The following is a 53,783-nucleotide window of genomic DNA, read 5'->3' on the forward strand; positions in this document are numbered from 1 at the left end:
GAAAGCAAGATATGGCAAGGCAATACAGCACCTAATGGGGTGGTATCTACAGCTCTGGGAAGGAAACCCGCCCGAGAAGGTAGGCAGGGCGAATTGGCAGGATATTGTCGGCAAAATCTTGCGAGAACTGATAATCATATACGAGCAGAACTCTCTCGGCGTAGACGATCTCAAGAAAGACTATGAGGATTTTTTAAAGTTAAGGGAAGGCTGGCTGAAAGGCGATGGGTCTATTTCTCGTTTCAAGGCGGTTTTGCCAAATTTGAAACAGACAAAGGGTAGCAAGTGGGTAAGTCCAGAAAATGCCAGAGGGATAGACAAATACCTCTGGGAGGAGGGCGATGATGAACTTCCGTTCTAAACAGCGTGAGGCTGAATACTACGGAATGGAAGCGCGTAAGTTAGTGCAGGAGGTAGAAACAAAGCTAAAGAACTACTACGGAGAGCAAGACTACGAGTTCATATACAAAACAGTTATGAGCTTGATTGCCTTAAAAGGGCTCATGTGGAGCAAGAGTCTATCCCACAAGAAAGGGGCATATACGGGAGCAAAAAGGCTTAAGGAGGAGGTGGAAAGATGGTTGCAAGGAATTTAAACGAAGTGAAAGAGATGTTTAAAGATAAGGCTGTGCTTGGGATATATGAGCAGGACACATATTACGATGTGGTGCTAAAAGATGGAGTGCGAAGGGTCAAAAGAGTGATACCGCTGGAACATATAGCAAAAACTTTAATACACTTAGACTTCCCTAAGCGTATAGTGTATAACCTCAAAAACACACAAAAGACGGACAACATAAAAGAAGTTGTAAACATTATCCCAAGCAGAAGCTTAATCCTCACAGGGCAAGCAGGCACGGGCAAAACGCATGCGGTGGTATACACAATAGCACATCACATGCGGTATCACAGGATTTTCAACCCTTTGTATGTGAGTATGCCCGTGATAGAAGACTTTAAAGCCGTAAGAAGTGCATATAAGGAGGCAGATATTGTAGTTCTTGACGATGTTAACAGAGTGTTGAGAGACTATCATCTTGACCTTGTGAAAGAGATTATCTATTACTGCTACAACGAGTTGAAGAAGATTGTGATAATAACGAACTTGACGGCTAATGACCTTCTACAACTTCTTGCTGATGAGCCTATCGCATCAAGACTAAGAGAAATGTGTGTAGTGAAAACCTTCAAAGGTCAGGACTTACGCTTGCAATCAACAAAATCCTATAAAGGAGGTGCAACATGAGCACATTGCTCAAGCTCCAAACCATTACAGCCCAAGTGGTCTGTATGACCACGTCAGAACTTCTGGGCAGTTTGCCCGCCAGCGAGGAGCTCCTTGAGAAGTATATCAAGTCAAAAGCACTCAAGGAGCTACAAAAACTTGAAAAACAGCTGGCTCGTGCAAAAGAGCCAGAGGAGGCGTTTGCGTTAGAACAAAAAATAGAAGAATTGCAGGAAGCGGTCGGAGAAGACACTCCTATATTGCCAACTGCAGAAGACAGGCTAACAGTGTTCGCACGGGACGAAGAGGATAACATTTGCCTGCTTGGTTATCAGATAACTGGCATGTTAAAAGAAACAGCACAGAATTTCTCTGACGCAAAAGGACTAAAAAACGCCATAAGCAGGTATGTAAGCGTGAAAGAGAGGTTTATAACGCTTTACGAAGATGAAGACCTAACCAAACCCTTGAAAAACCCAGATAGGATTTTGGAAAGACCCTTAAGGGCTTTCACGCCACAGGGGTTTATAGTTTCAATAGCAAGGAGCGAGCTTGTAGAAGAGCCTGCGTATTTCAGGTTTACCCTACAGGTTGTCAAAACTCCAAAGACGCCCTTTACCACCGAGGATATAAAAGCCTTGCTGGAGGCGGGAGGGGAACACACAGGGCTTTTGCAGTGGCGTTCTGCAGGATATGGTAGGTTTAAAGTGCTTGACTTTAAAGTTCTGTAATGTCCTACCCAGTCCCATGCGGGGCTGGGGGATATTTTGTATTGGCAGTGTATCGTTGTGTAACAGCGAGGTCATGTTACGTGATGTTGTGTGATGTAGGGGTTGAGCTGTGTCCAGCAAAGTGGTGCGAGGGCGGTGTGTGGTGTTGTTGGACGACGATGTTGCATTGCGTCGGCTTCGCTCGTAAAGTGATGTATCGTTTTGTTAGGGCGGCGCGGTGCATGGTGGCGTTACGCCATGCCCTGGTGCTGTAGTGTCGTGTGCGGGTTTGGTAAGGCGCGGTGGCGCTTGGCATCGGTGATACAGGGCATGGTGATGCTTTGTTAAGTATAGGCATGGCTGTGTTAAGCAATGTGGGGGCTGAGCAGGGCGCTGCTTGGCACCGCATAGGCAGGGCTTAGCGGGGTGATGTGATGTTGTGGAAGCTAAGCAGTGTTTTGTTCCGGCGAGGTCTTGTATGGCATGGTAACCCCCGTAAGGGTAGAGCGATGTAAAGTCCGCAGAGTAGGGACATGGTTGGACTTGAAAAATTTGCAAGGAAAAAGAGAAACTCGGATGCAATTTATTACAAACATGAAGTTATACACAGTTAGGGAAGTTGCCAAAATTTTCAAAGCGAGCGAGCGAACGATCTACACGTGGATAGAGGCGGGATATTTAAGAGCTGTGCAGATAGCGGAAGGAAACATGATAAGAATACGGGAAGAAGACCTAATAGATTTTATACAAAGACATCTTACAATCCCAGAAGATATTCCCCAGACTCTCAGATCGCCAAGCAAATCACGGATCATCGCTAACATGAAAGCTAACATGAAATCTCTGCTTGAAGAGGGTGAGAGCCTAAAGTAGCTTACTCTTTATGTATCGTAAGGGAGCACGAGTAGAAAGAGAGATAAAAAAGCTGTTTGAAGATAACGGCTTTAAAGTCGTCAGGTCCGCTGGGTCTAAGGGGGAGACAGACTTATATATATCTAATAAGGTAATATCACTTGGCATACAGGTTAAAGCCAGAAAAACCGTTGGACTTTATAGTCTGCTTGGTTCTGCGGACGCACTTGTCATAAAAGCAGACAGACAAGAGCCACTTATAGTCATGCCCCTAAAAACCTTCCTGGAGGTTGTAAATGGAAAGTGTAGCAGTGTTAGGACTTTTTAGGATATTGTCCGAGGATGTGTTGCCCGTGGTTGTGCTTATCATCCTGCTTTATCACATGTGGCACATAAACAGAGCCATAGACAAAATAGAAAAAACGATAACCACGCTAAAAGAAGATGTAGCACTTCTCGAAAAGAACAAGATTGACAAAGACGAACACTTGCAGGATGTGTCGGGGTGGCGGTGGGAAATTCAAAGATTGGAAGACAGGATGGAGAAATTTTTTGACAGACTTACGGAGCTTATACAAATGCTAAAGGAGAGGTAAGCATGAGACAAGCATCGTTAAGGGGCAAAATATTGCATTTGCTAAGGAAGACAATTAACGGGCTTGATAAGGACGGAATAGTGCATGTTTTTTATCAATACTACAAGCTGTCTGAAATAGAAGAGGCATTGAGGTATCTGGAAGACAAGGGATACATACAAGCTGAGGATGTAAAAATAAGCCCGAGGCTTTCTTATAAGTTCTATAGGATAACTGCGAGAGGAATAGACTTGCTTGATGGCATAGTAGAAGAAAAAGGCATAGCAATCCCAGAGGAGGACTTCTAATGCCTCGCAGAAGCAAAGCAACGCTTTTAGACATAGTTGACTACATAGTGCATCTCTATCACAACGAGAAGAAGACAATAAGAGAGATAGCAAGCATTCTGAAGGCTGAAGGTTATGACATTTCATCAAGCTCTATTCATAGAACACTGCGAAGTTATTCAGAAACTGCTAAGGAGCTTTTTGAAATAAGAGAAGAGGTGAAGGCGCTCTTTGAAGCAGTAAAAGAAAACCCAGCCACAGACAGCATTGAAGCAATTGTTAATATAGTCTCTGCGAGATTATTGAAGTTTGTGAAAGACATAGAGAGCTTTGACTTTGATGACCCGCACGAACTCGTGCAAGCCATACACAAGCTCGCCACATCCGCCGAGAAATTGCAGAGATATAGAGAAGAGAGGCTAAAGAAAGCGATGCAGGAGCTTGAGAAGTCGCAAAAGGAAACCTTTAACAAAGAAGAAGTTCTTAAGCTGTTGCGTGAAGTCTATGAGGGATAATATCCTTTTGCCATACCAGAAAGAAGCTCTGCAGGGTATAGAAAGCAAAAGGTTTTCTGTGCTTATGTGGGCAAGGCAAACGGGTAAGAGTTTTCTTGTAAGCTACTATGCGATAAAGAGATGTGTGCAGTTCAATAATCATAGAGTAATCGTCATATCGCCTTCTGAAAGGCAAAGCAAAGAGCTACTTGACAAAGTTAAAAGACACGTGCAGGCACTGAAAATCGCTGGTGTAGAGTTTTTTGAAGACACAGAAGTCTTTCAACTTGAGGCAAGGTTTCCAAACGGCTCAAAGATAATTGCCCTTCCCAGTAAGCCCGAGACGGTCAGAGGTTTCTCCGGCGATGTGATAATGGATGAGACTGCGTTCTTTGAAAAAGGCTTTGAAGTGTATCAGGCGGTCTTCCCAACCATCACAAGAAACAGAAACTACAAGCTAATAGCGATATCCACACCCAAAACCAAGAAAGACCTTTTTTATCACCTGTGGCACATAGCACAAGAAGACCAAGCGAACTGGTTTTCTTACAAGCTAACGATATACGATGCGGTCAAAAAAGGTTTAAATATAGACCCAGAAGAGCTCAGAGCTGGCATAAAAAACGAGCTTGCTTGGAGGTCTGAATATCTTTGTGAGTTTATTGACGATGAGGATGTTTTACTGCCTTATGAAGTAATTCAGGCATGCGAGGAGGATGGCGTAGAGGTTCCAGATCTCAGACTTCTAAAAGGAGACATATATGTAGGTATAGACATAGGAAGACGCAAAGACTTAACAGTTATAAGCATCTTGGAAAAACTCGGCTCTGTGTTTTATCTTAGAAGGCTTGAGGTCTTACAGGGGCTACCTTTCTCTGAGCAGTTGAGAATAATTGACCACATTGCAAGCTTTTCACGGCGTGTTGCTATAGACGAGACTGGTATAGGAATGCAAATGGCGGAGGAACTTCAGAAACGCTGGGGTGAGGTGAAAGTGCAAAGAGTTTACTTCACCGCAAAAGTTAAAGAGGAGTTGGCAGAAAGGCTTAAGACAGTTTTTGTGGATAAGCTAATACGAATACCACCAGACCCACAACTGAGAGAAGACCTGCATTCCGTGAAGAGACTTGTTTCCGATGCCGGAAACATACGCTATGAAGGACACACAGAGGACGGGCACGCAGATAGGTTTTGGAGTTTAGCTTTAGCAGTCTATAGTGCTAAAGAGCCCCACAAGGCAATAACGCCTATAGTCTTTTACAAACCGTCAGCACAAGTAAAGGAGCTGTGGCATGTGGAAAGAGCTATTTGAAAAGATAAGACGAGGGCTAAAACCTGCGAGACAGAGTATAGAGCCCGTTACTGCTGTTTTACCAAAAACAAAAGACATAAGGTCAAGACTTATAGACCCTCGCTTCCCTCGCAGTGCTCTACTTGAGATAGAGCGTGCGGTTTTTACCAATCCTGTGCTTTCGCAGATACATAACCTTGTTATAAACCTTGCGAACACAGGACACAGCGTAGAGGCGGACGAAGGAATAAAAGAGGAGATTAGTAAGCTTGCAGAGAAGTTAAACACAGACAGTCTTGTTAACAGTTTATTTTCTCAAATAATCCTGTATGGGTGCATATCTGCAGAGGTAGTAGTATCTGAAAAGCTTGACGGTATTGAAAAAATTCACAGGGTGCATCCCGCAAATGTATATTTCCTATACGATGAAGAAAGTGATAGCTTCAAGCCCTATCAGGTCGTAGCAGATAAGACCATAGAGCTAAACCCAAACACATATCTTTACATACCGCTCCTAACTATCGACGGCTCGCCTTATGCCATTCCTCCGATGCTGTCCGCCCTTAGTCTCGTAGACACAACTGATAACCTCATACAAGAACTAAAAAGTCTTGCAAATAAGATAGGTCTCTTAGGCTTTCTTGATATATCATTCCCCGAACCCCCGCGCAGTCCTGCAGAGACGGAGACGGAATATCAAAAGAGAGCAAGAGAGTTTCTACAAAACACAGCACAAGACATAGCGGAAAACATAAACAAAGGCATTTTGCTACACTTCGAAGGCACACAAGTGGAGTTCAAGGACATATCAACGAATGCAAGCGGGCTAAAAGAGGTTATGAGCATAACAGAGAAATGGCTCATAGAAGGAGCAAAGGGACAGCCCGCACTACTCGGCTTTTCAGAAGGGCTGACAGAAACATGGGCAACTGTTAGCTTGCATATTTTTATATCGCAACTTAAGAACTATCAAAGACTTGTAGAAAGGTTTTTGGAGTATATTTATAAGTTACACCTCATCCTTGCAGGCTATAGCTTTGATGACATAAATGTGTCTTTTGCGGAACCACCAAACTTTAGAGCGAAAGAAGAAGAAGAAGCCAGAAAACTCAGGGTGGAGTGGGTCATACAACTGTTGCAGGCTGGCGTAATAGACATACAAACTGCAAAACAGCTTGTGGAGGAGTTCATCTGATGGATGCATACAGACCAGACCCAGAGATAGAGAAACTTTTAAAGCTCGTTCTACCAAGCCTCAACAAGGGGTTTAAAGAAGCATTAGAGTATGCACTCGCAAGGGCAAAGTATTTTGTTAGCTTTGAAGATTTCACGAGAATACTACTTGACAAACTTGAAGAGAAGATGAAACTGCCGGATGCGGTAAAAGGCAAGCTGTGGGAAGAACTTGAAAAGATATACAACAATGCAGTGCAGGAGACTGTTTTAGAGATAGCGCAGACTGGCAAGTTTATAGACTTCAGAATGCCTGACACCAGAAGCGTAGAGTATGCTCTAAAACTACATGACTTTTACCTTGGCAAGTTTTTCCAAGGGGACAAACAACTAAGGAAAAGGGTTCTTAACTGGATGAGTGAGTATTACTTACAAGAGGGCAACCCCATAGGCAAGGGGCAAAAGGGTATAAAAGAATTCCTGAAGCATTTCAAAAATTACATACAGCCACAAACCGAGTGGAAGGCAAGGCAGATAATAGATACATCTGTCAACTTCCTAAGGAACGCAGGTAAGATAAGAACATTACAACACGCAAGAGTGGAATACTATCGCTGGGATGCGACAAACGATAGGCTTACGTGCAGGATATGCAGGAGTTATGATGGCAGAGTTTTCAGGACTGCAGACGCAGTAAGGATTCTTGACGCCTTAGAGACTACACAAGACCCGGGGCTAATAAGAGAGTTAAAGCCTTTTGTAAACAAGCCAGTCGACGGACTTAGCGACAATATGCTACCCACGAAGCTCCCCCCTTTGCACCCACACTGCCGATGCAGAGTCGTAGCACACTTTGAAATCTCTGCTTGATACACAGATAGCCCAAAGCTAATATCAAAAGCATGTATTTAACTCTTAACTTTGTTGCGGAAGGGATAGAAGAGACTGACGAATACATAGAGTTTACCGTAAGAGCTTTGTCTGCAGACACGGAAATCCAGACTGGTAAAGGCACGGTAGTCTTCCCCTCAGAAGTTCTTATAAAAAGACAAGCAGACTTAATAGGCAAGCCTCTGCTTTTAGACCACGAGTGGAAGGTGGACAAAATAGTGGGGGTTGTGGTGCATAGCTGGTTTGATGACGCACAAAAAGCTCTCATGGCAAGGGTAAGAATTGCAAAGGAGGGTAATGAAAAACTTATAAGCCTTATAAAGCTTCAGCCAAGTCCAATAAGGTCTGTGTCAATAGGTGCAATCGTTAAAAAACAAGAGGGTCAAGTAAAAGATATAGAGTTCAAAGAAATATCTCTGGTTTTTGAAGGAGCAGACCCAAACGCAAAAATAATGGCAGGCAGATACGAGGACATAGAACTTTCTACTTCAGAGTGGTGGGATGACCCAGAGCTGAGAGATAAAGCTCCAAATGACTTCTTCTTAGACCCATCCTCTCGCAGATACCCATACAAAACGTGGGATGGGAAAATCTCCTGCGAGAGACTTAAAGCGGCTATGCAGTTGTCCTCTTTGCACGGACACAAGCAAATATATGACAGAGCTAAAAGGCTTTATGAAAAACATTGCAAAGGAGGTTAAAGCATGTTAGACAAGGAGACAATTTTGACACTTAGCAAGGAAGAGCTACAAGAGGCGGTTGAAACACTTCAGCTCAAAGTTCAGGCGCTGGAAAAGGAAAGGGACGAACTCAAGCAACTTGCAGACATAGGCAAGAAATACTACGAGCATTTACAGACAGAAGCGATAAGGCTCGTGCGTGCGGTTGACGGAGAAAACGCAGCAATACTGAAGCTCATAGACAAAGCAGATGTGGACACTCTAAAAGCGATAGTTGATAACTATCAAGAGAAAGCAAAAGAGAAATTCAAAGCATCTGCAACCCACACACAAGAAGAACCACAAGTCTTTAGTAAGGAATGGCTTGAAAAAGCAAGCTATCAAGACCTTATAAAACTCAGACAAAAACTTTATGAGGAGGTAAGATAATGAGCACAGTTAGCAGGACAACACACCCAGAGCTTTTCCCCCTTTACTACGAGAAGAAGCTGCTTGAGTATGTAAAAGCCAACCTCGTAGCCACAAGGTTCGGACAAAGAAGAAGCCTTCCTGCCAACTCTGGAAGAACTATAGAGTTTTACAGGGCAAATCCGAAACCCATAAACACTACGCCCATCACAGACCAGCCCACGCCCCCTGCTACAGCACTTCCAAACCTTACACCGATACAGGTGACCGTGCAAGAATACGGCGATAGCATAGACCTGTATGAGTTTACGGACATGACTTCTTTTGTGCCACTTGTTGACTACATAACAGACATCCTCGCAGATCAAGCCCAAAGAAGTTTAGACACGATAGCCATGAACGAGCTTTGCAGTGGCACGAATGTGCTTTATGCAGGAGGAGTGAACTCCAGGTCTGCACTGGTGGGAACGCAAAAGCTTACAAAGACAGACATAAGAAAAGCTGTAAACCTTCTGCAGAGAGAGAATATCCCGCCTTTTGAGGATGGCTACTATGTGTGTCTCATACATCCAGACAAGATCCTTGACCTCTTTACAGATGCTGAATTAATACAACTCGCAAACGCTAATATGTCTGCTTTTGAAAAGGGCTTCGTGGGTCAGTTTGCAGGCGTGAAGTTTTATGTGTCTACCACTTTGCCTATAGTAGACAACGGTGGCACGCCATCTGTCCCAGTTTATCAGACTCTCGTGCTTGGCAAGGACGCTTATGGCATCGTGGACTTGGACGGGACGACTCTGAAGATGGTGCAAACGAACGTAGACAGACTTGGAAGGGTAAAAACCCTCGGCTGGAAGGCTTACTTTGCAGTTAAGAGACTCTACGAGCCCGCAATAGTAAGGATAGAGAGCAACTGATTATGGTTAAGGTAAAGGTTTTGAAAGATACAGAACTACGGATAAACGGCGTGCGGTATATCGTTAAGGCTGGAGTGCAAGATGTAGAAAGGCACGTGGCAGAGCTTTTGCTCCAGCTTTCTTTGGCAGAGCAAGTAGCAGAGAAAGAGGAAAGAAGAGAGGAAAGAAATGATAAGCGTAGAAGAGGTTAAGGAGTTTCTAAAAAACGCAGACATTCCAGACGCAGAAGTCCAAAAGGCTATCTCTCTTGCTTACGGTAGATTTGTAAGGCTCACAAACATAGCACCAGACGAGAGCAACCCACAGCACAGACAAGCACTCATAATCCTCGCAGTCTTAGAGCTGGCATCTTTTATAAACCTCTACTACAGACAGAACAACGCAGAGTTTATCAGAACGAAAGAGCTAACCGCAGAAGTAGAAAGACTGCTAAACCTAACACCCAAAGGAGCAGTGATATGGCAGACAATCTAAGAGAGTTTGAGAACTATATGAGAAAACTCCCAGAGAAGATAAAGAGTGCGGTGCGTGTAAGTCTTGAAAGAATAGGAGCGTATGGAGTTTCTAAGCTATCAGAAGGCTTCAAAACAGAGGGTAGAAGCCTTGGCGTAGAGTGGAAGCCCGTAAAAGAGAGCTATCTAAGACAGAAGATAAAGAAAGGTTTCTCTGAAAAAACCCTGCACAGAACCACGACATTAGCCCAGAGCTTTCACTCAAAAGCTACAGACACGCAAGTCCAAATAGGCACTCCAGTTCCATATGCAATATACCACGAATATGGGACAAAAAAGATGTCTGCAAGACCTTTTATGAAGCCTTTGGCTCAGTATCTGCAAGAAAGGGCTATCTCACAAATCTTTAAGAAGACACTAAGCGAGGTCTTGTGATGTGGCAGAAGATTGAAAATGGAATTACGGAACTTATAAAGCAGGTGGCACAAATAGAAAATGTCCAGCTTTGGAGTGGCAAACCCGAAGACCTACTAAAAAGACCAAACACCTATCCAGCCATAAGGGTTATAGTCCAAAAGCATGACCTAAAAAGCTTTGATATCTTTGACGCAAGTTATGAAAGCGTTTTTGACATATCTCTTCTTGTATTTTACAAAAGCCTCAGGGACGACGGGACTGGAGCTTACAGCATAATAGATAGACTATACAAGTTAAACAATCACGTAGTAAATGGCTACACCATAAAGCCTCGAGGTTCACAGCTTTTAATGTCAGACACTTCTGAGTTTATTTTTGAAGTTAAGTTTGTTGCAGAGGGCAAAGAAGTGCTTTATAAGGAAGATGAGGTGCTTACAAGAAGAATAGACTTTGAGGAGGTTGTATCATGAAGACTTACAAGGTTTTAAAGGCAGACTTTCCTTTACTTGTTCAAGACAAAGTTTTGACAACTGGTATGGTTGTAGAGCTTGAAGAGAACGAACAAGTGAAATCTCTGCTTGAAGCAGGGATTTTAAAAGAAGAAACTGAAAAGAAGAAAAAGGAGGCTAAAGATGGCTGATTTCTTGCATGGTGTTGAGACATTTATACTCACGAAAGGACCCGTTCCAGTCAGAGAAGTAAAAAGCGCTGTGGTGTTTCTCGTTGGGACTGCACCAGTGCATTTGACAAAGCCAAACGGCGTGTCTGAAGAAGATTGGTATAACGAGACTGTTAATAACCCGCTTTTGATACTTTCCAGAGAGGACGGAGCGAGATATTTTGGAGAACCAACTCCTGGATATACGATACCTTATGCCCTTGATGCTATCTTTGACCACGGCGGAACGGTTGTTATAGCTGTTAATGTTTTTGACCCAAGAGTGCATAAGAACGCTCAGAACCAACCAGACCCTTCACAGGTTCAAGCAAGCGACATAATAGGCACAGTATCATCCACTGGCAAAAGAACGGGATTGCAGATAGTAGATACACTTTTCTCTCAATTTGGCTTTACAGCGAAGATAATCATCGCACCCACATATTCAACGATGCCGGCAGTTGCAACAGAGATGATAGCAAAGGCAAATCTAAAATCCGTAAGGGCAATGGCTCTAATAGATGCGCCTGTGGGCTACACACCTCAGCAAGTTATAAATGCAAGAGGTAGCAATGGAATACTTAACTACTCAGACTACAGAGCTGTTATATGCTATCCGCATGTGAAGGTATGGGATACAGCAACCAACGCAGAAAGGCTTGAGCCCCTTTCCAGTAGATTGGCGGGTGTTATAGCCAGAACAGACCACGAAAAAGGCTACTGGTGGTCTCCTTCCAATCAAGAAATACAAGGAATAATAGGAATAGAAAGACCCATAACCGCATCTGTCAATGACCCGAGCACAGAAGCAAACCAACTCAACGCAGCAGGTGTTGTGACAGTCTTCAATAGCTTTGGAACAGGCTACAGAGTTTGGGGCAACCGCTCATCTGCTTTCCCAAGCAAAACAGACCCGCTAAACTTTATAAACATCCAAAGAACAGCAGACATAATAGCAGAAAGCCTTGAATACTACGCACTCCAATGGCTTGATAAACCTATTCAAGTTGCCATAGACGGAGTGCTATCGGGAACAAACGCCTTTATAAGAACCTTAATAGGTAGAGGAGCCCTCATAGATGGATACTGCTACTTCCCCAAAGACAAAAACCCAGAGTCAGAACTTGCCAACGGACATCTTACTTTTGCCTATCACATAATGCCACCACCACCTGCCGAAAGAATAACCTTCTACGAAGTCATAGACATAGACCTGCTAAAAGCACTAACAGGAGGTAAGTCATGATAGAGATTAACAAAGTTACAAACGCAAGAGTTTATATTAACGGCACAGATTTTATAGCAAGAGCCGAAGAGGTAGACCTTCCAAAGGTGAAATACAAGACCATAGAGCTAAAAGCGTTGGGACTTGTAGGAGAGGCAGACCTTCATACAATAGTGGACAAGATGGAAGCAAGAATAAAGTTTAACTCTGTTTATCCAGACTTTATCGCATACGCATCAGACCCAACGAAAGTCCACTCAGTTATAGTCCGAGCACCCATACAGGTTTACGACCAAAACGGCGTGAGAGTAAAGCCAATGAGAGCTGAGCTAAGAGGATACTTCAAAGAGTTTGACACTGGCAAACTAAAAAAAGGAGACAACGCAGAAGCAGAGGCGAGCATGTCCGTGATTTACTACAAACTGGAAGTGGACGGCAAAGACATATACGAGATAGATGTGTTCAACAACATTCTTAAAGTGAACGGAGAAGACAAGCTACAAGAATACAGACAGGCGATGGGAGGTTAAAAATGAAAGAGATAGTCTTGTCAGATGGCAGAAAAGCAGTCATAAAAGAAGGAAAAGGTAGAGACCTTTTCTGGGCTTTTGAAAATGCTACAACTCAAAACGAGATAATAAAGATGCTTGTTATAAGGCTTGTGGAAATAGAAGGCAAGCCAATAACAGAGGACGAACTTGAAGACTTACCCATATCAGATACTATAAATCTACTTAATGAAGTAGGCAGACTCATAAGCCCTTTGTCAGTCCAAAGACCGTCCTCGCAATGATTAAACATGGTTTTAGTTATGAAGAGCTTTGCAGTATGCCTATATCAAGCATACGATTTTGGATTAAGGAGCTTGAGGAGTATTATGAAGAGCTCAGGGAAGATATCTAAGGTTTTTCCTGAGCATAGCCTTTATTCTTTTTCTCATCTCCCTTCTTTTAGAGCGTTCTGCAAACTTTCTTTTAAGTGGAGGAAATGCAAACTTGTAAACCACATACGACAACATAAGAACAGGAGCAAGTATAAAGGCAATAAACAGACCTATTATTCCCAAGACTGGGAAAAAGTAAAAAATCGCAATCAAAATAGCCCAGGATATGAGACCAGGCATAATAAGGATTATAAACCATGGACTACACAATAGCAATAACATTACAACTTATAGACAACTTCACAAGACAGATAACTCAATCTACATCAGCGGTGCAAGATCTCTCCAACCAAGTCAAACAAACAAAAAAACTATTTGATGAACTAAAAGAAAGCGTAAAATCCGTCGTAAGCGTTGCAGAGAAGCTCGAAGATATATCTATAAAGAGCCTCCAATTTGGAGCTCCTGCGGTAGCCTTTACAAAAAGCATGGTCGATAGCTTCAAAGAGCTGGAGCAAGCCAGGACAGAAATGGAAGTTGCTTTTATGACAAGCACCGGAATTCCGAAAGAGCTTGAAGAGATAAACAGACAAGTAGAAGAGCTTGGAACGATTTTGCCAGGGTCAGCAACAGACTTTTATAAAGTAGCAACAACACTTAAAGCTCTTGGGATGACAGCAAACGAAATAGCAGCAGGAGGATTAAAATCTGCTTCTTACGCATGGGTTCTTTTCAAAAACGAAGTAAGCCCAGAGAAAGCAGCAGAATACATGCTTCAATTTGCCAACGCCTTTAAGATATCTGCAAAAGAACTAACACCTTTCCTTGATCAACTTCAAAGACTAAAATTTGCAGCAGGTCTAACCCTAACAGAAATATCTTATACAACAAAATACATTGCAGCAGACATGCAAGCTCTTGGCATACAGGGACAACTGGCTTTTAAATTCATGTCTGCTTGGATAGGCTCTTTGGCACAGGTAGGTTTAAAAGGAGAGTCTGCGGGGACAGCCATATCCAATATCCTAAGAAGCATACCACAACTTCAAGAAAAGCTAAAAAAACTTCCAGTTAAGCTAAACATAGATGTATCCAGCTTTTTTGACAAGGATGGAAAGTTTCAGTTGGAGCAATTTTTAATAACAATATCAAAACAGATAAGAGAAATAAAAGACCCACTAAAAAGAGCAGAGATAGTCCGACAACTCTTTGATGTAGAAGGAGCAAGAGCTTTCTTACCACTACTTACAGCATCAAAAGAAGAAGCTCTCCAGTATCTCGAAGCCGTGAAAGACAAAATGACTCTTGAAGAATATCAAGCCCTAAAAAAGCAGATAGAAGAAGGTGGATATACAGGCTTTGAAGCTATGGCAAAGAAGATGGAAGAGCAAGCAAACCTTCAAGCAAGGATAAACCGAATAATGCAAACTCTTGCCAATTCCATTGAAAGTCTCCAAGGAACATTCACACAATTGTTAGCCACACTTGGCGAAAAATTAGCACCAACTCTCAAAAGCCTTGCGGACATTATTAACAATACAATTGGCAATATCATAGATTGGGTAGACCAGCACAAAACTCTTTCAAGCATTATAGTCCACACAGTAGCAGGCATTGCAGGTCTTACATTAGCCTTATCTACTCTCACTCTTGTAGCTGCTTCACTCTTAAAAATTTTCGGGCTTGCCTTTGCACCGTTTCTTTGGCTTGCAAGAGTTTTACACCTTAAAGCCTTCACGCTTGCCATCTGGAAAAACATCGTAGCCTTTATAGTCTGGGCTCGCACAGGTCAAGCAAGCACAGGTTGGCTTAAAACTCTTGACTTTTTACTTTTAAAAACAAAACTTAGAATGCTATCTGCCATATCTGTGATAAAAGCCAAAACCGTGGCACTTTTACAGTGGACAATAGCCATGTCAAAAGTGGCTTTCGCACACATTCTTGCAGGTCTCAGGAACATGATTATGCTTTTTAGGGCTCTAACAATAGCCTTACTAACAAACCCCATTTTCTTAGTAATTACTGCCATAGGCATAGCAATTTGGCTACTATGGAGAAACTGGGACAAAGTCGTAAAGCTCCTTGTGTCCGCATGGAACTGGCTAAAACAAAGCTGGCAAAGATTAGCACAGTTCCTCATAACATTAAACCCATTCACGGGCATACTCTTAGCTCTAAACAACTTAACACAAAAGCTGTTAGGGATAAATCTTTACGATGCAGGAGTGAAACTTGTCAAAACTCTCTGGGAAGGTATGAAGTCCTTTGCGAACAAGCCAGTAGAAGAGTTCAAAAACATCGTGCAACGCATAAGAAACTTGCTCCCCTTTAGCCCTGCAAAAGAGGGACCGCTCAGGGACATACACAGAATAAAGCTGATAGAGACAATAGCACAAAGCATAAAGCCACAGCCTCTTATCACAGCTATGAGAAATACTCTCTCTCATATCTCTTTGCAAACGCTTACACCGACAAAACCCGCATTCGCAGGCACAAGCAATGCAGTAAATATAAACATCAGTTTCGGTGATATTAAACTTACGAATGCTACCCCGGAGACCGCCAAAGTGTTTGCAAGCGAACTTGAAAAACGAATAAGAGAAGTTCTAAGAAAAATAGACAATGAACGCTTCAGGAGGGCTTATTAATGAAATACGGCAGTTTTGGAGACATAGTCTTTGAAGTCTACGAATACTACGCACACAACGAAGAGAACACATACATCTACGCCAGACAGCAAACCATACAACCCCCATCCACAACGCAGTGGCTCGGTAGAGAGTTACAAAAAATTCGCATGAAACTTAAATTTCATTACCTACTCTCTAACCCCGCAGAAAGCTACAAGAAGTTAAAAGAAATAGCACAAAAGGGAGAGGCACAAAAATTAATAATTGCAGAACAAGTTTTAGGAGACTTTGTTATAGACAAGATAAACGCAGAGTATACACAAGTGAATACATACGGGCAACCAGTCGCTATAGAGCTTGACATTGAGCTTACCGAGTATGCAAAAAAAGAACTACAAAAAACACGACACAAAAGGGGTAGTCAAGGACAGAAAAAGAAGCAAAAGAACGCAACTCAAAAAACACAGCAACAACAAGGCAGTAAACCAAAAGCAATCATAACGAAAGAGGGGGCTAAGAAATGATATACATAACTAAGCAGGGAGACCGCTGGGACACCATAGCATACAAGCTATACGGAGACCCTTATGCCTATGACGCATTGCTTCTGTACAACCCGCAGTATGCAGGTATAACCGTCTTTCCGGCTGGCATACAACTCGTCGTCCCAGAAATAGAATACGAAGACATAAACGAGGTGTCTCCACCATGGCAGACAGACTAATAGTGCCAGAACCATACCTGTATGTGGAGCTTAACAACACAGACATCACTACGCACATAACACCCTTTCTCATTTCCTTCAGATACATAGACAACGACGGACTTCAAAAACAAGAAAGCGACGATATAGAGATAGAACTACACGACCCAGACGGCTTTTTCAGAGAAAACCCACCAGCAAGAGGCTCTGCTTTAAAGGTTAAGTTTGGCTACACAGACAAGATAAGAAATGCAGGCGTGTTTTTTATAGATAGCTATACTTACTCTATAAGCAGGGATGGGGACATTTTCACCATAAAGGCTCTTGCAAAGGATGTAAAGTCCAGCTACAGAACCATAAAGACGACCGCCTTTGAAAACAAGACATTAAAGCAAATAGCAGAAGAGATAGCAAAGAGGCACGGGTATAAGCTTCATTTCAGGGGTGAAGACATTTCTTTTACGAGGCTAACCCAAAACCAAAAGCGAGACTTGGAATTTCTTTCTGAACTCTGCAGGCTCTATGGGAAAACCTGTAAGATTTCAAATAAAACGATTGTAATAATAGACCTAGAGGAACCCGCAGGCATATATAAGCTAACAAGAGAGAACATCATCTCCGCCAGCTTTGAAGTTAGCTCCCTGTATGAACAAAGCTCAGAAGTTGTCTACTTTGACCCAAGTAAGAAAGAAACCACACAAGACAAAAAACAAAGCAAAGTCAAAGCATCAGGAGACACACAGAAGATAAACAAAAGAGTGGAAAACAAAAAACAGGCAGAGACAATAAGCAAAAAGCAAGCAATACTAAACAGCATGAAAGAACTACAAGCAAAAGTAGAATGTATCGGCATCCCCGACCTGCATGCAGGAGGCTGGGTAGCAATAGAAGGCTTTGGCAGATTTGATAGAGAGTATTACATACAGACCGCAACACACGTAATAACAAGAGATGGCTACACAACCGAGCTTGAATTATTGCTTGCACCATCCCAAGGAGGTAAGAAAAAATGATAAGAGTTGGCAAAGTCGTAGCGGTAGATGACAAAAACGCAAAAGTCAGAGTGCAGATAGAAGATGCAGATGCAGTCATCACATACTGGCTTTCGGTAGTCCACCAAAAGACACAAAACGACAAACACTACTGGCTCCCCGACGTCGGAGAGTTGGTTGTATGTGCTTTCTACGAAGATGACTGGGACACGGGTTTTGTGCTTGGGGCAGTCTACAACGATAAAGATAAACCACCTACACAAACAAGAGATAAGTTTGTAATAGAATTCAAAGATGGCACACGCATAGAATACGACAGAGCAGAACACAAGCTGCATATAAACGTGAAAGGCGACATTCTCATAGAGGCGGACGGAAACATGACGCTTAAAGCAAGTAGAATAGACCTGAACCCATAAGGAGGGGCTAATGCCAGCAGTTGTTAGACTTGGAGATATGAGTTGTGGTCATGGCTGTTTTCCAGCAAGACCGAGCGTGGAAGGCAGTCCAAACGTGTTTGTAAACGGGAAACCAGCACATCGTGTTGGAGATGCTTGGGCTACACATTGCTGTGGTCCAGCTTGCCATGACGGAGTCGCTTCGTCAGGAAGTGCTACTGTGTTCGTAAACGGAAAACCGCTGTGCAGGGTAGGAGATGCTATAAGCTGTGGAGATACAATGTGTGAGGGGTCGGAGAACGTGTTTTGTTGGCGTTAACGTTAACAGGGAGGAAAGCCCTCTCTTGGAAGGTGAAGAAATTGAAAAAATTTCAAAAACTTCCCTTTCCCTGCCTCAGGGGTGTTTCAGATTTTTCAAAAACATGCATGTCGGCAAACCCTTGATACACAAGGCTTTGAGATATGTCGTGAAACACCCCTCATTTTGTTTGAAAAATATGAAACACTTTTGGCAGATTATATTAACAGATGCGTCAAAGCCTTGTGTTTCTTTATGTTCCGCTATGTCCCTGTATGTCCCGTAATCAAGGTGGGGGTGTTTCACATTTTTCAAAAATTACACTTTAGCTTGAACTTATAACCCTTTATGTTTAAAGTTAACTCCTTTGCATCCTCTGGTATTTTCTGAAAGTATACAAAACCGCTTAAAGTAGCACCGGGTTGAAGCTCTCCAAACACAAGGGCTTTGTTTACCAAGTCTGGGTATACGTCCCTTGAAGGGGGATAGGCATAGTAGGGAGACCACCAAAGGCCAAAGGGATAACTCCAATATCCTACGCTAAAGCTAAAGCCAACGCCGTAGTTTCTCCCTAAGACATTGGCTACATCACCGGGTGGTATGGGATTGTATTGTCTACCCTTGTCGTCCACAAGGAATATATCTTCTCTCCTTATAGATATGGGCTCTTTTCCTTTGTTTTCAAGGCTTATAAATATGGGTAAAACATAGCTGTCAAGGTCAGAAGGTGAAAACCGCCAAGCCTTTGTGTCTATCTTTACCACAAGACCGTTGGAGAGCTCAGAGGGTCCTTCCACATTCCAAGTCTTTACCGCACAGCTATAGATAAAGAGGATAAGGAGTATAACAAGCCTTTTCATGCCTTATAATATAAGCCTTATGAAGTTTTATATAACCACACCCATATACTATGTAAACGACGTTCCTCACATAGGACACTCCTACACCACCATATCTGCGGATGTTTTGGCAAGGTATTACAGGAAAAGAGGTTATGAGGTCTTTTTCTTGACAGGCACTGACGAGCATGGTCTTAAGATACAAAAGTCCGCAGAGGAAAAGGGTATAAGCCCAAAGGAACTGGCGGACCAAAACTCTGAGAACTTCAAAAAGCTCTGGGAGTTTATGGGTATAAGCTATGACCGATTTATAAGGACTACAGACCCAGACCACGTGGAGCTGGTAAAGGAAGTTTTCATAAAGAGCTATGAGAGGGGAGACATATACCTTGGAGAATACGAAGGCTGGTATTGTGTAGGCTGTGAGGAGTTCAAGTCAGAGACCGAGCTCTTAGAAGGACATGTTTGTCCCATACACCTAAAGCCTTGCGACTACATAAAAGAGCCTTCTTACTTCTTTAGGCTTTCCAAGTATGAGAAGGTGCTCCTTGACCTGTATGAAAACGCTCCAGACTTTATTATGCCAAGCTACAGAAAAAACGAGGTAATAGCTTTTGTAAAACAGGGACTAAAAGACCTCTCCATAACCAGACCAAGAAGCAGAGTAAGATGGGGTATAGAAGTGCCCTTTGACCCAGAGCATACCATATATGTGTGGTTTGATGCCTTGTTTAACTATGTGTCTGCGGTAAGGGACAGACCACACCTTTGGCCCGCAGACCTACACCTTGTGGGAAAGGATATTCTAAGGTTTCATACAGTTTATTGGCCCGCTTTTCTCCTTTCAGTAGGACTGGAAATTCCAAAGAGGGTTTTTGCCCATGGCTGGTGGAAGGTGGAAGGTCAAAAGATGTCCAAGTCTTTGGGAAATGTGATAAGTCCTTACGATTTTGTAAAGGAATGGGGGTTGGATGAGGCAAGGTATTTCCTTTTGAGGGATATGCCCTTTGGAGAGGACGGAGACATAAGGAGAGAAGCCATCCTAAACAGGCTAAACGGTGAACTTGCCAACGAGATAGGAAACCTCTTTAGCAGAGTAATGGCTATGGACATAAAGTATCTTGGTGGGAAGGTTTCTGGTGGAAAGGATATGGAGTATGAGAACTTTGCAAGGCAGGTGGTAGAGGAATACGAAGGGTGCATGCAAAGGGTAGACTTTTATAACGCCCTTGAGGCGGTGCTAAGGCTTTCTGGGTATTTAAACAAGTATGTGGACTCAAAAGCACCTTGGAGCTTGGCAAAGAGCGACGAAGTGGAGCTAAGAAGGGTCTTGTATACCCTTACTGATGGCATACACCTTTTGGCAAACCTACTTGAACCCTTTATGCCAAACAAAATGCAAGAAGCCTTGAACTTAATGAGCTGTGAGCCAACACAGGGTTTGCTAATGCCTTATATGAGGTCTGAGTATTTTGTAAAGGATAAGGCTGTTCTGTTTCCAAAGAGGGGATAGCCGCTACTTAGTCCTATGTTATCTAAGGAAGATATCTGAGGTTTCTCTTGAGCATTGCTCTTATCCTTTTCCTCATTTCTCTTCTTCTGGAGCGTTCTTCAAGTTTTCTTTCAAGCCTTGGAGCTACTAACCTGTATGCCACATAAAGCAATATAACCACAGGAGCAAGCATAAAGCCCAAAGCCAAACCTATTATCGCTAATATGGGTGCATAGTAAAAGAGTGCAATCAAGATAACTAAGGAAATAATTCCAGACATGGTGCTTTAAACTCCATAGGATGATTGGCACTAACTATATATCTGGCTCTAATATCTGTCAAGTTTCAACTCCACACGGTGGATTAGCAACTTGAGAATAATGAGAAAATAATTGAAGAAGAACCACAGTTTCAACTCCACACGGTGGATTAGCAACAATATGCCATTAGAAGTGATAGAAAACTTTTTGAGAAGTTTCAACTCCACACGGTGGATTAGCAACACAAGCAAGGCAAGACCAAGAGTTTTGCCCTTACTGGTTTCAACTCCACACGGTGGATTAGCAACCGCGGTGGTGAGAGTGGTTTATCATATAGCGTTTCATAGTTTCAACTCCACACGGTGGATTAGCAACAAGACCTTTAAAGTGTCCACTGCTAAGGATGTTTTGGAGAAGGTTTCAACTCCACACGGTGGATTAGCAACTTCTTGAAGGTTTAAGCATTATCTTTCTACGTCAGGGTTTCAACTCCACACGGTGGATTAGCAACCCCTTACTTACTTTTATGATTAGCATCATATCCTGACGTTTCAACTCCACACGGTGGATTAGCAACAATATGCCATTAGAAGTGATAGAAAACTTTTTGAGAAGTTTCAACTCCACACGGTGGATTAGCAACACAAGCAAGGCAAGACCAAGAGTTTTGCCCTTACTGGTTTCAACTCCACACGGTGGATTAGCAACCTCAACTCACCACATAAAGAATAATAAGACATATTTTGTCAAGGGGGCACCCCTCTCAAGTGAAGGTGGTTTGCCAAAAGTGGCAGGTCCTGCAAGGTTGAGTATGGTATTGTCAAATTTAAACCCTTGAGAGACAAGGCTTTGAGGCTTATGTCATCAAAACATCAAAGCATCACTGCATCTTTATGCCAAAACATAAAAGCATAAGGGCATTAAAATATAACCTATGAGAGGCAAGCAGAAGAAAAGGCAAAAGTTTAAGAGAACCACTATATCTCTACCCTATGACCTTTGGGAGAGCCTGCGTATAGAAAGCATAAGGAAAAACACCTCAATGGGAGAGCTAATAGCCAAAAAGTTAAAGGAGTTGGAGGAGCTAAGGCAAAAGACCGTCATAATGCAAGTGGACGAGGAGGGACTTCTCAAACCTCTTGAATGAATACTACCCCCTTAACTTCAAGAAGCAAAAACCCTATTCAACTGCCAAGATGTCATGGGTCTGTAAGACCCTAAAACCTTCTACGAAGATTATATCACAGATTAGCCTTTCTTACCCTCTGCAGAAGATTGTGGGCAAGTCTTGTGGGTTCTGGTATGCGGTAAAGGGATGTCCTAAGGACGAGGTCAATGGCGGTTCTTAGGCTTATTCTGTGTCCTACTGAGACATATACAGGTTCTGTGTTATCCTTCGTTCTCAAAATTGCTCCTATTACCTTTCCTCTGTAGGTTAGATAAGAATAGCTCCCTCTTTCTCTGTTTGGTTCTTTTCCATAACCAAAGAGGCGTGTTTTGGCAACGCCAACGCTTACCGCTCCCGTTTCTACTCCAAAGTGGGATGCTATACCACAGCCACGAGGATGGGCTATACCCTGACCGTCTATGAAAAACACATCCGGCTTTAGCTCCGCCTCTTGGTAAAGCTTGAGCATTAGAGGAAGTTCTCTAAAGGCAAGAAAGGTGGGAATGTAGGGAAAGTCCACCACGCCTTGGACCACCTTTTGGTAAATTACCCTTAGGTCCGAAAGCCTTATCACTACAAGGGATGCCCACGCACGGGTTGGGTTTTCCTTTATGCTTTCAAAGGTAAGGTCTATCCCTCCGATAAGCTCTATCTTTTCAAAGTCATCTCTTTGTATCACCCTTTTAGCACACTGGAGCTGTATTTCTTCAAGTTCTTTATGCATGCTTTAAAATTCTAACATGGGAGTATTTGAGGCTTTAAAGACCTTTCTTGTGGGACACAGGGGAGTGCCAGAGCTTGAGTTGGAAAACACCTTACAGTCTATAGAGAAAGCCATTGAGCTTGGTGCACATGTGGTAGAGGTAGACATACAAAGAACGAGGGATGGGGTTTTTGTGCTTAGCCATGATGATAACCTGCTTAGAGTTTTTGGTGTAGGCTTAAATATAAGGGACGCAAGCTGGGAAGAGGTGGCAAAGGTTCAAAAAAATGGTTATCGCCCTGCAAGGCTTGAGGAAGCCTTTGAGTTGGTAAAAGGTAAGGTAGGCTTGTTTTTAGAGATAAAGCATCCAGAAGATGCGGAAGGGGTTTACAAAAAGGTATTAGAATACAAGGCAGAGGAATGGACCGCCATAATAAGTTTTTACCCTCAGGCACTTGAGGTGCTAAGGGGGAAAATAACCACTGGTCTTGTCTATTCAAAGCCACCGGGTATGATACCAGAGGCTAAGAAATTAGGTTGTCTGTTTGTCCTTCCCAAGTATGGGCTTGCCACTCAAAAGGCGGTAGACTTTGCTCACAGACTAAAGCTAAAGGTGGTTGCTTGGACCGTAAACGACCCACAAAAGGCAAAGGAGCTTTTTGAAAGGGGTGTGGATGGCATAGCAACGGACAATGTAAAAAAGCTCAAGGAGACAATCCTTTCTACTTAGACTTTTCTCTTAATACGATTAGCTTTTCTCCCTCTGACAGCTTATGAGATAGCTTTGGAAAGTAGCTTATACGATTTTCCTTCATTACGCCCAAAATGCGGTTACCCTTGTCTTCCAACTCTCTTTCTATTTCTCCTATCCTTTTTCCTGCCTACGCAGGCAGAACCTCAACTTCAAGATGCTCCTCAATGTAGTCTATAAGGTTTGCAAGCACCCTACCATGCACAAGGCTGGCTATAAGAGAACCAACCACTTCCCCACCTATCACAACGTAGTCCGCCACATTCCTCCTTTTTATTAGCTTGGCATTCTCTCTTAAAAGAATTTCTAATACAATAACCGCATTACGGTTTAGGTCTCTTGCTTGCATACCTGCGAGTATGGTTCTTGCATCTACGGAATCTTCAGAGTAGCCTGGGAGTTTTTCCGCAAGCACTATAACCATATGAGCCTTGTCTATGCCCGCATCCTTCATAACCTCTTCACTTCCAAAGTCTCCCTTCTTGTAGTGAAAGCCTCTATAACCGCTAAGGTCCTGCGTGGTTATAACCACAATATCTCTACCATAATCCTTGAGCTTTTCTACTATCACATTACCTGTTTCGTTCCATCCACATATCACTATGTGGTCTTTCATGTCTCTGTAGCTGAGCATTCCTGACCTTAACATGTTAACATAATTGGATAGTCCTGCACTCATAGTGGCTACAAGGCTTGAAAAGGCAAATATGCCAGCAACGGCGGTTATCATAGCCAAAACTTTACCCTCCCAGGTAATAGGCGTTATATCACCGTATCCTACCGTGGTCATGGTTATAAAAAGGACATAAAAAGCGTCAAAAATACTCTTTATTTCTGGATTTCTCGCACTTTTTTCTATGGAATAGAAGACAATGAGGATTATTAAGAAGACAAGAGGAAAAGAAGACAGCAAAAGAAGGAGCTCAAAGGATACACTTTTGAATATATCTCTATAGGCTATAAGCACGTATCTGTATCTGTATGTAATCCTGAAAAGCCTTGCGAAAAGCACCACAAACCTGAGAATCCTAAAGGGTTGGAAAAAGGGAATAAGAGCTACGAGGTCAATAATTGACAAAGGATGGACAACGTAAGCTAATTTATTCCTTGAAAGGTATAGCCTTCCAAGGTATTCAAAAAGAATAATCGCAGACACAAAAAGCTCAAGTTTAAATATAACGGGATGCAAATCCTTAGGAAAGTCACTGATTTCATCGTAAAGCCCAAGAAGAACAGAAAGCAAAAGCACACCAAAGGAAAAGCTCTGATAGAGGATGAAAAGGCTGGAGGCTGTGTTTTCCAACAGGTTGTGTAGGAGTTTGTGCATATAATTAAGTTTATACTTGGCTAAAGCACATCTGTGGTTTAAAATTCTAAGTATGAAAAGGTTTAGCCTTGTTGCAGTGTTTTGTGGTTTTCTGTTTTCCTGTAAAAGCAATCAAACAGCCATGCCCTCTACACACGCTGATTGGTGTCCACAGAGTCTGCAAGTGGGTAGCTATGCCAAAATAGAAGGGATAGTAGATTACGAAGGGATAAACTGGTGTAAGATGGTGGTTAAGGGACAAGAGGCAACGCTTGAGGTTTACTATACACAGGACGGCTTAAGGCAGAGGGTTATCCAGTATGTGAAGGGTGTAAAAAGGACTGAAACGGAAATAAGGAAGAGCAAGGCGGTAATGAGGATATACGATGACCAGGGAAACCTTGTAGAGGAAATAAGGAGCAGGGAAGCTTTTTAGAGAATATATTTTTATCCTATGCTGGTGGATGAGTTTGACGTAGCGGTTATAGGTGGGGGTCATGCAGGCATAGAGGCTGCACTGGCATCTGCACGCATGGGAGCAAAGACTGTCCTCTTTGTGCTAAATGCGGACACTATAGGTCAGATGTCCTGCAATCCCGCCATAGGTGGTATAGCAAAGGGAATAGTGGTTAGAGAGATAGACGCACTTGGTGGCGAGATGGGAAAGGCTATAGACCACACGGGCATACAGTTTAAGATGCTAAACACTCGCAAAGGCAAGGCGGTTTGGTCTCCGAGGGCTCAGGCGGACAAAAAGCTATACAGAGAATACATGAAGAGGGTTTGCGAAACCCAAGAAAATCTCCACATAAAGCAAGATGAGGTGGTGGACATCATTGTAGAAAATGACCGTGTGGTAGCGGTAAAGACCAAGCTGGGGCTTGAGTATAGGGTAAAGGCGGTGGTTGTGGCAACGGGAACTTTTCTAAAGGGTCTTATATACATAGGAGATAAAACCTTTCCTGCAGGTAGGGCATGGGAACCACCTTCTACGGGTCTTGCGGACTTTTACAAAAGACATGGCTTTCCACTTCTTAGGTTTAAGACAGGCACTCCCGCAAGGCTTGACAAGAGAACCATAGACTTTTCTAACCTTGAACCTGCACCGGGAGATGACCCACCACCCAAGTTTTCCTTTTGGACAGAGCCAGTAGGAAGCTACTGGTTTGAAAAGGGCAAAAAGCAAGCTCTATGCTGGATAACCTACACCACACCCAAAACTCACGAAATAATCCGTAAAAACCTACACAGAACAGCACTATATGGAGGTCTTATAAAAGGTATAGGACCAAGATATTGTCCCTCCATAGAGGACAAGGTGGTAAAATTCTCCGACAAGGATAGGCACACGGTCTTTCTTGAGCCAGAGGGCTGGGATACAGTGGAGATATATCCCAACGGTCTTTCTACCTCTTTGCCAGAAGAGGTCCAATGGGAGATGTATAGGAGCATACCAGGGCTTGAAAAAGTAGAGCTTATAAGACCTGCTTATGCCATAGAATACGACGTAGTGCCACCCACAGAACTCTATCCTACCCTTGAAACCAAAAAGATAAAAGGTCTCTTCCATGCAGGAAACCTAAACGGAACTACTGGTTATGAAGAGGCAGCAGGGCAAGGTATCCTTGCGGGTATAAATGCAGCACTTAGAGCCTTTGGCAAAGAGCCAGTATACCTAAGAAGAGATGAAAGTTATATTGGCATAATGGTGGATGACCTCGTAACGAAAGGCGTGCTTGAGCCTTATAGGCTTTTTACTTCAAGGTCTGAATACAGACTTCAACTCCGACAAGACAACGCCATTCTTAGGCTCTCTAAACTTGGCTACGAGCTTGGTCTCCTCACAGAGGAGCAATACAAAATGGTAAAGGAGCTACAGAGAGAAATAGAGAGCTGGGTGGAGTTTTACAAGTCTCAAAGGGTTGCAGTGGCGGTTGGCTCTGACACAAGGAGCTATACACCCTCACAACTTCTCACTGCGGAGTATAACATAGATGACCTAAAAGCTCTTGGTTTTGAAGTTCCAGAGCATCCCTACGTAAAGGAAGAGGTGGAAATACAGCTAAAGTATGAGCCTTATATAGAAAGGGAGCAGAAGCTAAATGAAAGGCTAAAGAAACTGGAGGGTATAGCACTTCCACAGGATATGGATTATGACAAGGTCCCAGGGCTCACCCACGAAGCAAGAGAAAAGCTCAAGAAATTCAGACCCATGACGGTGGGTCAAGCAAGCAGGATAGATGGCATAACTCCAGCCACAATAACCGCCCTCTTGGCATATCTTGGAAAGTTAGATTAGAGCATATCCCTTACCACCTTGCAAAGGATTGGAAGCTCCTCCTTTACCACCTTCCAAAGAAGCTCATAGTCCACGCCAAAGTATGCGTGAGCCAGCCTGTCTCTCATGCCTTTTACCCTTTTCCATTCTATCTGTGGATATTTTTCCAAAAGCTCATTGGGCAGGTTCTTTACCGCCTCGCCTATTACTTCCAAGGCACGCACCACCGCATGCCTAAGTAGGTCGCTTTCCAAAAAGTCTTCGTATTCTATGCCTTGCGTGTATTTTCTTACAAACTCACACTCTTGCAGAATGTCTTTTATGTATTCCCTGTAGTCTCTTTTTGGCATCTCCTTTTGTCTTATTATATCCTTCCAGTTTTCCATCACAGGCACATAGCTTTTTAGAATCTTCTCTGCGGTATGAGGTCTAAACCTCAAAGAGCTTTTCATAATGAGGTCAACCCTCACTCCAAGCCTCTCAGAGAGAAACTCCTCAAGCTCCATAACATCCCAAAGAGAAATATCCTTTTCAAAGTCCACAAGAAGGTCAAGGTCGCTGTCTTGTCTTTGCTCTCCTCTCAGGTATGAGCCAAAAACTCCAAGCTCTTTCACTCCATACCTCTCTCTCAAGTAGGGCAAGAGGCTTAAAAGCTCTTCCATGAAAAGCTCAAGAGTTGGTAGAGTCTTCTCTTTTGGCATAGGTTAAAATATACTCTATGCTGGGCTACTATGTGGTTTTTATCACTACACCAGTGGACAAGGCTCAAGAAATAGCCAATTACATAATAGAGAATAAGCTGGGTGCTTGCGTAAACGTGGTTCCAGAAGTTAGCTCCATATACTGGTGGAAGGGGAACATAGAAAGGGATAAGGAAAGCCTTCTTGTGGTAAAGACCTCCGCTCAAAAGTTTAAAGACTTGCTTGAGGGTGTAAAGTCTATTCATCCCTATACAGTTCCCGAGATAATTGCCTTGCCTATAGTTGCAGGCAATGAGGACTACCTTAAATGGATAGATGACTCTATTGCATGAGCTGTTTCATAGCCCAGTAGTCAGTAAGTTTCTATAATTTCCTCATGGTTTGCAAGCACCAGCATGAGTTTTATACACCGCACCACAGAGCCCAAAGACGGGTTTTGATAGTTTTCCTTATCACGCTTTTTACCATGTTCTTGGAGATATTGGCAGGCTATATGTTTAACTCTGTTGCTCTCCTTGCGGATGGGATTCATATGTCTACACACGCCTTTGCTTTTGCCATAGCCTATATGGCTTACTTTTTTGCAAAAAGATGGGCAAGGGATGGTAGTTTTACCTTTGGCACTTGGAAGGTGGAGGTGCTTGGAGCATATACCAGTGCTATTTTGCTTTTCTTCGTTTCCTTTCTCATATTGGAAGAGAGCCTCTCAAAGTTCCTAAGGGGTGGAGAAACCAAGTATGAGGAGGCACTGCTTGTGGCTTTTGTGGGGCTTGGGGTAAATATCCTTAGTGCCTACATACTCCATGGTGGACAGCACCACCACCATCATGACTTAAACCTCAGGGGTGCTTATTTGCATGTGCTTGCGGATGCTCTTACCTCTGTGCTTGCCATAGGTGGTTTGCTGGCAGGAAAGTATCTTGGTTTGTGGTTTATGGACCCTCTAATGGGTTTGCTGGGCTTTGTGCTTATAATAAGGTGGTCTTTGTCTCTCATGAAAGAAACAACACCCATACTCCTTGACAGGGAAGGCAAAAATCCTTTAGTGAAAGAGATAATAAATGCCCTTGAGGAAGGTGGTAAAAGCAAGGTCTATGACATACACCTTCTTAAGATATATAGTGGCAAATACGCTTGTATAGTGGGAATTGAAACCTCTGAAAACTACGACCTTGAACACTACCATAGGATAATATCCCGCTTTGAACAGATAGCCCACGCAACGGTAGAGCTGAAAAGCTGTGCCAAAGGTGAGTGAACAATTTTACAATTTTGTAAACAATTTTACATAACTTCTCAAGGCTCACCCCTCTAAAAGGTAGTAAAATTAACCCTTAGCCAGCTCCTTGTGGTTGGCATGTTTTTTGCAAAATAACTCACAGGAGGTTAAAGCATGAAAAAGGTGGAAGCCATAATCAAGCCCTTTAAGCTGGACGAGGTCAAGGATGCCCTTGTGGAGATAGGCATAGGCGGTATGACGGTTACAGAGGTTCGTGGTTTTGGTCAACAAAAGGGACACACGGAGATATACCGTGGCACAGAGTATGTCATTGACTTTCTGCCTAAGGTTAAGATTGAGGTGATAGTGAGGGATGAGGACGTGGAAAAGGTGGTAGAGACTATAATGAAAACCGCCCAAACGGGTAGGGTGGGAGACGGAAAGATATTCATAATACCCGTTGAGGATGTGATAAGGATTAGGACGGGTGAAAGAGGAGAACAGGCAATTTAAAAACTTTATAAAGGAGGTTTAAACATGCCCAAGTATTCACCAGCTGAGGTGCTAAGCCTCATCGAGCAGGAAGGAGTCCAGTATGTGGACCTGAGGTTTTCTGACCTCTTTGGTCAGTGGCAACACCTTACCATCCCAGCCTATGAGCTGTCCCTGGATACCTTTGAGGAAGGTAGAGGCTTTGACGGCTCATCCATAAGGGGATGGCAATCCATTCATGAGTCAGATATGCTTGCCTTTCCCGACCCTACTACCGCTTTTATTGACCCCTTTATGGAGCCAAAGACCTTGGTGATGATATGCGATATCTATGACCCTATAACAAGAGAGAGGTATGGTAGGGATACTCGCTATATTGCTCAAAAGGCAGAGCAATACCTAAAGCAGACAGGTATAGGAGACACCGCCTACTATGGACCAGAGGCGGAGTTTTTCATCTTTGACTCTGTGGAGTTTGGAACCTCTGCCAATTATGCCTTTTGGAGGATAGACTCAGAGGAAGGATGGTGGAACAGAGAGATAACCTCTTCTGGCTACAAAATACCACACAAAAGGGGCTACTTCCCAGTGCCACCCTTGGATAAGGTTCATGGACTTAGGAACGAAATGGTTTCTATAATGTCCCAGTTGGGAATAGTGGTAGAGCTTCACCACCACGAGGTTGCCACCGCAGGTCAAGGAGAGATAGACATTCGTTATGACTCTTTGGTAAATCAGGCAGACAAACTTTTCCTTTACAAGTATATAGTGCGTATGGTCGCCCACAAGTATGGAAAGTTTGCCACCTTTATGCCAAAGGTTTTACCTAACGACAACGGTTCAGGTATGCATACCCACTTTTCTATATGGAAGGAGGGTCAAAACCTCTTTGCAGGTTCTGAGTATGCAGGTCTTTCTGAATTAGCCCTATATGCAATAGGTGGTATCCTCAAGCATGGACCTGCCCTTACTGCTTTTACGAACCCTACTATAAATTCCTACCACAGGCTTGTGCCAGGCTTTGAAGCCCCCGTAAGGCTTGCCTATTCTGCAAGAAACAGGTCTGCTGCCATAAGGATACCCATGTATTCCGCATCACCAAAGGCGAAAAGAATAGAAATTCGTTTCCCAGACGCCACTTGCAATCCTTATCTTGCCTTTTCCGCCATACTCATGGCAGCAATAGACGGTATAGAAAACCGCATACACCCCGGAGAGCCCTTTGACAAGGACATATACTCCCTACCACCAGAGGAGCTAAAAGACATACCACAGCTACCCGGCTCACTGGAAGAATCCCTCAAGGCTCTTGAAAATGACTACGAGTTTCTCCTAAAGGGTGGGGTGTTTACGGAGGAGCTTATAGAGCTCTGGATAAGCTCCAAGAAGAAGGAAATTGATGAGATGAGGTTCATACCCCATCCTAAGGAGTTTGAGCTTTACTTTGACATCTAAGTAAAAAAACCGCCCCGCCCTTTTTGGGTGGGGCAAAGGAGGAGATAAAATGCGTCGCCTGACAACTATTATACCATTGCTTTTGGTGAGCCTTTCCTTTGCGGAGGAATCCACTCCAAAGTTAGATACTGGAGACACCGCCTGGCTTTTGGTGTCTTCTGCCCTTGTTATGCTCATGACCCTGCCGGGTCTTGCCCTCTTCTACGGAGGCATGGCAAAGAGAAAGGACACCTTAAACACCATAGCTATGTCCTTCGTAGCATACTGCCTTGCGTCTTTGGTCTGGTTTGCCTACGGCTATAGCCTTGCCTTTGGAGAAGACATCGGAGGCATCATAGGCAGTGCAAGCAAAATATTTTTAAGCGGAGTGGGTGTTAAAAGCCTTCAGGGCACCATCCCCGAGCTTCTCTTTGTCATGTTTCAGCTTACCTTTGCGGCAATTACCGTAGCCTTAGCAAGTGGTTCTTATGTGGAAAGGCTTAAGTTCTCCGCTTGGGTGATATTTGTGGTCTTGTGGGTGAGCTTGGTTTATGTTCCAATAGCCCACTGGGTGTGGGGTGGAGGCTTTTTGGCAAAGGACGGAGCCCTTGACTTTGCAGGGGGAACGGTGGTTCACATAAACGCTGGCATTGCAGGTCTTGTGGGTGCTTTAATCCTTGGCAGGAGAAAGGATGCGGTCTTACTGCCCAACAACCTGCCACTTGTGGTGCTTGGTGCAGGGCTTTTGTGGTTTGGATGGTTTGGCTTTAATGCTGGCTCTGCGGTAGGTGCCAATGGACTTGCTGCGGTAGCCATGCTAAACACCAACATAGCAACAGCCACTGCAGCTTTGGCATGGATGTTTACCGAATGGCTTCATAGGAAAAAACCTACAGTTCTTGGACTTGCCTCCGGTGTGATAGCAGGACTTGTGGCTATCACTCCTGCTGCGGGCTTTGTGAACGTGGTGGGTGCTTTCATAATAGGCTTGGTGGCAGGACCTATATGCTACTTCATGGTAGCTGAGGTAAAAGAGAAACTGGGCTATGACGACGCCCTTGACGTGTTTGGCATACACGGTGTAGCGGGTATCATAGGAGCTATCCTCACGGGTGTCTTTGCAGACCCATCTATAAACGAGGCAGGTAAAGGGCTTCTTTACGGAAACCCCGGGCAGGTTATTACACAGATATGGTCTGTGATAGTGACGGTGGTATACAGTGGTGTTATGACCGCCATAATCCTCTTTGTTGCCAAGGCTTTAACTGGTCTAAAGGTTAAAGAGGAAGAGGAAATAACTGGGCTTGACAGGTCCCAGCACGGAGAAAGTGCATACAACATCTCATAAGGAGGTATAGACATGAGAAAGTTAGCCCTCATAGGTTCAGTCCTTGGAGCCCTTGGCTCTGCCCATGCCCTTGAGCTAAAAACAGACTTGCTTGGAACCCTCAAGATAGAGGGAGCCCTCACAGGCTATATGCTCCACAGCAACAACACCTCAGACACAAAGAAAACGCGCTACGATGTAGGCTCAGCTATTATAAGCCTTTCAAAGCCTGCTGAACCCTTTGGCTTTACCCTAATGGGTGGTGCCTATGCAACGCCAGTGGTGGGGGCAGGACTCTTAAAGACCTCAGATACTACAGACCTCTTTAGTGCTCTTCCTGTTGCCTATGTGGAATATGCACCCATAAAGGGGCTTTCCCTACAAGCTGGAAAACTGCCCACCATAATAGGTTATGAGTCCGCCTTTACCTATCTGAATAACTATATTCAGAGAGGTTTAATATGGAACATGCAGCCAGTTATAAACAACGGTGTGAGGGTAGCTTACAGCACGGACCTCTTTACGGTGAAAGCGGGTATTAACGACGGCTTTTATACCCTTAGCACCACTGACCCAAAGGTAGCCTTTGAAGGAAGTATAGGCATAACGCCTATAAAGGATGCTTCCCTATCTTTTAACTTTCTAATTCCAGACAAGGACTCCAAACCAAATGATACCGCTTTTCCCGCAAATAAAAGGGAATACAACATAGTGGCAAGTTACACCTTTGAAAACCTCTCCTTTGGTGCAGACCTTATGTATGTGGAAGCTCCAAAAAGCTCAAAGGCAGGAGTGCCAGAAAAGGCAAAGGCAAGCGGAGGCTGTGTGCATTTCTCTTATAACATAAAACCCTTTAAGCTATCTGGAAGAGCAGAGTATGTAAAGGACAATTCAGATGTGGGTGGTATAGACCTTTTAGGTCTGGGAGATGGAAACAAAGGCTGGACATTCACGATTACGCCTGCCTACAAGTCGGGTCCTCTTATGGTAAGAGCAGAGGTATCTTATGTAAAAGCGGACAATCCCTTCACCACCAACGGTAAAAAGAATCAAACAAGGCTGGGACTGGAGGTAGGCTTCCTGTTCTGAGGCTTGTGCCTCACCCCCTTTCTGGGGGGCTTTTTTGATAAAATAGCCTTATGTGGCTTTTGAGCCTTCTTTTAGCCTTGGAGAGCTGTGCCTTTTCCACGAATGGCTACATAACCTCCTGCGAACCAGTGCTTGGAAAAGACTCTCTTAGACCAGCGGTTTGTGGAAAGTGTCATATAGAGGTAAAGGATGGAAAACTTCTTATCACTCCTGCGGAGGATTGCCCAGCCTATCAAGTTTATAAATGCACCACAAGGGAGGGAAAAACTTTCTTTATAAACACCCTTGGCTGTAGACCCTACAAAGAGAAAAACTAAATGGAAACCTTTCTTGCACCAACTGTTTTCCTTTTAACCCTTCTTCTCGTCCTTCTTAGACCCAAAGGTCTTGGTATAGGCTGGTCTGCATGGCTGGGTGCTGGTCTTTCTTTGGCTTTTGGTCTTATAGAGCCGGGAGATATTCTCTACATTGCTGGTCTTGTGTGGGATGCCACCCTTGCCTTTGTGTTTCTTATTGTTATATCCATAATCCTTGATAAGGCTGGCTTTTTTGAGTGGTTTGCCCTAAAGGCTATAGAGTTAGGCAAGGGTAGAGGGATTTATCTCTTTGTTTCTCTTATGCTTCTTGGTGCTTTTATTTCAGCAATTTTTGCCAACGACGGCTCTGCCCTTATGCTAACTCCCATAATCTACTCCAAGATAAAATACCTCAACCTACCCAAAAGGCACATTCTACCCTACATTATGGGAGCTGGCTTTATATCAGATACTACAAGCCTGCCCCTGGTGATATCTAACCTAACAAACATAATAACCGCCCACTACTTTGGCATAGACTTTTGGAGATACGCCCTTTATATGTTCTTCCCCAACCTTGTGTCTGTGCTTTTGAGCTTGCTTGTGCTATATGTTTTCTACCGCAAAGACCTTATAAGGAGCTATGACCCAGAGGTGCTTTTGAGCTCTCCACCCCACTACGCAATAAGGGACAGGCTTGTTTTCAAGGTTGGCTTCCTGCTAATAGCCCTGCTTGGCTCTACCTTTCTGTTGCTTGAGCTTTTGAACCTTAAAATTCCTGTCTCTTTTGTGCTTGGCTTGTGTGCCTTTTTGCTGGCTCTTGCCACTTTGAAAAATAGGGTAGTTAACCTAAAAGAGGTTTTCCTTTTTGCCCCATGGAACATTGTCTTTTTCTCCATTGGTATGTATGCGGTGGTTTATGCTCTAAAAAGAGCAGGATATACAGACAGCCTTACAGGACTTATTCATAAATTTCTAAGCTACGGAGAGCTGACCGCCATAATGGGTGTGGGTATAACCTCCGCACTTCTTTCCGCTTTGATGAATAACTTACCAACGGTAATGACAGTAAACATATCAATAGGTGAGGCTGGGCTTGAGCCAAAAATGGCTGAGTTTCTCGCCCTTGCAAACCTTGTGGGAACAAACATAGGACCCAAGCTCACACCCATTGGCTCTTTGGCAACCCTCCTGTGGCTTCATGTTTTGGATAAAAAAGGTATACGCATAGGCTGGTGGTATTACACTAAGGTAGGCTTTGTCCTAACCTTCCCCGTGCTTGTGGGGACGCTTTTTGCTTTGTGGCTGTGTTTGGAAGTTCGTTAGTAGTGCATATTAGCTAAATGTTTTAGTGATATAAAATCTCTTAAACCTACCACCTTTCCCACCACCATAACCGCAGGTGGCTTTACCTCTGGAGGGTTTCCAGAAAGTTCTCCAAGGTTTGTTATGACAACCCTCTGTTCTGATGTTGTTCCCTTTTCTATAAAAGCGGTAGGTTCATCTGGCTCCCTACCCACCTCAATAAGCCTTCTTGCTATCTCCTGTCTGTTAGAAACCGCCATAAGAAAAACAAGAGTGTTTATTCCTTTGAGGCTTTCCCAGTCTATGCTTGAGTTTTTCTTTTTAGGGTCTTCATGTCCAGTTATAACCGCAAAGGAAGAAGAGATGCCTCTAAAGGTCAAAGGAATACCCGCATAGGCTGGGACTGCTATAGCGGAGCTTATACCTGGGACAATCTCAAAGTCTATGCCATGCTGGGCTAAGAACAGAGCTTCCTCGCCACCTCTTCCAAAGACAAAGGGGTCTCCACCCTTGAGCCTAACCACAATTTCCCTCGTATGAGCATATTGAAGGAGTAGCTCATTTATCTTTTCCTGCTCTATGGTATGCTTTCCATCCTCTTTACCCACATACACGAGCTCACAGTCTGGTTTTGCAAGCAATAACACCTCAGGGTTTACAAGCCTGTCGTAGAGTATAACGTCCGCAGATCTTACGAGCCTGTAAGCCTTAAGGGTTAAAAGCTCTATATCTCCTGGACCTGCTCCTACAAGGTAAACCTTACCCATTTCCAAAAGCCTTCTCAAGTTCTTTGAGAGCTAATATCAGTCTTTCCTTTTGAGGAAATAATACCCTTAGCACTCCTTCTTCAAATAAGGCTTTGGCTGTGGTTCGTCCAACAGCAAGTATAAGGACATTGTTGGTCATCTTTTGTGCCAGCTTCCTGTTTAACTCTCTTTCCTTTGCCCTTTGGAAGAGGTTTTTTACCTGAAAGGCTGAGGTAAAAACAACTGCGTGGTAATGGTCTTTTAGAAACCTGTCAATAAAAGCGTCTATTTTTTCTTCATCTGGGATATATCTATAAACCCACACCTTTAGCAAAACCCCACCACCTTTTAGAATGTATTTTTCAAGCTCTGGCATCTCTTCTCCATACATCTGGACAAAAACGCATCTACCTTCTATGGGTTCAAGGAAACTTATAAAATCCCTTGTGTGGTCTACTGTTTGAAAATCTTTAAAATTCTCTTCCAGCAAGACCTTTCTTGTCTTGTATCCTCTGGCAAATATCCTGCCCTTCAGCATGAGGTCTTTAATCTCCTTAAAGTCTTCCCTTTTCCTTGCTATCTGAAAGACCCTCTTTGCCCCTTCACCAGTGGTAAATAGGAAATAAGAAGGTTTAAGTAGCAAGGCATTTTCAAGGGACCTATTCACCTCTTCCTCTGGCAAATACTCTATCCTTACCAAATCCTCAAGCACTGGAATACCACCGTGCTGAGCTATGTATTCCGCTATGTCCTCAGCCCTTCTGGTTGCACAGATGCCTACCCTTTTACCCTTTAACATGCTCATGGGTCACAGCCCCCTTGACTTTTATAGCCACAGGTGTTAGCTTAAGGTCTGGCTCTTTTGAAATAGGGTCAATCTTGTCTCCTGTAAGAGCATTAATAATGCTTCCATGCTTCAAGCCATAACCAAAGGGTGCGAAAAGATGTCCCTCTTTTATACCTCCAAATCTTACCCTTAGCTTCACCTTTCCATGCTCAGAGGCAAGCTCAACAAACTCACCCTCTTCTATGCCAAGCCTTTCTCCGTCTTCTGGGTTCATCAAAAGAAAGGGCTCTTCTTCACCCCTCAATAATTCCTCGCTCTTTCCCGTTCTCGTCATGGTATGCCACTGGTTCTTTGTCCTACCCGTCAAAAGGATAAATTCAAACTCTTCGTGTTTATAAACCGCAGGGTGCATCTTAGCCTTACCATCTTCCGTCTGAAATCTGAGTTCAGGGTATAGCCACCTGCCTCCCCACCTTTTTGGAAGGTCTTCATAGTCAAGCTCTGATATATCACAGAGCTTCCCCCTTGTGGCACTTTTGAGCTCTTCAAATATTTCTCTACTGTTGTGGTAGTTAAAGGCATCTCCCATACCCATATACTTAGCTACCTCCACAAAAATAAGCCAGTCTGGCTTTGCTTCCCCTGGTGGCTCTGAAAACTTTTGGCAAAGGCTTAGCGTCCTGTCTGAACCCGTCATTACACCCTCCTTCTCTCCCATCTGTGAGGCTGGGAGTATAAGGTTGGCAAACTCACAGGTATCGTTCCAGTAGGCATCCTGCACAATAAGGAAAGCCCTTTCAAAGGCTTTCCAGACCTTGTTAAGATTAGGCAAGGTTATAGCAGGGTTTGTGCATACAACCCATAGAAGTTTTATCTTTCCTTCCAACATAAGGTCAATGGCTTCTGTTATGGTTGGTCCTGGATTTGGTTTTATACTTCCAACCTCTATACCCCAAAATTCCTCCATGAATCTTCTGTCCTCTTCTTTTCTTATGTCCCTGTATCCCGGCAGACCATGAGATAAGTATCCCATCTCCCTTCCGCCCATGGCGTTGGGTTGTCCCGTAAGGGAGAAAGGACATCCCCTGTGGTTTAATCTTCCTGTAGCTAAGTGGAGGTTTATAAGACTAAGGTTTTTCATAACACCCTGAGAGGACTGATTAAGCCCCTGACACCACAGAGATATGAGTTTTTTACTAAAGGCGTAAAGCTCCGCAAGTTCGTATATCTGACCTTCTTCTATCTGGCATATGTCTGAAACTATCTCAGGCGTATACTTTACAGCTTCGTTAATGGCTTCCTCATAGCCTGCCACATGTTTTTTCAAAAATTCCCAGTTTATCCAACCCTTTTTATAAAGCACACAAAGAACCGAATTAAATAGTGCAGTATCTGTGCCTGCCCTTATCTGAATATGTAAATCTGCCTTTTTTGCGGTTTCTGTCTTTACCGGGTCTATTACCACAATCTTTACTTCAGGTTTTTCCGCTTTCTTTTTTAATATCCTTTTAAAAACTACTGGATGCGTCCAGAGAGCGTTTGACCCTGCAAATACAAAGGCATCTGCATCTTCAAAGTCTTCATAAGAACATGGTGGACCATCAGAACCAAAGACTAACCTGTAGGCGGTTGCGGGCGTTGCCATGCAGAGCCTTGAGTTGGCATCTATGTTGTTTGTCTTCAAAAAGCCTTTGATAAACTTGTTCATCACATATATGTCTTCTGTCATAAGCTGTCCAGAGAGGTAAAAATAGACTTCTTCTGGGCTTAGGCTTTTCAACTTTGAGGAAATTATGCTGTATGCCCTTTCCCAATCTATCTCCTTGAAAGAGCCTCTTTTGCTTTCCCTAAAGAGAGGTCTTAAAAGTCTATCCTTGTGCATAACCTTTGGATAGTAAAGTGGCTTTTGACATACATCTCCTTTAGATGCCATATGGTCTTTATCTCCCTTCACCCTCCCACCCTCATAGAGGAGGCCACAACCAACGCCACAGTATGGGCACTGAAACCTCATGCTACCTCCCTTTTCTTAAGCTTCTCCCTTAAGGTATATATCAGGTATTCCTTAAGGTCAATATACTCCTTTGACCTTATCATCTCTTCCCTTGTCCTTGGTCTCCTTATGTTAACCTTCACAATGTCATAAACTTTAGCGGATGGTCCGTTGCTCATGATAACTATACGGTCAGACATATATATGGCTTCTTCCACATCGTGAGTTACCATAAGCATGGTCTTTTTGTCCTTTTCCCATATTCTCAAAAGCTCATCTTGCAAGACAGACCTTGTCAGAGCATCAAGAGCTCCAAAGGGTTCATCAAGGAGAAGCACCTTTGGGTCTACCGACAAAGCCCTAACCAGCGCGGTTCTTTGCTTCATACCACCAGAGATCTGAGATGGAAGTTTGTTTCTATGCTCCCAGAGACCTGCCAGCTTAAGGTAGGATTCCGCTTTTTTCTTAGCCTTTTCAAGGTCTTCACCTTTAAAGACAGACTTCACTGCAAGCATGACGTTCTCATAAACTGAGACCCAGGGTAGAAGGGAGTAGTTTTGAAAAACCATAGCCCTGTCTGGACCTGGGCTTGTAATTTCCTTACCATCAAGCACCACAGACCCTTCAGAAGGTTTTACAAGACCTGCAACAACACTTAAAAGTGTAGATTTACCACAGCCAGAATGTCCTATTATGCTTACAAATTCGCCCCCTTCCACAAGAAGTTCAAGCTCATTAAGTATGATATTGTTGCCAAAGCGGACTGTAAGGTTAAAAATCTCCAAGTATGCTCTCATAACTTTACCTCCTTACTCTTTCCATTAGCTTTGCAAAGAAAAAGTCTATAAAAAGCCCAACTATGCCTATGAGGAGGATGGCGGACAGGACATTTTCTAAGTTCAGAGCGTTCCATGAGTCCCATACGAAGAAGCCTATACCAACACCACCAGCCAGCATCTCAGAGGCAACTATAACCATCCACCCTATACCAAGACTAAGGCGAAAGCCTGTGAGAATGTAAGGAAGGCTATAAGGAAGCAAAACTTTTAGTATGTAATAGCGAAGAGGAAAGCCAAAGACCCTTGATAGGTTCTTATAGTCTTCTGGTAGGGAGGAGATGCCCAAGGCGGTGTTTATAAGAGTTGGCCAGAGGGAGGTTATGGCAATAACGAATATGGATGCCTCGTTGGAAGCCTTTAACACCGCAAGCCCTATGGGAAACCATGCCATGGGTGAAACTGGTCTTAGCACTTGCACCACGGGATTTAAAACCCTCCTCACTGTTGAACTCATACCTATAAGAAAACCAAGAGGCAGGGCTATAAGTGAACCTATTAGAAACCCCAAAAAGACCCTTTTCAGAGAAGCTAACATCTGCCATCCTATACCCTTATCGTTTGGACCAAGGTCGTAAAAGGGGTTGGAAAGAAGTTCAAAAAGAGTTTTTAGAGTGTTGATGGGTCCTGGCAGTTCCTTTATGAAGATGGATATAAAAAACCAAAAAAGGAAAAAAAGGAAGATACCAAAGATAGGAGGAAGGATTACCGTAACAATAACGGAAAGTTTCCCAAAGTTTACAGAAAAACTTAAAAGTTTAGACCTTATGCCCTTTTCTACGTTAACCATTTTTATACCTCCCTGACCTTATACGCCTTTATAGACTCTTCTGGTTTATTTGGGTCAAAGACCACATTGTCTATAAAGCCTCTTAAAGGTTTCATATCGTCGTCTTTTACGCTTATGTTCATCTCCTTTGCTACCTGAAGGAAGAGAGGCTTGGCTATTAGCTTCTTTGATATGCCAAGATAATCAGGAGCTTGCTTTACCATTCCCCATCTTCTGTATTGGGCAAGGAAGAAGACACCATAAGAGTATTTGGGAAGGTTTACCTCGCCATTTTTGAAAAATAGCATGTAGTCATCCTTGTATTTGTGTTCTCCAAGCCCCTTACCAAGATGGTAAACTCCAAGAAGCCTTGTTTCTATGTCCTCAGCTTTAGCGTTGACATACCTTGCAATCACCTTGGAAGCCTCTTTTCTATTTTTTAGGTCATCAAGCCATCTACTTGCTTCAAGCACCGCCTTCATGATAGCTTTTACTTCTTCTACGTTTTTACTGAAAAATTCCTGATTAAAGACAAGAGCTTTTTCTGGATGGTCTTTCCATAAATCTTGAGTTGCAAGATGGGTAAAACCTACACCTTCTCTTACAGCTACTTCGTTCCACGGCTCCCCAACACAGTAGCCATCCATATTGCCAACTCTCATGTTTGCCACCATCTGTGGAGGTGGTATAGGTATAACTCTTACATCTTTGTTTGGGTTTATACCGCAGGCACCAAGCCAATACCTGAGCCATATATCGTGGGTTCCTCCTGGGAATGTCATGGCAAAGGTAACATTCTTACCCGCTCCCTTTAAACCATCCACTATCGCCTTTACCTTGCTTATTTCTCTAAAGCCCACTTTACCACCAAAATCTTTCTGAGAAAGCGTTATGGCTTGCCCGTTAAAGTTTATAATCATGGCTATGGGCATTATTTTTCCTGCAGGTCCTCCTATGCCTGTGTAAACAGAAAAGGGCATGCTAAAAAGGCAATGAGAAGCCTTAAGTTCTCCGTTTAAAAGTTTGTCTCTGACGTTAGGCCAGCTTGCCTCCTTTGATACATCCACATCCACGCTGTATTTCTTGTAGAGACCAAGTTCCTTAGCCATAACAACAGACGCACAGTCTGTAAGAGGTATGTAGCCTATCCTGAGCTTTCCCTGAGCCCTGCTTATGTAAGGTCCCGCTAAGCCAGCCCCCGCAAGGGCTAAAGAGCCCCTTTTGATAAAGTCTCTCCTGTCCATGTTTACCTCCTTAGAACTTTATATGCTTTTTTGCCCAAACAGCATACTTCTTATCCGTTCTGGCTATGTGGTTATATAACCATCCCCATGACAAAGATAGAGCTTGCCTGTAACCCTTTGGATCACCTCTTTCCACGTAAGGAAGAAGGTTGTAAATTTCACTCCTAAAAATTCCATGAACCAACTTATGAGAACTTAATTCTGGATATTCTATAGATTTCATAAATTCTTCTTCATTGTTCAAGTGCAATTCAACATAGGCTATTAAATTACCTATAAAGAATTCATTTATCTCAGCAATTTTATCTTTATCTTTTGCGTCCGAGGTTTTGAGGAGTTTATAGGTGTGATTCAGCATGTCTACCAGCGTTCTATGTTCCTTGTCTATATTCTCTATACCAAGTATTAATTCGGAACCAAACTCTATCATGGCAAACCTCCTATAACAAGATTTTTATAACTATCACTTAATTTACAAACTGCTATCCTCATTCCTACACCTCCAACTCCCTCTTACCAGTCCTTATAGTCCACACCTCTTCAATAGGACACACGAATACTTTTCCATCTCCGAACATACCAAGGCTTGCGTGCCTTTTTATGACCTCTACCACCCTTTCCACATCCTCATCATGAACCGCCACCATCAGAAGAGTTTTAGCAAGCTCCATGTAGCTTGCCTCTCCAAATTTCAACCCTCCCTCCCTACCCCTTCCAACTACATCCATCACAGTAAACCCTCTAAAACCCTTCTCCTCAAGAGCTGTTATCACCTCATACAGCCTTTCTGGTCTTATAACCGCCTTTATTAGCCTCATGGCAGACCTCCTATCACAAAGATTTTTCCATCACCGTAATGACCCGTATGGGCAATCCTAAGGACTCTGCTAACTACGTCGTTATACAAGGCATCCTCCACCCAGCTCATGATTAGGACTTTTGGGACCATAGATGTAAAGACGCCCTTCCTTGTTGAATAGCCAAATCCACCTTCCTTACCCTTTCCAAGCACAGGCTTTGAAACATAGTCAATCCCCATATCATGAAGAAGTGCCTTAACATCTTGAGCCTTCTCTCGCCTGACTATGATTATCAGCTCCTTCAAACTTTGACCTCCTTCACATCACTCTTATGCAAGATAAATGCCAAAGGATGGATATATTTGAAAGCCTTGTAGGATTTGACTTTTATGTCTAAGATGTTTTGCTCTTTTATGTTAACTTGTTAACATTTTTGTAAAGATGTAAACAAACAAAGTGTATTCCCTCAAATATTCTTTGTAAAACTTCAATACTAAAGCGACCTCGCTTGCCAGCTCCTTGGCATGCTTGTTGCATAAGAAAAGATGAAGGAGGTTTTGCATGAAGGTTTTTATTGTTGGTGCGGGTATGGCAGGGCATGCCCTTGTGGAAGAGCTTTTAAAGGCAGGTAAGGGCTTGGATATACACCTTTTTGGGGATGAAAAGGCACTACCCTATAACAGAATATTTCTTGCGGACATAATCGCAGGGAGGAAACTACCATCGCAACTCCTTTTGAAAAGCTATCTGAGATATGAAGAAGAGGGTGTTAGACTGCATTTAGGCGAGCGTGTAGAGAGGATATTTCCAGATATGAAGAAGATAATAACCTCAAAGGGAGGTGTGTATTCCTATGACAAGCTTGTGCTGGCGGTAGGTAGCACTCCCTACATACCACCTATAAAAGGAGTTGAAAAGAAGGGTGTGTTTACCTTTAGAAGTCTTAGGGATGTGTATGAAATCATGGATATGGCAAGGGTTTCAAAAAGGGCAATAGTTATCGGTGGTGGCTTGTTAGGTATAGAGCTGGCATCCTCCCTAAGGGAGCTGGGGCTTGAGGTTTTTCTTATTCATATTCTTGACAGGCTCATGGAGCAATGGCTGGACCATACTGCAAGCAAGATGCTGTCAAAGAGGCTTGAGGACATGGGTATAAAGCTGATACTAAACGCTAAGACTGTGGAAATATTAGGAGGAAAAAGGAGTGAAGGTGTAAGGCTTTCCACCGATGAGGTTATCTATGGAGATTTTGTGGTGCTTGCCACAGGTGTAAGACCAAACACTTCACTGGCAGTGGCAAGTAATCTAAAGGTTAACAGGGGTATTCTCGTCAACGATTTCCTTGAAACCTCCGCTCAGGACGCGTATGCGGTAGGTGAATGCATAGAACATAGAGGCAGGACCTTTGGACTGCTAAGTCCTGTGATGGAGCAGGTAAGGGTGTGTGCCAGAAACCTTCTTTATGGGAATGTGGAAAAGTATGAGGGCTCTGTTGACTATGCTCTTCTTAAGGTTGCTGGGGTCAGGCTACTCTCTGCGGGAAGGGTTCACGAAAGAGAGGTGGACGAGATTGCCTTATACAGGGACAAGGAAAATTATCGGAAGGCAGTGGTCAGCAATGGTAAGCTGGTAGGCGTAATACTCTACGGAAACCTCTCTGGAAGTGAAAAGATGCTTAGCATGATAAAGTCTGGTGAGGGTATAAAGGATTACAGTTTCCTGATAAAAGACTTAATTGTTGAAGAAAGGGAGTTAAAGCCCGAAGATACGGTATGCAACTGCAATTTAGTCACTTATGCGGATATTCTTAAGGCAATAAGGGAGGGTGCAAGAACTATTGAAGATGTGCAAAGGATGACCAAAGCGTCCACATCCTGCGGTGGTTGTGCACCCATTGTGGAGGAAATACTCAAAAAGCATGTGAAAGCAAGACCTCAGAGGATAAACAAAGTAGAAGAATACAAAAGGGCAAAGCATCCCTTTGAAAGGGAGCTCATACAGAAATTAGAAGCATGGGCGGAGGAAGAAGACTGGCAGAAAATACCAGAGGAAGACAGGGACATAGGACTAAAATGGTACGGCATCTTCTACAGAAAGGCGACGCCAGGCTATTTCATGGTAAGGGTAAGGATAACCCATGGAAAGCTAAGCTCAGAGCAAGCTCTTGTGCTTGCACATCTTTCAAAGAAGTTTGGCAGGAACGATATAGACATAACGTCAAGACAGCAAATACAACTTAGATGGATAGAAGTAAAAGACTTGCCAAAGGTGCTTGAGGCGATAGAGTCTGTGGGTCTTAGCACTCTTCAGACTGGTATGGACAACATAAGGAACATCACTGGTGACCCGCTTTCTGGTCTTGTTGAAGAAAGCCTCATAGATACAGTTCCTATAGCAAAGAGGATAACGGAGGTTTTCCTCGGAAAAAAGCAGTATGCAGACCTTCCAAGAAAGTTCAACCTTGCCCTTCTTGGTTCGGAACGCGACTGTATAAACTGCAGGTTTAACGACCTATGTTTTTCTCTGGCGGTTAAGGATGGAAAGTATGGCTTTAATGTTTACGGTGGAGGTAAGATAGGGTCTGGGGGACCCGAGCCAGCCCTTGACCTAAACATGTTTGTATTGCCCTATGAGAGTATTGAACTAAGCAAGGCGGTTTTTGAGTTGTATTCGGATATGGGGAATAGAGAAGACAGAAACAAAAACAGGTTTTATTTCCTCATAAAGGAGCTCGGTGTAGAAGGTCTGAGAAAAGAATTGGAAAGAAGGCTTTTGAGAAGACTGGAGGACAAAGGTCAGGACCTCGTAAAGACATGGGGTGAGAGAGAGGGTATCATAGAGCAGAAGAATGGTCTTTACACGGTAAGCCTTATGGTGCCAGGGGGAATTTTTACCGGTGAAGACCTTGAAACGGTCGCTCATCTTTCAAGAAGATACGGAAGCGGGGAAATAAGGCTCAGCGTATATCAGAATATATACATAGTTAACGTTCCAGAGGAAAAACTCAACGACCTTTTGAGTCACCCAATATTTGAAAAATACTCAATCTCTACATCGCCTTATTTTACGAACCTTATAGCCTGTCAGGGTAGCAAGACCTGTGCCTTTGGAGTTATAGAGAACAAGCCCGACGCCATAAGGCTTGCCAATTATCTCTCTGAACACCTTCCCACCAACAAAGCTATAAGGATGCACTGGTCTGGATGTGCAAAGGGCTGTGGTCAGCACGGTGCTGGAGACCTTGGTTTCGTAGGAACAAAGATGAGGTTTAACGGAGAGGTCATGCTTGCGGTGGAAGTTTTTCTGAAGGGCAAAAAGCTCAACACCGTTCCTCTAAAGGATATTAACGAATATGTGAGAAAATTAATTACGGAAGGTGTAATATGAAAGCCTTAGCCATAAGGCATGTAAGGATAGAACACCTTGGCTTGCTTGAGCCTATTTTGAAAGAGCTTGGCTTTGATGTGGATTATGTGGATACCGCAGAGGGCATGCTCCTGAGTAGACCTCTTGAGGATTATTCCCTTGTGGTGGTTCTTGGTGGTTATATGGGAGCTTACGAAGAGGCAAAGTATCCCTTTCTGTCTTACGAATACAAAGTCATGGAAAAGGCTTTGAAAAGTGGTATACCTCTCTTGGGCATATGCCTTGGTGCTCAGATGTTGGCAAAGGTGCTTGGTGCAAGGGTTTATAAGGGTGAAAGAGGCAAGGAGATAGGATGGATGGAAGTTTATAAAGTAGGAGACCATGAGTATTTCAAGGATTTTCCACAAAGCCTTATGGTCTTTCAGTGGCATGGTGATACCTTTGACCTACCTCAGGGGGCAATTAGGCTCTACTCCTCTAAAAACTACGAAAATCAGGCTTTTGTCTTTCAAAGGGCTGTGGGCTTGCAGTTTCATATAGAGGTGGACAAAGACATGGTAAAGGAGTGGGCTGAAGTCTACAAGGATGAGTTAAGCCAAGAAGGTATACAAGTCTCACAACTTTTAGCCTATGAGGGAGAGAGCCATAGGGACTCTCTCCAAAAACTTATAAAAAGACTTTTAAACCTTTAGCAGAATACTTCGCAATTGGTCCGCCTCGGACTGACCAACCAAACCTCGCTCATGCACCTGCTTATCAACCCTTGCAGGCTCAAGGGTGGCAATGATGTAGTCCATTGCCCTGTAAGCCTTTGTGGGGTCTCCGCAGGTGTAGACGTCAATGGTAGCAAGACCATGTTCTGGCCATGTGTGAATGGAAATATGGGACTCCGCCAAAAGCACCACACCAGTGGCACCGTGAGGCTGGAACTGGTAGTAGTGAGAAGATATCTTTGTAAGGTCTGCTACCTTGACTGCGCTCTCAAGGAGCTGACGCACATCCTCCACCCTGTCAATAAGGTCAGGGTGGACCCCATACAGGTCTGCTAGGATATGCAGTCCGAGGGCTTTGACCATTTGCACTCCTCCTTATCAAGTTTTTGTAGCAGTTTAAACTGCCTCATGGCAAAAACCTCCTTAAAAACAGAAAACTAAATTATAATACTTTTTGTGAAAAAAGCAAGTGGAAAGCAAAAACTTAGACCAACTTCTAACCTTGTCAAGCAGGCAGTGTTTAATATGTTAGGAGACATAGAAGGGATGCTATTTCTTGACCTTTTCGCTGGAACTGGTCAGATGGGTATGTTTGCAGAAGAGAGAGGTGCGGAGGTTATTTTTGTGGAAAAGAACCCAAAGTTTGCAGAAAAGATAAGGCAGAAAACCAAGGGTAAGGTGGTTATTGAAGATGCACTTAGGTTTTTGGAAAGGGCAAATATAAGAGCGGACATAATCTTTGCAGACCCACCATACGCTTATGAATTCTACGATAAGCTAATTGAACTGGCTTTGAAAAGCCTCAACAAAGGAGGAATTTTTATACTTGAACATTCAAAAAAGTTGGATTTTTCTGCGGAAAAGAAAAAAATATACGGCGATACCGTCCTATCCATATGGAGGAAGGAAGAATGAAAAGAGCGGTTTATCCTGGCACCTTTGACCCGCCCCACTTAGGACATTTAGACATAGTAAAAAGAGCGGTGAGAATATTTGACCGTCTTGTGATAGCGGTAGCAAGAAACCCCAGAAAGAACCTCCTCTTTAGCATGGAAGAGAGAGTAGACATGTTTTCAAAGATGGTAGAGGATATACAGGCTGTGGAAGTGCGTGGTTTTGATGGGCTACTGGTGGATTTTATGAAAAAAGAAAACCTTGAGGTTATAGTGCGTGGTGTGAGGCTCTTTACAGATTTTGAGTATGAACTTCAGATTGCTTTGAATAACTACAAATTGGCAAAGGTAGAAACGGTTTTTATGATGCCATCGCAAGACTACATACACATAAGTTCCACCATAGTAAGAGACATAGCGAGCTACTGTGGATGCCTAAAGGGCTTGGTGCATCCTTATGTGGAAGAAAGGTTAAGGGAAAAGTTTGGTTGTAGATGAGAGTGAAGGGCTACCTCTTTCCGAAAGGAGCTTTAAATTTTTATCCTTATCCCAGCAAAACTTCATTCACCCCTGCACTCTACACCCTCTCTGTCTACGTATTCTTGCATTTTTCTAACCGCTTCCTCTCCAGTAACTAAGTCCTTTAGGTCTCTTTCAAGGTTTGTAGGTTTTAGCCTTGCTATCCAACCCTTGGTGTATGGATAGTCGTTTATGAGGTCTGGGGTGTCAAAAAGTTCCTCGTTTCTTTCTACCACCTCGCCTTCTATTACCGCTGGGATTGGTCCTGTCCACTTTCCACTTTCAAGGCTTGCTATAGGTTTTCCCTTTGGCACATTTTTGCCTACCGCCTTTATCCTTACGTTTACCATTCTTCCTGCCCTTGTTTGACCTATGTCTGTAGCTCCAACTACCACTGTGCCATCTGGCTCAAGCCTATACCATACTTGATTTTCTATGTCGTAGTAAAGCTCCGGCGGTATTCTACAGCCTTTGTATTTTACCTCGCTCATAGAGGAGTATTTTACAGGAACGCTCAAGGACAGAAATATGAGCATAAGCATAAAAGGGGTCAAGGTCAGCAGAGAAAACTCCATGAGACCTCACCACCACAAGCCTTGAGGACCTCAGAACAAAGGCTACCGCCCTTGCGAGCTCAAGACTTCCAGGGGGATAGGCGGGGATTACTTCAACCCTTCCAAGAAGGTCTTTGCCCTCGGAGTCTATGGGTTCTATGTAGTCTCTCTCAAAGGACAGCACTGTAGTTGCCAATGGATGGGCATGAACCACCGCACTGTGAGGTGTCTGAAGGTGTATCTCTTTGTGAACCACGAGCTCTGAGGAAGCTCTATCTTGAAGGAGATGCTCTCCCCTTAAGGGAAGGGAGATAAAGTCCCAATCTTGGAGTTTTCCAAGATGGCTTCCTCTGCGGGTTATGACCATCTTATCCTTTAACCTTACCGACAGGTTTCCTGCCCTTGCATCCACGAGACCTTCCGCGTATAAGAGCCTACCAACCTCTATGAGCCTTTTTATAGCTATCTTCTCCATAGTAGGCTAAGAAGCACAAAAGATGAAATGCTAAAACCTAAGCCTACCAACAAAGCAAACTCGTTGTGAAGCACATACTCCAAGAAAGCCCAACTGAAAAAGCCAGAGAGCATGGAAACCAAAGCGGACACAGGGTTTGAACCCTTAAAGTAAAGCCCTGCGGTAAGAGGAACAAAGAGAGATACAAGGCTCAAGGCTGAGGAGCTTCCTACGAGGTGGTATATGGACTCGCCCGAAAGGGCAAAGCCTAGGGATGCAAGAGAAACAACTACTACGCAGGCTCTCGTGAGCCACAGAAAGCCCTTGTCTGAGAGGTTTCTTATGTATGGCTTTATAAGGTTCTCGCTTAGCACAGACGCAGGTGCAAGCACTGCAGCACTTGCGGTGCTCATAATAGCAGAAAGCAGGGCACCAAAGAAGAGCACCTTTGTGGGCAGGCTTGCATGCTCCATTATCATGGTGGGAAGCATAAGCTGGGGGTCCATTTGTAAAAGCTCAGGATATTTTACTCTGGCGAAAACCGCAAGGATAAGGGGGATGAAGGCAACGGTAAGATACATAAAACCTGCAGATATGGCAGAAAGGACCGCCACCCTCTCGCTCCTTGACGCCATAACTCTCTGAAACACATCCTGCTGAGGGATAGAGCCAAGCCCTATGGTTATCCATGCGGAGATATAAAGCAGAACATCCTTGAGGCTTGGCTCTGGCAAAAGCCTATAGTAATCTGGAGGTTGAGAGGCGAGCACTGGGGCTATCTGAGAAAAGCCAGAGGAAACCTCGTATAGAACTGCAATCAAACCCATTATTATCATTATGGTTTGCAAAAAGTCTGTAAGGGACACCGCCCACATACCACCTAAAAAGGTATAAAAAAGCACAACACCAAAGCCCAAAAGGATGCCCCACAGGTGAGGAATTCCCAACACAAGCTGAAGGATGACTCCTATAGCTACCATCTGTGCACCCACCCACCCAAAGTAAGAAAACACCATCATAAGACTTGCCACCACCTCTGCTTTTCTGCCGTATACCACCCTGTAGAAATCTCCCATGGTAAGGAGGTTCATCCTGTATAGGGGCTTGGCAAAGAAAAGACCTACGAGTATGAGACACAGGGCTGCACCAAAGGGGTCTTCTATCACACCTAAAAGCCCCTCCTTTGCCATCACAGAAGAAGCACCAAGCACCGTTTCTGAGCCAAACCATGTAGCAAAGGACACAAAGGTAGCCATATAGAGGGGTAGGCTTCTGCCCGCAAGTATGTAGTCCTTTGAATTTTTAACGAGCCTTGATGCCAGAACCCCTATAAGGAGAGTGCCTAATATATACAGAAGGATAAACCCCAAAAGCATGCCATTATTTTATGAAATTTGCTCTAAAGGTTTACCCTTTGTTTCCATGCCCCTAAAAGCCCATATAACAAAGGCGATAAAGCCCACAAGCCAGAAAAAGGCAAGCCCAAACATAGCGTATTTAAAACCAAACTGAGAAAGGCTTACAAGAAAGAGTGGAGAAAAGGCACCAGAAAGCCTGCCTATTATGGACAAAATTCCTATGGCGTATGCCCTTATGTAGGAGGGATATATCTCCGTTGCTATCACATAGGCAACAGAGGCAAAGGAAAAGGCTATAAGGGAGTATACAAAGAAGGTAAGCCTTATGTCAAAACCCAAGAGGAAAGAAAGGCTAAGAAGGGCTGACGCCAAGCTAATAGCGATGCCCAGTGGAATTCTTCCCACCTTATCCACAAGCAGAGCCACCACAAGCCCACCAATAAGTCCACCAAGACTTCCCAGCGTGAGAAGTTGAGGTATCTCCTTACTGCTCAGGGAGTAAACCTCAGAGAGAATTACAGGAAGCAGGGTTATCATGCCATAGTAGGTGGTAAGAATGGTAAAGCTCATGCTGGCACTAAAGAGAAAACGCCACTTGTATCTACTAAGAATTATTTTTGAAGCGTCAAGAATTGTTCCCTCGAAGACTGGAATTTCACACCTTTCGTAAGTTTTCCTTCCACCAACTTCTAACTCAAGCCTTTGTATTATTCTCTCCGCATCCTCAAGCCTTCCTCTTGATAAGAGCCACCTTGGAGATTCTGGAACATAAAGCCTAACAAAAACCACCAAAAGAGCAAGCACTCCACCAAAAAAGTATGCGATACGCCACGCAGTTCCTTCATCCATCACTTTGAGCAATCCGATAGCACTAAGAGACGCCATAAGGCTTCCAAGATTCCAAAGAGCGGTTATTGTGCCGTCTACCTTGCCCCTGTGACGAGATGGGACAAACTCATCTATGGCGGACTGTATGGCAGCGAACTCGCCACCAAGCCCAGCACCTGCAAGGATTCTAAAGAGCAGGGCAGTTTCAAAGCTGTTGGCAAAGCCAGTCAGAAAAGTGCCACCTGCATAGAGCAAAAGGGTAATAAGAAAGAGCTTTTTTCTGCCGTATTTGTCCGCAAGGTAGCCAAAGAGTAAAGACCCAAGGATTGCACCCAATAGGAAACCGCTCACCATCATAGAGCTTTGCTGAGGTGTAAATTCAAGGCTTTTTGCCATAGGCTTTAGGACCGCACTGACTATGACCACCTCAAAGGCGTCAAGCACCCAAGTGATGCCAAGGGCAAAGACAAAACGCGTATGAAAGCCTGTCCAGGGAAGGCTATCAAGCCTGCAGGTTATGTCCGTATTTATAAACTTCACGATGCTATAAAATATAAACCATCATGATAGCTTACTTTGTGATGGAGTTGGGGCTTGAAGACAATATGCCTATATACAGCGGAGGGTTGGGAACACTTGCAGGAGACACGCTCTTTTCCTATGCAGATATGGACATACCCGCAGTTTGTGTGACCCTACTCTACAAGAGAGGCTACAATCTTCAGAAGATAACACCTCACGGCATGCAGTTGGACTTTGATGCCCTCTGGGACTACAAAAGATACCTAAGGAAACTTGACCTTGAAGTGGAGATATACTTTGGAGATAAAAAGCAGAAGGTTGCCTGTTGGGAATACTGGGTCAGGTCAAAGAGCGATGTGAGGGTTCTCTTCCTTGATGCAGATATAGAGGGCAACGACCCAGAAATAAGAAGGCTCAACAGCAAGCTATACTTTGACGATGGTCTTTACAGGCTAAGACAGGAGATACTTTTGGGAATTGGGGGATACAGAGTCCTTAAGGCTCTTGGCTATGCCATTCATATCTACCACATGAACGAAAGCCATTCTGCCTTTCTCGTGGTGGAGCTTCTTAGAGAGCTGGGCAGTCTTGAGGAAGTGAGAAAAAGATGCGTTTTTACAACTCACACTCCTGTGCCTGCAGGGCATGACAGGTTCCCAGTGGAGATGGTAAAGGAAGAGCTAAAGGTCTACGACCATATAGACTGGGACAAGGAAACAGAAGAGGGTAACATAAACCTCTCCTTACTTGCTTCTAAGTATTCTGGCAAGGTAAATGCAGTGTCTCACAGGCATAAGTTCGTAACCGCTGGCATATTTCCAGAGCTTGCTGAAGGCATTGAGTATGTTACCAACGGCGTCTACCACAAGAGGTGGGTCCATGAAGAAATTCAGGATCTCTTTAACGAATACATGCCTGGCTGGGATGAAAACCCCATCCTGCTACAGAGGGCTTATGAAATCCCATCAGAGCTTCTTCTCAGAAAGCATAACAGGATAAAGAGTGAACTGGTAAACTTGGTAAACAAGCAGACAGATGCCAGCTTTTCTGACGATGTGCTTACCATAGGTGTGGCAAGAAGGGTGACACCATACAAAAGAAATGACCTTATTCTTAGGGATGTAGACAGGTTGGTGCATATAGCGGAGAGCTTTGGCGAAATCCAAATAGTGTTTGCTGGCAAGGCTCATCCAAGGGATGGTCTGGGTAAGGAGATGATAAAGAACATATTTGAAAAGATAAAACTTATAAGAGGTAAAACCAAAGCTGTTAAAGTTGCCTTTCTTGAAAACTATGGCATAGATATGGCAAGGCTTTTGATAGCTGGATGTGATGTATGGCTCAACAATCCCAAAAGACCTTACGAAGCCTGTGGCACAAGCGGTATGAAGGCGGGCATGAACGGGGTTCTAAACTTTTCCACGTGGGATGGATGGTGGCTTGAGGGTGGCATAGAGGGTGTAAACGGCTGGGGCATAGGTCCAAAGCCAAGCTGGCAGGATATGACGGAGTCTAAGGATGAGGAAGACCTTGAAGACTTGTATGGAAAGTTAGCTTATGTGATCATACCTACCTTTTACAGGCACAGGGACGAGTGGGTTCGCCTTATGAAAAACAGCATAGCCACCATAGGACCATACTTTAACACCCACAGGATGGTCAGTGAATATATTAGTAAAGTGTATAAAATTGGATTGAGGTGAGAGCTATGGATAAAAAAGAGACCATAAGTATGCTTCTCTATGATGTTGCCCTTGAGCACTCCGCCATAGTGCAGTATCTGTATCATATATTCCTTATAACCGACGGAAACATAACTTCGGAAATAGAGGAAATAGCCCGTCAGGAGATGAGGCATCTCAAATGGTTTGCCCAGAAGGTGGTTCAGCTGGGTGGTCAGGTAGTTTTGGACAGGCTTGAGGATATGATAATGATAGGTGGACCCGACTGGGCGGATATGCTCTCAAAGGATGTGTGGGCGGAAGAGGAAGCTATAAGGATATACAGCCAGCAGTTGGAAATGGTCAAAGATGACTCTGTGAAGAAACTCCTTGAGAGGGTAATAAAAGATGAGCAGGACCACAGGATAGAGTTCTCAGAGCTTATGGAAAAGGTAAAGGAGGGGCTCGTATGCGTTCCACTGGAAGAACAAAGACCAGACCCTAAAACCCTTGAAGTGCTTAACAAATTCCTAAGGGAGGAGTATCAGACTATAATCAACTACCTTTATCAGTTTTTTCACTCCAAAAATTGCGACTACAAGGACATAATGCTTGACCTTGCCATAGAGAGCATGGTTCATATGGGCAAGCTAGGTGAGAAGATAGGTGAGCTTGGTGGAATGCCCAACATTCAACGGGTGGACTTTTCACCAAAGCCTCTAAAGAGCTTCCAAGAGCAGGTCAAGGCGGAGATAATCTACGAGCAGGAAACTGGCGGTGAGTATGGAAAAGAGATTGCAGGAATTGATGACCCAGAAATAAAGAGGCTTTTCACCTTCATAGAAAACCAAGAGGAATATCACAAACAAAAGCTCATGGAATTTTTCAAGCTAATGAACAGGCTTACAGTGGGAGACCTCA

General features: G+C 43.7%; 69 protein-coding genes and 1 CRISPR repeat array (2 of these 70 running past the window's edge). Of the genes, 48 read left to right on the forward strand and 21 right to left on the reverse strand.

Features of this window, described 5'->3' with window-relative positions; translation table 11 throughout:
* The 23 genes from G3M65_RS00335 to G3M65_RS00445 all read left to right on the forward strand — a co-directional run.
* Positions 1 to 361 carry the 3' portion of a hypothetical protein gene (locus G3M65_RS00335; protein WP_173832593.1) on the forward strand. The gene continues 128 nt to the left of window position 1, outside the view, so only the last 361 of its 489 coding nucleotides appear in the window; the start codon falls outside the window, past its left edge; it ends in the stop codon at positions 359 to 361.
* Positions 345 to 596 (forward strand): hypothetical protein, encoded by a 252-nt coding sequence (locus G3M65_RS00340; RefSeq protein ID WP_173832594.1) that lies wholly within the window; start codon positions 345 to 347, stop codon positions 594 to 596. Before G3M65_RS00335 ends, G3M65_RS00340 begins: the two co-directional genes overlap by 17 nt.
* Complete coding sequence (locus tag G3M65_RS00345) at positions 578 to 1,246, forward strand: ATP-binding protein (protein WP_173832595.1); 669 nt, start codon at positions 578 to 580, stop codon at positions 1,244 to 1,246. The genes G3M65_RS00340 and G3M65_RS00345 overlap by 19 nt, the downstream gene beginning before the upstream one ends.
* On the forward strand, positions 1,243 to 1,956 hold the full coding sequence (locus tag G3M65_RS00350; RefSeq protein WP_173832596.1) for a hypothetical protein: 714 nt from the start codon (positions 1,243 to 1,245) through the stop codon (positions 1,954 to 1,956). Before G3M65_RS00345 ends, G3M65_RS00350 begins: the two co-directional genes overlap by 4 nt.
* Positions 1,957 to 2,529: 573 nt before the next feature.
* Positions 2,530 to 2,808 (forward strand): helix-turn-helix domain-containing protein, encoded by a 279-nt coding sequence (locus tag G3M65_RS00355; RefSeq protein WP_173832597.1) that lies wholly within the window; start codon positions 2,530 to 2,532, stop codon positions 2,806 to 2,808.
* Positions 2,809 to 2,818: 10 nt separating this feature from the next.
* The gene (locus tag G3M65_RS00360) at positions 2,819 to 3,115 is read left to right on the forward strand and encodes a PDDEXK family nuclease (protein WP_173832598.1); all 297 of its coding nucleotides are present in this window, start codon (positions 2,819 to 2,821) and stop codon (positions 3,113 to 3,115) included.
* The gene (locus G3M65_RS00365) at positions 3,084 to 3,383 is read left to right on the forward strand and encodes a hypothetical protein (RefSeq protein ID WP_173832599.1); all 300 of its coding nucleotides are present in this window, start codon (positions 3,084 to 3,086) and stop codon (positions 3,381 to 3,383) included. The genes G3M65_RS00360 and G3M65_RS00365 overlap by 32 nt, the downstream gene beginning before the upstream one ends.
* 38 nt (positions 3,384 to 3,421) lie before the next feature.
* Positions 3,422 to 3,670 carry a hypothetical protein gene (locus tag G3M65_RS00370; protein WP_173832600.1) on the forward strand — a complete coding sequence of 83 codons (249 nt, stop codon included), beginning with the start codon at positions 3,422 to 3,424 and terminating at the stop codon, positions 3,668 to 3,670.
* On the forward strand, positions 3,670 to 4,164 hold the full coding sequence (locus G3M65_RS00375) for a phage protein Gp27 family protein (RefSeq protein WP_173832601.1): 495 nt from the start codon (positions 3,670 to 3,672) through the stop codon (positions 4,162 to 4,164). The genes G3M65_RS00370 and G3M65_RS00375 overlap by 1 nt, the downstream gene beginning before the upstream one ends.
* Entirely contained in the window at positions 4,154 to 5,455 is a 1,302-nt protein-coding gene (locus tag G3M65_RS00380; RefSeq protein ID WP_173832602.1) for a terminase large subunit domain-containing protein, read from the forward strand. The genes G3M65_RS00375 and G3M65_RS00380 overlap by 11 nt, the downstream gene beginning before the upstream one ends.
* Positions 5,436 to 6,629, forward strand: coding sequence for a hypothetical protein (locus G3M65_RS00385; protein WP_173832603.1), 1,194 nt, complete (start codon positions 5,436 to 5,438; stop codon positions 6,627 to 6,629). Before G3M65_RS00380 ends, G3M65_RS00385 begins: the two co-directional genes overlap by 20 nt.
* Positions 6,629 to 7,477 carry a minor capsid protein gene (locus G3M65_RS00390; RefSeq protein WP_173832604.1) on the forward strand — a complete coding sequence of 283 codons (849 nt, stop codon included), beginning with the start codon at positions 6,629 to 6,631 and terminating at the stop codon, positions 7,475 to 7,477. Before G3M65_RS00385 ends, G3M65_RS00390 begins: the two co-directional genes overlap by 1 nt.
* A 32-nt stretch (positions 7,478 to 7,509) precedes the next feature.
* Positions 7,510 to 8,199 carry a hypothetical protein gene (locus tag G3M65_RS00395; protein ID WP_173832605.1) on the forward strand — a complete coding sequence of 230 codons (690 nt, stop codon included), beginning with the start codon at positions 7,510 to 7,512 and terminating at the stop codon, positions 8,197 to 8,199.
* A gap of 3 nt (positions 8,200 to 8,202) precedes the next feature.
* A complete protein-coding gene (locus G3M65_RS00400) occupies positions 8,203 to 8,607 on the forward strand; it encodes a hypothetical protein (RefSeq protein WP_173832606.1) in 405 nt (134 codons plus the stop codon).
* Positions 8,607 to 9,503 (forward strand): N4-gp56 family major capsid protein, encoded by an 897-nt coding sequence (locus G3M65_RS00405; protein ID WP_173832607.1) that lies wholly within the window; start codon positions 8,607 to 8,609, stop codon positions 9,501 to 9,503. The genes G3M65_RS00400 and G3M65_RS00405 overlap by 1 nt, the downstream gene beginning before the upstream one ends.
* Positions 9,504 to 9,505: 2 nt before the next feature.
* Positions 9,506 to 9,694 carry a hypothetical protein gene (locus G3M65_RS00410; RefSeq protein ID WP_173832608.1) on the forward strand — a complete coding sequence of 63 codons (189 nt, stop codon included), beginning with the start codon at positions 9,506 to 9,508 and terminating at the stop codon, positions 9,692 to 9,694.
* Positions 9,672 to 9,977: a hypothetical protein gene (locus G3M65_RS00415; protein WP_173832609.1), complete on the forward strand. Its 306-nt coding sequence runs from the start codon at positions 9,672 to 9,674 to the stop codon at positions 9,975 to 9,977. The genes G3M65_RS00410 and G3M65_RS00415 overlap by 23 nt, the downstream gene beginning before the upstream one ends.
* Positions 9,962 to 10,390: an HK97-gp10 family putative phage morphogenesis protein gene (locus tag G3M65_RS00420; protein ID WP_173832610.1), complete on the forward strand. Its 429-nt coding sequence runs from the start codon at positions 9,962 to 9,964 to the stop codon at positions 10,388 to 10,390. The genes G3M65_RS00415 and G3M65_RS00420 overlap by 16 nt, the downstream gene beginning before the upstream one ends.
* A complete protein-coding gene (locus tag G3M65_RS00425; RefSeq protein WP_173832611.1) occupies positions 10,390 to 10,842 on the forward strand; it encodes a hypothetical protein in 453 nt (150 codons plus the stop codon). The genes G3M65_RS00420 and G3M65_RS00425 overlap by 1 nt, the downstream gene beginning before the upstream one ends.
* A complete protein-coding gene (locus G3M65_RS00430) occupies positions 10,839 to 11,012 on the forward strand; it encodes a hypothetical protein (RefSeq protein WP_173832612.1) in 174 nt (57 codons plus the stop codon). Before G3M65_RS00425 ends, G3M65_RS00430 begins: the two co-directional genes overlap by 4 nt.
* Positions 11,005 to 12,276 carry a phage tail sheath subtilisin-like domain-containing protein gene (locus G3M65_RS00435; RefSeq protein WP_173832613.1) on the forward strand — a complete coding sequence of 424 codons (1,272 nt, stop codon included), beginning with the start codon at positions 11,005 to 11,007 and terminating at the stop codon, positions 12,274 to 12,276. The genes G3M65_RS00430 and G3M65_RS00435 overlap by 8 nt, the downstream gene beginning before the upstream one ends.
* Positions 12,273 to 12,785: a phage major tail tube protein gene (locus G3M65_RS00440; RefSeq protein ID WP_173832614.1), complete on the forward strand. Its 513-nt coding sequence runs from the start codon at positions 12,273 to 12,275 to the stop codon at positions 12,783 to 12,785. The genes G3M65_RS00435 and G3M65_RS00440 overlap by 4 nt, the downstream gene beginning before the upstream one ends.
* Before the next feature lie 2 nt (positions 12,786 to 12,787).
* A complete protein-coding gene (locus G3M65_RS00445; protein WP_173832615.1) occupies positions 12,788 to 13,048 on the forward strand; it encodes a hypothetical protein in 261 nt (86 codons plus the stop codon).
* Between the two features lie 93 nt (positions 13,049 to 13,141).
* On the opposite strand, the gene G3M65_RS00450 is transcribed toward G3M65_RS00445, so the two are convergent.
* Entirely contained in the window at positions 13,142 to 13,378 is a 237-nt protein-coding gene (locus G3M65_RS00450; protein WP_173832616.1) for a hypothetical protein, read from the reverse strand.
* A 17-nt stretch (positions 13,379 to 13,395) separates the two neighbouring features.
* On the opposite strand from G3M65_RS00450, the gene G3M65_RS00455 reads away from it, so the two are divergent.
* From G3M65_RS00455 to G3M65_RS10625, 6 genes are read left to right on the forward strand one after another with little or no spacing between them, the layout of a single operon-like run.
* The gene (locus G3M65_RS00455) at positions 13,396 to 15,786 is read left to right on the forward strand and encodes a phage tail tape measure protein (RefSeq protein ID WP_173832617.1); all 2,391 of its coding nucleotides are present in this window, start codon (positions 13,396 to 13,398) and stop codon (positions 15,784 to 15,786) included.
* Positions 15,786 to 16,292, forward strand: coding sequence for a phage tail protein (locus G3M65_RS00460; protein ID WP_173832618.1), 507 nt, complete (start codon positions 15,786 to 15,788; stop codon positions 16,290 to 16,292). Before G3M65_RS00455 ends, G3M65_RS00460 begins: the two co-directional genes overlap by 1 nt.
* On the forward strand, positions 16,289 to 16,492 hold the full coding sequence (locus tag G3M65_RS00465; protein WP_173832619.1) for a tail protein X: 204 nt from the start codon (positions 16,289 to 16,291) through the stop codon (positions 16,490 to 16,492). Before G3M65_RS00460 ends, G3M65_RS00465 begins: the two co-directional genes overlap by 4 nt.
* Complete coding sequence (locus G3M65_RS00470; RefSeq protein WP_173832620.1) at positions 16,477 to 17,484, forward strand: phage late control D family protein; 1,008 nt, start codon at positions 16,477 to 16,479, stop codon at positions 17,482 to 17,484. The genes G3M65_RS00465 and G3M65_RS00470 overlap by 16 nt, the downstream gene beginning before the upstream one ends.
* Positions 17,481 to 17,882, forward strand: coding sequence for a phage baseplate assembly protein V (locus G3M65_RS00475; protein WP_173832621.1), 402 nt, complete (start codon positions 17,481 to 17,483; stop codon positions 17,880 to 17,882). The genes G3M65_RS00470 and G3M65_RS00475 overlap by 4 nt, the downstream gene beginning before the upstream one ends.
* A gap of 37 nt (positions 17,883 to 17,919) precedes the next feature.
* Positions 17,920 to 18,180 carry a PAAR domain-containing protein gene (locus tag G3M65_RS10625; protein WP_217422976.1) on the forward strand — a complete coding sequence of 87 codons (261 nt, stop codon included), beginning with the start codon at positions 17,920 to 17,922 and terminating at the stop codon, positions 18,178 to 18,180.
* A gap of 290 nt (positions 18,181 to 18,470) precedes the next feature.
* Here the strand turns inward: G3M65_RS10625 and G3M65_RS00485 are convergent, their stop codons facing one another.
* Positions 18,471 to 19,019, reverse strand: a complete 549-nt coding sequence (locus G3M65_RS00485) for a DUF4352 domain-containing protein (RefSeq protein WP_173832623.1) — start codon at positions 19,017 to 19,019, stop codon at positions 18,471 to 18,473.
* Positions 19,020 to 19,038: 19 nt separating this feature from the next.
* On the opposite strand from G3M65_RS00485, the gene metG reads away from it, so the two are divergent.
* Positions 19,039 to 20,511, forward strand: a complete 1,473-nt coding sequence (metG, locus tag G3M65_RS00490) for a methionine--tRNA ligase (RefSeq protein WP_173832624.1) — start codon at positions 19,039 to 19,041, stop codon at positions 20,509 to 20,511.
* A 22-nt stretch (positions 20,512 to 20,533) separates the two neighbouring features.
* On the opposite strand, the gene G3M65_RS00495 is transcribed toward metG, so the two are convergent.
* Positions 20,534 to 20,770, reverse strand: coding sequence for a hypothetical protein (locus tag G3M65_RS00495; RefSeq protein WP_173832625.1), 237 nt, complete (start codon positions 20,768 to 20,770; stop codon positions 20,534 to 20,536).
* A gap of 62 nt (positions 20,771 to 20,832) precedes the next feature.
* Positions 20,833 to 21,458: direct repeats of the CRISPR family, unit length 29 nt; unit sequence GTTTCAACTCCACACGGTGGATTAGCAAC.
* Between the two features lie 226 nt (positions 21,459 to 21,684).
* Between G3M65_RS00495 and G3M65_RS00500 the strand changes: the two genes are divergently transcribed.
* Positions 21,685 to 21,897, forward strand: coding sequence for a chromosome segregation protein SMC (locus tag G3M65_RS00500; protein ID WP_173832626.1), 213 nt, complete (start codon positions 21,685 to 21,687; stop codon positions 21,895 to 21,897).
* 94 nt (positions 21,898 to 21,991) lie between these two features.
* Here G3M65_RS00500 and G3M65_RS00505 read toward each other — a convergent pair whose 3' ends face one another.
* Positions 21,992 to 22,642 (reverse strand): endonuclease V, encoded by a 651-nt coding sequence (locus tag G3M65_RS00505; RefSeq protein ID WP_173832627.1) that lies wholly within the window; start codon positions 22,640 to 22,642, stop codon positions 21,992 to 21,994.
* 16 nt (positions 22,643 to 22,658) lie between these two features.
* Here G3M65_RS00505 and G3M65_RS00510 point away from each other — a divergent pair, with 16 nt between their 5' ends.
* Positions 22,659 to 23,351, forward strand: coding sequence for a glycerophosphodiester phosphodiesterase (locus G3M65_RS00510; protein ID WP_173832628.1), 693 nt, complete (start codon positions 22,659 to 22,661; stop codon positions 23,349 to 23,351).
* Here G3M65_RS00510 and G3M65_RS10565 read toward each other — a convergent pair.
* A complete protein-coding gene (locus tag G3M65_RS10565) occupies positions 23,344 to 23,469 on the reverse strand; it encodes a hypothetical protein (RefSeq protein ID WP_256370820.1) in 126 nt (41 codons plus the stop codon). The genes G3M65_RS00510 and G3M65_RS10565 overlap by 8 nt on opposite strands.
* 33 nt (positions 23,470 to 23,502) lie before the next feature.
* On the reverse strand, positions 23,503 to 24,699 hold the full coding sequence (locus tag G3M65_RS00515; protein WP_173832629.1) for an ion transporter: 1,197 nt from the start codon (positions 24,697 to 24,699) through the stop codon (positions 23,503 to 23,505).
* Between the two features lie 52 nt (positions 24,700 to 24,751).
* On the opposite strand from G3M65_RS00515, the gene G3M65_RS00520 reads away from it, so the two are divergent.
* Together G3M65_RS00520 and mnmG are read left to right on the forward strand one after the other, a co-directional pair.
* On the forward strand, positions 24,752 to 25,114 hold the full coding sequence (locus tag G3M65_RS00520) for a hypothetical protein (protein WP_173832630.1): 363 nt from the start codon (positions 24,752 to 24,754) through the stop codon (positions 25,112 to 25,114).
* Positions 25,115 to 25,132: 18 nt separating this feature from the next.
* Entirely contained in the window at positions 25,133 to 26,977 is a 1,845-nt protein-coding gene (gene mnmG / locus G3M65_RS00525; RefSeq protein WP_173832631.1) for a tRNA uridine-5-carboxymethylaminomethyl(34) synthesis enzyme MnmG, read from the forward strand.
* Here the strand turns inward: mnmG and G3M65_RS10440 are convergent.
* On the reverse strand, positions 26,974 to 27,657 hold the full coding sequence (locus tag G3M65_RS10440; protein ID WP_217422977.1) for a HepT-like ribonuclease domain-containing protein: 684 nt from the start codon (positions 27,655 to 27,657) through the stop codon (positions 26,974 to 26,976). The genes mnmG and G3M65_RS10440 overlap by 4 nt on opposite strands.
* A 17-nt stretch (positions 27,658 to 27,674) precedes the next feature.
* On the opposite strand from G3M65_RS10440, the gene cutA reads away from it, so the two are divergent.
* The 8 genes from cutA (at position 27,675) to G3M65_RS00575 (ending at position 34,840) form a co-directional block, all read left to right on the forward strand.
* Positions 27,675 to 27,989 (forward strand): divalent-cation tolerance protein CutA, encoded by a 315-nt coding sequence (gene cutA, locus G3M65_RS00540; RefSeq protein ID WP_173832632.1) that lies wholly within the window; start codon positions 27,675 to 27,677, stop codon positions 27,987 to 27,989.
* A 44-nt stretch (positions 27,990 to 28,033) separates the two neighbouring features.
* Positions 28,034 to 28,915 carry a cation diffusion facilitator family transporter gene (locus G3M65_RS00545; RefSeq protein ID WP_173832633.1) on the forward strand — a complete coding sequence of 294 codons (882 nt, stop codon included), beginning with the start codon at positions 28,034 to 28,036 and terminating at the stop codon, positions 28,913 to 28,915.
* 135 nt (positions 28,916 to 29,050) lie between these two features.
* Complete coding sequence (gene glnB / locus G3M65_RS00550; protein WP_173832634.1) at positions 29,051 to 29,389, forward strand: nitrogen regulator P-II GlnB; 339 nt, start codon at positions 29,051 to 29,053, stop codon at positions 29,387 to 29,389.
* A gap of 24 nt (positions 29,390 to 29,413) precedes the next feature.
* Positions 29,414 to 30,823: a type I glutamate--ammonia ligase gene (glnA, locus tag G3M65_RS00555; protein WP_173832635.1), complete on the forward strand. Its 1,410-nt coding sequence runs from the start codon at positions 29,414 to 29,416 to the stop codon at positions 30,821 to 30,823.
* A 49-nt stretch (positions 30,824 to 30,872) separates the two neighbouring features.
* Complete coding sequence (locus G3M65_RS00560) at positions 30,873 to 32,150, forward strand: ammonium transporter (protein WP_173832636.1); 1,278 nt, start codon at positions 30,873 to 30,875, stop codon at positions 32,148 to 32,150.
* 12 nt (positions 32,151 to 32,162) lie between these two features.
* Positions 32,163 to 33,218: a porin gene (locus G3M65_RS00565; protein WP_173832637.1), complete on the forward strand. Its 1,056-nt coding sequence runs from the start codon at positions 32,163 to 32,165 to the stop codon at positions 33,216 to 33,218.
* Positions 33,219 to 33,268: 50 nt separating this feature from the next.
* Positions 33,269 to 33,535: a hypothetical protein gene (locus G3M65_RS00570; RefSeq protein WP_173832638.1), complete on the forward strand. Its 267-nt coding sequence runs from the start codon at positions 33,269 to 33,271 to the stop codon at positions 33,533 to 33,535.
* A complete protein-coding gene (locus G3M65_RS00575; protein WP_173832639.1) occupies positions 33,536 to 34,840 on the forward strand; it encodes an arsenic transporter in 1,305 nt (434 codons plus the stop codon).
* Here G3M65_RS00575 and cobA read toward each other — a convergent pair.
* The 9 genes from cobA to G3M65_RS00620 form a co-directional block, all read right to left on the reverse strand.
* Positions 34,837 to 35,586: a uroporphyrinogen-III C-methyltransferase gene (gene cobA, locus G3M65_RS00580; protein WP_173832640.1), complete on the reverse strand. Its 750-nt coding sequence runs from the start codon at positions 35,584 to 35,586 to the stop codon at positions 34,837 to 34,839. The two genes, G3M65_RS00575 and cobA, sit on opposite strands and share 4 nt — an antisense overlap.
* Positions 35,579 to 36,370, reverse strand: a complete 792-nt coding sequence (locus G3M65_RS00585; RefSeq protein WP_173832641.1) for a uroporphyrinogen-III synthase — start codon at positions 36,368 to 36,370, stop codon at positions 35,579 to 35,581. Before G3M65_RS00585 ends, cobA begins: the two co-directional genes overlap by 8 nt.
* Positions 36,351 to 38,366 (reverse strand): molybdopterin oxidoreductase family protein, encoded by a 2,016-nt coding sequence (locus tag G3M65_RS00590; protein WP_173832642.1) that lies wholly within the window; start codon positions 38,364 to 38,366, stop codon positions 36,351 to 36,353. Before G3M65_RS00590 ends, G3M65_RS00585 begins: the two co-directional genes overlap by 20 nt.
* Positions 38,363 to 39,142: an ABC transporter ATP-binding protein gene (locus tag G3M65_RS00595; RefSeq protein WP_173832643.1), complete on the reverse strand. Its 780-nt coding sequence runs from the start codon at positions 39,140 to 39,142 to the stop codon at positions 38,363 to 38,365. Before G3M65_RS00595 ends, G3M65_RS00590 begins: the two co-directional genes overlap by 4 nt.
* Before the next feature lie 4 nt (positions 39,143 to 39,146).
* Positions 39,147 to 39,971, reverse strand: coding sequence for a nitrate ABC transporter permease (gene ntrB / locus G3M65_RS00600; RefSeq protein WP_173832644.1), 825 nt, complete (start codon positions 39,969 to 39,971; stop codon positions 39,147 to 39,149).
* A 2-nt stretch (positions 39,972 to 39,973) separates the two neighbouring features.
* On the reverse strand, positions 39,974 to 41,194 hold the full coding sequence (locus G3M65_RS00605) for a CmpA/NrtA family ABC transporter substrate-binding protein (RefSeq protein WP_173832645.1): 1,221 nt from the start codon (positions 41,192 to 41,194) through the stop codon (positions 39,974 to 39,976).
* 10 nt (positions 41,195 to 41,204) lie between these two features.
* Positions 41,205 to 41,624 (reverse strand): bacteriohemerythrin, encoded by a 420-nt coding sequence (locus tag G3M65_RS00610; protein ID WP_173832646.1) that lies wholly within the window; start codon positions 41,622 to 41,624, stop codon positions 41,205 to 41,207.
* Between the two features lie 64 nt (positions 41,625 to 41,688).
* Positions 41,689 to 42,012, reverse strand: coding sequence for a P-II family nitrogen regulator (locus G3M65_RS00615; protein ID WP_173832647.1), 324 nt, complete (start codon positions 42,010 to 42,012; stop codon positions 41,689 to 41,691).
* A complete protein-coding gene (locus G3M65_RS00620; RefSeq protein ID WP_173832648.1) occupies positions 42,009 to 42,299 on the reverse strand; it encodes a P-II family nitrogen regulator in 291 nt (96 codons plus the stop codon). The genes G3M65_RS00615 and G3M65_RS00620 overlap by 4 nt, the downstream gene beginning before the upstream one ends.
* 256 nt (positions 42,300 to 42,555) lie before the next feature.
* Here G3M65_RS00620 and G3M65_RS00625 point away from each other — a divergent pair, with 256 nt between their 5' ends.
* Positions 42,556 to 45,381 carry an FAD-dependent oxidoreductase gene (locus G3M65_RS00625; RefSeq protein WP_173832649.1) on the forward strand — a complete coding sequence of 942 codons (2,826 nt, stop codon included), beginning with the start codon at positions 42,556 to 42,558 and terminating at the stop codon, positions 45,379 to 45,381.
* Positions 45,378 to 46,052, forward strand: a complete 675-nt coding sequence (locus G3M65_RS00630; protein WP_173832650.1) for a type 1 glutamine amidotransferase — start codon at positions 45,378 to 45,380, stop codon at positions 46,050 to 46,052. The genes G3M65_RS00625 and G3M65_RS00630 overlap by 4 nt, the downstream gene beginning before the upstream one ends.
* Here G3M65_RS00630 and speD read toward each other — a convergent pair.
* Complete coding sequence (gene speD / locus G3M65_RS00635; protein ID WP_173834632.1) at positions 46,041 to 46,436, reverse strand: adenosylmethionine decarboxylase; 396 nt, start codon at positions 46,434 to 46,436, stop codon at positions 46,041 to 46,043. The genes G3M65_RS00630 and speD overlap by 12 nt on opposite strands.
* Before the next feature lie 93 nt (positions 46,437 to 46,529).
* Between speD and G3M65_RS00640 the strand changes: the two genes are divergently transcribed.
* Complete coding sequence (locus G3M65_RS00640) at positions 46,530 to 46,988, forward strand: RsmD family RNA methyltransferase (RefSeq protein WP_173832651.1); 459 nt, start codon at positions 46,530 to 46,532, stop codon at positions 46,986 to 46,988.
* Positions 46,985 to 47,464, forward strand: coding sequence for a pantetheine-phosphate adenylyltransferase (gene coaD, locus G3M65_RS00645; protein ID WP_173832652.1), 480 nt, complete (start codon positions 46,985 to 46,987; stop codon positions 47,462 to 47,464). Before G3M65_RS00640 ends, coaD begins: the two co-directional genes overlap by 4 nt.
* A 62-nt stretch (positions 47,465 to 47,526) precedes the next feature.
* Here coaD and G3M65_RS00650 read toward each other — a convergent pair whose 3' ends face one another.
* From G3M65_RS00650 to G3M65_RS00665, 4 genes are read right to left on the reverse strand one after another with little or no spacing between them, the layout of a single operon-like run.
* On the reverse strand, positions 47,527 to 47,976 hold the full coding sequence (locus G3M65_RS00650) for a glycine cleavage system protein H (RefSeq protein WP_173832653.1): 450 nt from the start codon (positions 47,974 to 47,976) through the stop codon (positions 47,527 to 47,529).
* Entirely contained in the window at positions 47,948 to 48,514 is a 567-nt protein-coding gene (locus G3M65_RS00655; RefSeq protein ID WP_173832654.1) for a class II aldolase/adducin family protein, read from the reverse strand. The genes G3M65_RS00650 and G3M65_RS00655 overlap by 29 nt, the downstream gene beginning before the upstream one ends.
* Entirely contained in the window at positions 48,502 to 49,869 is a 1,368-nt protein-coding gene (locus G3M65_RS00660) for a high affinity choline transporter 1 (protein WP_173832655.1), read from the reverse strand. The genes G3M65_RS00655 and G3M65_RS00660 overlap by 13 nt, the downstream gene beginning before the upstream one ends.
* Positions 49,870 to 49,878: 9 nt before the next feature.
* Positions 49,879 to 51,219: an MFS transporter gene (locus G3M65_RS00665; RefSeq protein ID WP_173832656.1), complete on the reverse strand. Its 1,341-nt coding sequence runs from the start codon at positions 51,217 to 51,219 to the stop codon at positions 49,879 to 49,881.
* A gap of 23 nt (positions 51,220 to 51,242) precedes the next feature.
* On the opposite strand from G3M65_RS00665, the gene glgP reads away from it, so the two are divergent.
* The gene (gene glgP, locus G3M65_RS00670) at positions 51,243 to 52,904 is read left to right on the forward strand and encodes an alpha-glucan family phosphorylase (RefSeq protein ID WP_173832657.1); all 1,662 of its coding nucleotides are present in this window, start codon (positions 51,243 to 51,245) and stop codon (positions 52,902 to 52,904) included.
* Positions 52,905 to 52,909: 5 nt separating this feature from the next.
* Positions 52,910 to 53,783 carry the 5' portion of a ferritin-like domain-containing protein gene (locus G3M65_RS00675; RefSeq protein WP_173832658.1) on the forward strand. The gene runs 17 nt beyond the window's last position, so the window shows 874 of its 891 coding nt (coding positions 1-874); its start codon is at positions 52,910 to 52,912; the stop codon falls past the right edge of the window.

Source organism: Hydrogenobacter sp. T-8 (assembly GCF_011006175.1).
Classification (GTDB): domain Bacteria; phylum Aquificota; class Aquificia; order Aquificales; family Aquificaceae; genus Pampinifervens; species Pampinifervens florentissimum.

Coding starts and splice junctions, on each gene's coding strand:
- G3M65_RS00515 (WP_173832629.1), bottom strand. CDS start 24,699: ATGCACAAACTCCTACACAACCTGTTGGAAAACACAGCCTCCAGCCTT.
- G3M65_RS00520 (WP_173832630.1), top strand. CDS start 24,752: ATGAAAAGGTTTAGCCTTGTTGCAGTGTTTTGTGGTTTTCTGTTTTCC.
- G3M65_RS00655 (WP_173832654.1), bottom strand. CDS start 48,514: ATGGAGAAGATAGCTATAAAAAGGCTCATAGAGGTTGGTAGGCTCTTA.
- G3M65_RS00360 (WP_173832598.1), top strand. CDS start 2,819: ATGTATCGTAAGGGAGCACGAGTAGAAAGAGAGATAAAAAAGCTGTTT.
- G3M65_RS00450 (WP_173832616.1), bottom strand. CDS start 13,378: ATGCCTGGTCTCATATCCTGGGCTATTTTGATTGCGATTTTTTACTTT.
- G3M65_RS00585 (WP_173832641.1), bottom strand. CDS start 36,370: ATGAGCATGTTAAAGGGTAAAAGGGTAGGCATCTGTGCAACCAGAAGG.
- cutA (WP_173832632.1), top strand. CDS start 27,675: ATGCTGGGCTACTATGTGGTTTTTATCACTACACCAGTGGACAAGGCT.
- G3M65_RS00565 (WP_173832637.1), top strand. CDS start 32,163: ATGAGAAAGTTAGCCCTCATAGGTTCAGTCCTTGGAGCCCTTGGCTCT.
- glgP (WP_173832657.1), top strand. CDS start 51,243: ATGATAGCTTACTTTGTGATGGAGTTGGGGCTTGAAGACAATATGCCT.
- G3M65_RS00595 (WP_173832643.1), bottom strand. CDS start 39,142: ATGAGAGCATACTTGGAGATTTTTAACCTTACAGTCCGCTTTGGCAAC.
- G3M65_RS00390 (WP_173832604.1), top strand. CDS start 6,629: ATGGATGCATACAGACCAGACCCAGAGATAGAGAAACTTTTAAAGCTC.
- G3M65_RS10440 (WP_217422977.1), bottom strand. CDS start 27,657: ATGCCAAAAGAGAAGACTCTACCAACTCTTGAGCTTTTCATGGAAGAG.
- G3M65_RS00575 (WP_173832639.1), top strand. CDS start 33,536: ATGGAAACCTTTCTTGCACCAACTGTTTTCCTTTTAACCCTTCTTCTC.
- G3M65_RS00340 (WP_173832594.1), top strand. CDS start 345: ATGAACTTCCGTTCTAAACAGCGTGAGGCTGAATACTACGGAATGGAA.
- G3M65_RS00380 (WP_173832602.1), top strand. CDS start 4,154: ATGAGGGATAATATCCTTTTGCCATACCAGAAAGAAGCTCTGCAGGGT.
- G3M65_RS00465 (WP_173832619.1), top strand. CDS start 16,289: ATGATATACATAACTAAGCAGGGAGACCGCTGGGACACCATAGCATAC.
- G3M65_RS10625 (WP_217422976.1), top strand. CDS start 17,920: ATGAGTTGTGGTCATGGCTGTTTTCCAGCAAGACCGAGCGTGGAAGGC.
- G3M65_RS00625 (WP_173832649.1), top strand. CDS start 42,556: ATGAAGGTTTTTATTGTTGGTGCGGGTATGGCAGGGCATGCCCTTGTG.
- G3M65_RS00590 (WP_173832642.1), bottom strand. CDS start 38,366: ATGAGGTTTCAGTGCCCATACTGTGGCGTTGGTTGTGGCCTCCTCTAT.
- G3M65_RS00495 (WP_173832625.1), bottom strand. CDS start 20,770: ATGTCTGGAATTATTTCCTTAGTTATCTTGATTGCACTCTTTTACTAT.
- G3M65_RS00440 (WP_173832614.1), top strand. CDS start 12,273: ATGATAGAGATTAACAAAGTTACAAACGCAAGAGTTTATATTAACGGC.
- G3M65_RS00560 (WP_173832636.1), top strand. CDS start 30,873: ATGCGTCGCCTGACAACTATTATACCATTGCTTTTGGTGAGCCTTTCC.
- mnmG (WP_173832631.1), top strand. CDS start 25,133: ATGCTGGTGGATGAGTTTGACGTAGCGGTTATAGGTGGGGGTCATGCA.
- G3M65_RS00455 (WP_173832617.1), top strand. CDS start 13,396: ATGGACTACACAATAGCAATAACATTACAACTTATAGACAACTTCACA.
- G3M65_RS00400 (WP_173832606.1), top strand. CDS start 8,203: ATGTTAGACAAGGAGACAATTTTGACACTTAGCAAGGAAGAGCTACAA.
- G3M65_RS00415 (WP_173832609.1), top strand. CDS start 9,672: ATGATAAGCGTAGAAGAGGTTAAGGAGTTTCTAAAAAACGCAGACATT.
- G3M65_RS00470 (WP_173832620.1), top strand. CDS start 16,477: ATGGCAGACAGACTAATAGTGCCAGAACCATACCTGTATGTGGAGCTT.
- G3M65_RS00605 (WP_173832645.1), bottom strand. CDS start 41,194: ATGGACAGGAGAGACTTTATCAAAAGGGGCTCTTTAGCCCTTGCGGGG.
- metG (WP_173832624.1), top strand. CDS start 19,039: ATGAAGTTTTATATAACCACACCCATATACTATGTAAACGACGTTCCT.
- G3M65_RS00545 (WP_173832633.1), top strand. CDS start 28,034: ATGGTTTGCAAGCACCAGCATGAGTTTTATACACCGCACCACAGAGCC.
- G3M65_RS00510 (WP_173832628.1), top strand. CDS start 22,659: ATGGGAGTATTTGAGGCTTTAAAGACCTTTCTTGTGGGACACAGGGGA.
- G3M65_RS00430 (WP_173832612.1), top strand. CDS start 10,839: ATGAAGACTTACAAGGTTTTAAAGGCAGACTTTCCTTTACTTGTTCAA.
- G3M65_RS00445 (WP_173832615.1), top strand. CDS start 12,788: ATGAAAGAGATAGTCTTGTCAGATGGCAGAAAAGCAGTCATAAAAGAA.
- G3M65_RS00345 (WP_173832595.1), top strand. CDS start 578: ATGGTTGCAAGGAATTTAAACGAAGTGAAAGAGATGTTTAAAGATAAG.
- glnB (WP_173832634.1), top strand. CDS start 29,051: ATGAAAAAGGTGGAAGCCATAATCAAGCCCTTTAAGCTGGACGAGGTC.
- G3M65_RS00375 (WP_173832601.1), top strand. CDS start 3,670: ATGCCTCGCAGAAGCAAAGCAACGCTTTTAGACATAGTTGACTACATA.
- G3M65_RS00505 (WP_173832627.1), bottom strand. CDS start 22,642: ATGCATAAAGAACTTGAAGAAATACAGCTCCAGTGTGCTAAAAGGGTG.
- G3M65_RS00500 (WP_173832626.1), top strand. CDS start 21,685: ATGAGAGGCAAGCAGAAGAAAAGGCAAAAGTTTAAGAGAACCACTATA.
- G3M65_RS00485 (WP_173832623.1), bottom strand. CDS start 19,019: ATGAAAAGGCTTGTTATACTCCTTATCCTCTTTATCTATAGCTGTGCG.
- G3M65_RS00365 (WP_173832599.1), top strand. CDS start 3,084: ATGGAAAGTGTAGCAGTGTTAGGACTTTTTAGGATATTGTCCGAGGAT.
- G3M65_RS00395 (WP_173832605.1), top strand. CDS start 7,510: ATGTATTTAACTCTTAACTTTGTTGCGGAAGGGATAGAAGAGACTGAC.
- cobA (WP_173832640.1), bottom strand. CDS start 35,586: ATGGGTAAGGTTTACCTTGTAGGAGCAGGTCCAGGAGATATAGAGCTT.
- G3M65_RS00435 (WP_173832613.1), top strand. CDS start 11,005: ATGGCTGATTTCTTGCATGGTGTTGAGACATTTATACTCACGAAAGGA.
- G3M65_RS00650 (WP_173832653.1), bottom strand. CDS start 47,976: ATGAGCGAGGTAAAATACAAAGGCTGTAGAATACCGCCGGAGCTTTAC.
- G3M65_RS00610 (WP_173832646.1), bottom strand. CDS start 41,624: ATGATAGAGTTTGGTTCCGAATTAATACTTGGTATAGAGAATATAGAC.
- G3M65_RS00405 (WP_173832607.1), top strand. CDS start 8,607: ATGAGCACAGTTAGCAGGACAACACACCCAGAGCTTTTCCCCCTTTAC.
- G3M65_RS00420 (WP_173832610.1), top strand. CDS start 9,962: ATGGCAGACAATCTAAGAGAGTTTGAGAACTATATGAGAAAACTCCCA.
- G3M65_RS00355 (WP_173832597.1), top strand. CDS start 2,530: ATGAAGTTATACACAGTTAGGGAAGTTGCCAAAATTTTCAAAGCGAGC.
- G3M65_RS00615 (WP_173832647.1), bottom strand. CDS start 42,012: ATGAGGCTAATAAAGGCGGTTATAAGACCAGAAAGGCTGTATGAGGTG.
- speD (WP_173834632.1), bottom strand. CDS start 46,436: ATGGTCAAAGCCCTCGGACTGCATATCCTAGCAGACCTGTATGGGGTC.
- G3M65_RS00630 (WP_173832650.1), top strand. CDS start 45,378: ATGAAAGCCTTAGCCATAAGGCATGTAAGGATAGAACACCTTGGCTTG.
- glnA (WP_173832635.1), top strand. CDS start 29,414: ATGCCCAAGTATTCACCAGCTGAGGTGCTAAGCCTCATCGAGCAGGAA.
- G3M65_RS00660 (WP_173832655.1), bottom strand. CDS start 49,869: ATGCTTTTGGGGTTTATCCTTCTGTATATATTAGGCACTCTCCTTATA.
- G3M65_RS00475 (WP_173832621.1), top strand. CDS start 17,481: ATGATAAGAGTTGGCAAAGTCGTAGCGGTAGATGACAAAAACGCAAAA.
- G3M65_RS00410 (WP_173832608.1), top strand. CDS start 9,506: ATGGTTAAGGTAAAGGTTTTGAAAGATACAGAACTACGGATAAACGGC.
- G3M65_RS00425 (WP_173832611.1), top strand. CDS start 10,390: ATGTGGCAGAAGATTGAAAATGGAATTACGGAACTTATAAAGCAGGTG.
- G3M65_RS00350 (WP_173832596.1), top strand. CDS start 1,243: ATGAGCACATTGCTCAAGCTCCAAACCATTACAGCCCAAGTGGTCTGT.
- G3M65_RS00385 (WP_173832603.1), top strand. CDS start 5,436: ATGTGGAAAGAGCTATTTGAAAAGATAAGACGAGGGCTAAAACCTGCG.
- G3M65_RS00570 (WP_173832638.1), top strand. CDS start 33,269: ATGTGGCTTTTGAGCCTTCTTTTAGCCTTGGAGAGCTGTGCCTTTTCC.
- ntrB (WP_173832644.1), bottom strand. CDS start 39,971: ATGGTTAACGTAGAAAAGGGCATAAGGTCTAAACTTTTAAGTTTTTCT.
- coaD (WP_173832652.1), top strand. CDS start 46,985: ATGAAAAGAGCGGTTTATCCTGGCACCTTTGACCCGCCCCACTTAGGA.
- G3M65_RS00460 (WP_173832618.1), top strand. CDS start 15,786: ATGAAATACGGCAGTTTTGGAGACATAGTCTTTGAAGTCTACGAATAC.